54 protein-coding genes (2 of these 54 cut by a window edge) are annotated in these 57671 nt (G+C 71.4%); 45 read left to right on the forward strand and 9 right to left on the reverse strand.

The annotated features are described in order from the left end of the window. On the reverse strand, positions 1 to 842 hold the 5' portion of the coding sequence (locus tag AB0I06_RS25125) for a peptidylprolyl isomerase (RefSeq protein WP_363121096.1). 4 nt of this gene lie to the left of the window's left edge; 842 of the gene's 846 nt are visible here — the first part of the coding sequence; it begins with the start codon at positions 840 to 842; its stop codon lies beyond the left edge, outside the window. A 167-nt stretch (positions 843 to 1009) separates the two neighbouring features. Between AB0I06_RS25125 and AB0I06_RS25130 the strand changes: the two genes are divergently transcribed. Beyond that, complete coding sequence (locus AB0I06_RS25130; RefSeq protein ID WP_363121097.1) at positions 1010 to 1717, forward strand: MBL fold metallo-hydrolase; 708 nt, start codon at positions 1010 to 1012, stop codon at positions 1715 to 1717. Between the two features lie 11 nt (positions 1718 to 1728). Next, positions 1729 to 2991, forward strand: a complete 1263-nt coding sequence (gene hisS / locus AB0I06_RS25135) for a histidine--tRNA ligase (protein ID WP_363121098.1) — start codon at positions 1729 to 1731, stop codon at positions 2989 to 2991. Between the two features lie 54 nt (positions 2992 to 3045). Here the strand turns inward: hisS and AB0I06_RS25140 are convergent, their stop codons facing one another. Genes AB0I06_RS25140 through AB0I06_RS25155 form a run of 4 tightly spaced genes read right to left on the reverse strand, consistent with a single transcriptional unit; the run spans position 3046 to position 6567 of the window. Then, on the reverse strand, positions 3046 to 3672 hold the full coding sequence (locus AB0I06_RS25140; RefSeq protein WP_363121099.1) for a response regulator transcription factor: 627 nt from the start codon (positions 3670 to 3672) through the stop codon (positions 3046 to 3048). Then, entirely contained in the window at positions 3669 to 4856 is a 1188-nt protein-coding gene (locus tag AB0I06_RS25145) for a sensor histidine kinase (protein WP_363121100.1), read from the reverse strand. Before AB0I06_RS25145 ends, AB0I06_RS25140 begins: the two co-directional genes overlap by 4 nt. Next, the gene (locus AB0I06_RS25150; protein WP_363121101.1) at positions 4853 to 5698 is read right to left on the reverse strand and encodes an ABC transporter permease; all 846 of its coding nucleotides are present in this window, start codon (positions 5696 to 5698) and stop codon (positions 4853 to 4855) included. The genes AB0I06_RS25145 and AB0I06_RS25150 overlap by 4 nt, the downstream gene beginning before the upstream one ends. Then, positions 5695 to 6567, reverse strand: coding sequence for an ABC transporter ATP-binding protein (locus AB0I06_RS25155; RefSeq protein ID WP_363121102.1), 873 nt, complete (start codon positions 6565 to 6567; stop codon positions 5695 to 5697). The genes AB0I06_RS25150 and AB0I06_RS25155 overlap by 4 nt, the downstream gene beginning before the upstream one ends. Before the next feature lie 143 nt (positions 6568 to 6710). Between AB0I06_RS25155 and AB0I06_RS25160 the strand changes: the two genes are divergently transcribed. The 17 genes from AB0I06_RS25160 to nusB all read left to right on the forward strand — a co-directional run bounded on the left by AB0I06_RS25160 (position 6711) and on the right by nusB (position 23294). Continuing rightward, the gene (locus AB0I06_RS25160) at positions 6711 to 7367 is read left to right on the forward strand and encodes a vitamin K epoxide reductase family protein (protein WP_363121103.1); all 657 of its coding nucleotides are present in this window, start codon (positions 6711 to 6713) and stop codon (positions 7365 to 7367) included. A gap of 57 nt (positions 7368 to 7424) precedes the next feature. After that, positions 7425 to 8777: a replication-associated recombination protein A gene (locus tag AB0I06_RS25165; RefSeq protein ID WP_363121104.1), complete on the forward strand. Its 1353-nt coding sequence runs from the start codon at positions 7425 to 7427 to the stop codon at positions 8775 to 8777. A 306-nt stretch (positions 8778 to 9083) separates the two neighbouring features. Continuing rightward, positions 9084 to 9698, forward strand: a complete 615-nt coding sequence (gene rpsD / locus AB0I06_RS25170) for a 30S ribosomal protein S4 (protein WP_010046470.1) — start codon at positions 9084 to 9086, stop codon at positions 9696 to 9698. A 184-nt stretch (positions 9699 to 9882) separates the two neighbouring features. Then, positions 9883 to 10314, forward strand: a complete 432-nt coding sequence (locus tag AB0I06_RS25175; RefSeq protein ID WP_062925768.1) for a DUF948 domain-containing protein — start codon at positions 9883 to 9885, stop codon at positions 10312 to 10314. A 9-nt stretch (positions 10315 to 10323) separates the two neighbouring features. Beyond that, positions 10324 to 10677, forward strand: a complete 354-nt coding sequence (locus tag AB0I06_RS25180) for a hypothetical protein (protein WP_363121105.1) — start codon at positions 10324 to 10326, stop codon at positions 10675 to 10677. After that, entirely contained in the window at positions 10677 to 13349 is a 2673-nt protein-coding gene (gene alaS / locus AB0I06_RS25185) for an alanine--tRNA ligase (protein WP_363121106.1), read from the forward strand. Before AB0I06_RS25180 ends, alaS begins: the two co-directional genes overlap by 1 nt. A 17-nt stretch (positions 13350 to 13366) precedes the next feature. Continuing rightward, positions 13367 to 13831, forward strand: a complete 465-nt coding sequence (gene ruvX, locus AB0I06_RS25190) for a Holliday junction resolvase RuvX (protein WP_363121107.1) — start codon at positions 13367 to 13369, stop codon at positions 13829 to 13831. Positions 13832 to 13954: 123 nt separating this feature from the next. Beyond that, complete coding sequence (gene mltG, locus AB0I06_RS25195) at positions 13955 to 15673, forward strand: endolytic transglycosylase MltG (RefSeq protein WP_363121108.1); 1719 nt, start codon at positions 13955 to 13957, stop codon at positions 15671 to 15673. Continuing rightward, positions 15654 to 16493 carry a shikimate dehydrogenase gene (locus tag AB0I06_RS25200; RefSeq protein WP_363121109.1) on the forward strand — a complete coding sequence of 280 codons (840 nt, stop codon included), beginning with the start codon at positions 15654 to 15656 and terminating at the stop codon, positions 16491 to 16493. The genes mltG and AB0I06_RS25200 overlap by 20 nt, the downstream gene beginning before the upstream one ends. A 51-nt stretch (positions 16494 to 16544) precedes the next feature. After that, on the forward strand, positions 16545 to 16958 hold the full coding sequence (locus AB0I06_RS25205; protein WP_363121110.1) for a hypothetical protein: 414 nt from the start codon (positions 16545 to 16547) through the stop codon (positions 16956 to 16958). Between the two features lie 141 nt (positions 16959 to 17099). Next, entirely contained in the window at positions 17100 to 18284 is a 1185-nt protein-coding gene (aroC, locus tag AB0I06_RS25210) for a chorismate synthase (protein WP_363121111.1), read from the forward strand. Continuing rightward, entirely contained in the window at positions 18281 to 18796 is a 516-nt protein-coding gene (locus AB0I06_RS25215; protein ID WP_363121112.1) for a shikimate kinase, read from the forward strand. The genes aroC and AB0I06_RS25215 overlap by 4 nt, the downstream gene beginning before the upstream one ends. Further along, a complete protein-coding gene (gene aroB, locus AB0I06_RS25220) occupies positions 18793 to 19884 on the forward strand; it encodes a 3-dehydroquinate synthase (RefSeq protein WP_363121113.1) in 1092 nt (363 codons plus the stop codon). Before AB0I06_RS25215 ends, aroB begins: the two co-directional genes overlap by 4 nt. A 194-nt stretch (positions 19885 to 20078) precedes the next feature. Then, on the forward strand, positions 20079 to 20939 hold the full coding sequence (locus AB0I06_RS25225) for a Pro-rich N-terminal domain-containing protein (RefSeq protein WP_363121114.1): 861 nt from the start codon (positions 20079 to 20081) through the stop codon (positions 20937 to 20939). 182 nt (positions 20940 to 21121) lie between these two features. Next, complete coding sequence (locus AB0I06_RS25230) at positions 21122 to 22237, forward strand: aminopeptidase P family protein (protein WP_363121115.1); 1116 nt, start codon at positions 21122 to 21124, stop codon at positions 22235 to 22237. Positions 22238 to 22290: 53 nt separating this feature from the next. Next, a complete protein-coding gene (gene efp / locus AB0I06_RS25235; protein WP_031138970.1) occupies positions 22291 to 22857 on the forward strand; it encodes an elongation factor P in 567 nt (188 codons plus the stop codon). Between the two features lie 2 nt (positions 22858 to 22859). After that, positions 22860 to 23294 (forward strand): transcription antitermination factor NusB, encoded by a 435-nt coding sequence (gene nusB / locus AB0I06_RS25240; RefSeq protein WP_363121116.1) that lies wholly within the window; start codon positions 22860 to 22862, stop codon positions 23292 to 23294. Positions 23295 to 23478: 184 nt separating this feature from the next. Here nusB and bldD read toward each other — a convergent pair whose 3' ends face one another. Further along, positions 23479 to 23982 (reverse strand): transcriptional regulator BldD, encoded by a 504-nt coding sequence (gene bldD, locus AB0I06_RS25245; RefSeq protein WP_006131213.1) that lies wholly within the window; start codon positions 23980 to 23982, stop codon positions 23479 to 23481. Between the two features lie 266 nt (positions 23983 to 24248). On the opposite strand from bldD, the gene pyrR reads away from it, so the two are divergent. From pyrR to AB0I06_RS25315, 14 genes are all read left to right on the forward strand, one after another. Beyond that, on the forward strand, positions 24249 to 24815 hold the full coding sequence (gene pyrR / locus AB0I06_RS25250) for a bifunctional pyr operon transcriptional regulator/uracil phosphoribosyltransferase PyrR (protein WP_363121117.1): 567 nt from the start codon (positions 24249 to 24251) through the stop codon (positions 24813 to 24815). Between the two features lie 102 nt (positions 24816 to 24917). Next, positions 24918 to 25895, forward strand: coding sequence for an aspartate carbamoyltransferase catalytic subunit (locus AB0I06_RS25255; protein ID WP_363121118.1), 978 nt, complete (start codon positions 24918 to 24920; stop codon positions 25893 to 25895). A 5-nt stretch (positions 25896 to 25900) separates the two neighbouring features. After that, positions 25901 to 27187 carry a dihydroorotase gene (locus tag AB0I06_RS25260; RefSeq protein ID WP_363121119.1) on the forward strand — a complete coding sequence of 429 codons (1287 nt, stop codon included), beginning with the start codon at positions 25901 to 25903 and terminating at the stop codon, positions 27185 to 27187. Beyond that, positions 27184 to 27753 carry a hypothetical protein gene (locus AB0I06_RS25265; RefSeq protein ID WP_363121120.1) on the forward strand — a complete coding sequence of 190 codons (570 nt, stop codon included), beginning with the start codon at positions 27184 to 27186 and terminating at the stop codon, positions 27751 to 27753. The genes AB0I06_RS25260 and AB0I06_RS25265 overlap by 4 nt, the downstream gene beginning before the upstream one ends. Next, positions 27750 to 28892, forward strand: a complete 1143-nt coding sequence (gene carA, locus AB0I06_RS25270) for a glutamine-hydrolyzing carbamoyl-phosphate synthase small subunit (protein WP_363121121.1) — start codon at positions 27750 to 27752, stop codon at positions 28890 to 28892. The genes AB0I06_RS25265 and carA overlap by 4 nt, the downstream gene beginning before the upstream one ends. After that, positions 28885 to 32193, forward strand: coding sequence for a carbamoyl-phosphate synthase large subunit (gene carB / locus AB0I06_RS25275; protein WP_363121122.1), 3309 nt, complete (start codon positions 28885 to 28887; stop codon positions 32191 to 32193). Before carA ends, carB begins: the two co-directional genes overlap by 8 nt. Before the next feature lie 70 nt (positions 32194 to 32263). Further along, positions 32264 to 33370: a quinone-dependent dihydroorotate dehydrogenase gene (locus AB0I06_RS25280; protein ID WP_363121123.1), complete on the forward strand. Its 1107-nt coding sequence runs from the start codon at positions 32264 to 32266 to the stop codon at positions 33368 to 33370. After that, the gene (gene pyrF / locus AB0I06_RS25285; RefSeq protein WP_363121124.1) at positions 33367 to 34212 is read left to right on the forward strand and encodes an orotidine-5'-phosphate decarboxylase; all 846 of its coding nucleotides are present in this window, start codon (positions 33367 to 33369) and stop codon (positions 34210 to 34212) included. The genes AB0I06_RS25280 and pyrF overlap by 4 nt, the downstream gene beginning before the upstream one ends. Positions 34213 to 34489: 277 nt before the next feature. Further along, a complete protein-coding gene (locus tag AB0I06_RS25290) occupies positions 34490 to 34813 on the forward strand; it encodes an integration host factor (RefSeq protein WP_003977346.1) in 324 nt (107 codons plus the stop codon). A gap of 59 nt (positions 34814 to 34872) precedes the next feature. After that, positions 34873 to 35466, forward strand: a complete 594-nt coding sequence (gene gmk, locus AB0I06_RS25295) for a guanylate kinase (RefSeq protein ID WP_051814725.1) — start codon at positions 34873 to 34875, stop codon at positions 35464 to 35466. A gap of 68 nt (positions 35467 to 35534) precedes the next feature. Beyond that, entirely contained in the window at positions 35535 to 35807 is a 273-nt protein-coding gene (gene rpoZ / locus AB0I06_RS25300) for a DNA-directed RNA polymerase subunit omega (RefSeq protein WP_003988945.1), read from the forward strand. A 114-nt stretch (positions 35808 to 35921) separates the two neighbouring features. Continuing rightward, entirely contained in the window at positions 35922 to 37124 is a 1203-nt protein-coding gene (gene coaBC, locus AB0I06_RS25305) for a bifunctional phosphopantothenoylcysteine decarboxylase/phosphopantothenate--cysteine ligase CoaBC (RefSeq protein WP_363121125.1), read from the forward strand. A 236-nt stretch (positions 37125 to 37360) separates the two neighbouring features. Continuing rightward, positions 37361 to 38569, forward strand: coding sequence for a methionine adenosyltransferase (gene metK, locus AB0I06_RS25310; RefSeq protein WP_363121126.1), 1209 nt, complete (start codon positions 37361 to 37363; stop codon positions 38567 to 38569). 324 nt (positions 38570 to 38893) lie between these two features. Next, complete coding sequence (locus tag AB0I06_RS25315) at positions 38894 to 41122, forward strand: primosomal protein N' (protein WP_363121127.1); 2229 nt, start codon at positions 38894 to 38896, stop codon at positions 41120 to 41122. A 196-nt stretch (positions 41123 to 41318) separates the two neighbouring features. Here the strand turns inward: AB0I06_RS25315 and AB0I06_RS25320 are convergent, their stop codons facing one another. Then, positions 41319 to 41864, reverse strand: a complete 546-nt coding sequence (locus tag AB0I06_RS25320; RefSeq protein WP_363121128.1) for a hypothetical protein — start codon at positions 41862 to 41864, stop codon at positions 41319 to 41321. Between the two features lie 280 nt (positions 41865 to 42144). On the opposite strand from AB0I06_RS25320, the gene fmt reads away from it, so the two are divergent. Both fmt and AB0I06_RS25330 read left to right on the forward strand, forming a co-directional pair. Continuing rightward, the gene (gene fmt / locus AB0I06_RS25325; protein WP_363121129.1) at positions 42145 to 43077 is read left to right on the forward strand and encodes a methionyl-tRNA formyltransferase; all 933 of its coding nucleotides are present in this window, start codon (positions 42145 to 42147) and stop codon (positions 43075 to 43077) included. 120 nt (positions 43078 to 43197) lie between these two features. Beyond that, on the forward strand, positions 43198 to 44625 hold the full coding sequence (locus AB0I06_RS25330) for a transcription antitermination factor NusB (RefSeq protein WP_363121130.1): 1428 nt from the start codon (positions 43198 to 43200) through the stop codon (positions 44623 to 44625). On the opposite strand, the gene AB0I06_RS25335 is transcribed toward AB0I06_RS25330, so the two are convergent. Beyond that, a complete protein-coding gene (locus AB0I06_RS25335) occupies positions 44606 to 46753 on the reverse strand; it encodes an MMPL family transporter (protein WP_363121131.1) in 2148 nt (715 codons plus the stop codon). The genes AB0I06_RS25330 and AB0I06_RS25335 overlap by 20 nt on opposite strands. 131 nt (positions 46754 to 46884) lie before the next feature. On the opposite strand from AB0I06_RS25335, the gene rpe reads away from it, so the two are divergent. The 8 genes from rpe (at position 46885) to AB0I06_RS25375 (ending at position 54704) form a co-directional block, all read left to right on the forward strand. Then, positions 46885 to 47571: a ribulose-phosphate 3-epimerase gene (gene rpe / locus AB0I06_RS25340; protein WP_363121132.1), complete on the forward strand. Its 687-nt coding sequence runs from the start codon at positions 46885 to 46887 to the stop codon at positions 47569 to 47571. Positions 47572 to 47649: 78 nt separating this feature from the next. Beyond that, a complete protein-coding gene (locus tag AB0I06_RS25345; protein ID WP_363121133.1) occupies positions 47650 to 48693 on the forward strand; it encodes a sugar-binding domain-containing protein in 1044 nt (347 codons plus the stop codon). 3 nt (positions 48694 to 48696) lie between these two features. Continuing rightward, entirely contained in the window at positions 48697 to 49068 is a 372-nt protein-coding gene (locus AB0I06_RS25350) for a barstar family protein (RefSeq protein ID WP_363121134.1), read from the forward strand. A gap of 108 nt (positions 49069 to 49176) precedes the next feature. Next, positions 49177 to 50619: a GuaB1 family IMP dehydrogenase-related protein gene (locus tag AB0I06_RS25355; protein WP_363121135.1), complete on the forward strand. Its 1443-nt coding sequence runs from the start codon at positions 49177 to 49179 to the stop codon at positions 50617 to 50619. A 95-nt stretch (positions 50620 to 50714) separates the two neighbouring features. Further along, a complete protein-coding gene (locus tag AB0I06_RS25360) occupies positions 50715 to 51209 on the forward strand; it encodes a GNAT family N-acetyltransferase (RefSeq protein ID WP_363121136.1) in 495 nt (164 codons plus the stop codon). Between the two features lie 229 nt (positions 51210 to 51438). Beyond that, entirely contained in the window at positions 51439 to 52908 is a 1470-nt protein-coding gene (locus AB0I06_RS25365) for an amino acid permease (RefSeq protein ID WP_363121137.1), read from the forward strand. A gap of 10 nt (positions 52909 to 52918) precedes the next feature. Further along, on the forward strand, positions 52919 to 53371 hold the full coding sequence (locus AB0I06_RS25370) for an Lrp/AsnC family transcriptional regulator (protein WP_104778814.1): 453 nt from the start codon (positions 52919 to 52921) through the stop codon (positions 53369 to 53371). 136 nt (positions 53372 to 53507) lie between these two features. After that, complete coding sequence (locus tag AB0I06_RS25375) at positions 53508 to 54704, forward strand: MFS transporter (protein WP_363121138.1); 1197 nt, start codon at positions 53508 to 53510, stop codon at positions 54702 to 54704. On the opposite strand, the gene AB0I06_RS25380 is transcribed toward AB0I06_RS25375, so the two are convergent. Further along, the gene (locus AB0I06_RS25380; RefSeq protein ID WP_363121139.1) at positions 54673 to 55209 is read right to left on the reverse strand and encodes a Repetin; all 537 of its coding nucleotides are present in this window, start codon (positions 55207 to 55209) and stop codon (positions 54673 to 54675) included. The two genes, AB0I06_RS25375 and AB0I06_RS25380, sit on opposite strands and share 32 nt — an antisense overlap. A gap of 316 nt (positions 55210 to 55525) precedes the next feature. Here AB0I06_RS25380 and AB0I06_RS25385 point away from each other — a divergent pair, with 316 nt between their 5' ends. Both AB0I06_RS25385 and AB0I06_RS25390 read left to right on the forward strand, forming a co-directional pair. Further along, positions 55526 to 56314 carry a carbon-nitrogen hydrolase family protein gene (locus AB0I06_RS25385; protein WP_363121140.1) on the forward strand — a complete coding sequence of 263 codons (789 nt, stop codon included), beginning with the start codon at positions 55526 to 55528 and terminating at the stop codon, positions 56312 to 56314. Between the two features lie 47 nt (positions 56315 to 56361). Beyond that, positions 56362 to 57671 carry the 5' portion of an NAD(P)/FAD-dependent oxidoreductase gene (locus AB0I06_RS25390; RefSeq protein ID WP_363121141.1) on the forward strand. 388 nt of this gene lie beyond the right edge of the window, so only the first 1310 of its 1698 coding nucleotides appear in the window; the start codon lies at positions 56362 to 56364; its stop codon lies beyond the right edge, outside the window.

Below are 57671 nucleotides of genomic sequence, written 5' to 3' on the forward strand. Positions count from 1 at the left end.
GATTCCGTGATCGTGGCCTTGTTGATCACGACCGTCGCGTTGGGCGCCGTATTGCCCGTCTGGGGGTCGGGTGCCTGCGCTCCCGCCTTGGCGATCTTCTTCAGGACCTTCATGCCCGCCTCGGACACCGTGCCGAACGGTGTGTAGTCGGGCGGCAGCTGACTGTCCTGGTAGACGAGGAAGAACTGGCTGCCGCCGCTGTCGCGGCCCTGCTTCGTCTGCGCGTTGTACTGGTTCGCCATCGCGACCGTGCCCGCCGGGTACACCCCGCCCTTGAGGCTCTTGTCCTTGAGATTCTCGTCCGGGATGGTGTAGCCCGGTCCGCCCATGCCGGTGCCCTTGGGGTCGCCGCACTGCAGGACGTAGATGCCCTGGTCGGTGAGCCGGTGGCACTTGCTGTGGTCCAAGTAGCCCTTGCCGAGCAGGAAGTTGAACGAGTTGACGGTGTGCGGCGCCGCCGACGCCTTCAGCGCGACGTCTATCTCACCGCACGTCGTGTCCAGCTTCATCGTGTACTTCGCCGACGTGTCGATGGTCATCGCCGGTTCCTTCTTCCAGGTCTCCGACTTGACCTTGCCCGGGGCCGGCTTCTCGCACGGGTCCGGGGCCTTGCTGGGCGTGGCGCTCGGCGTGACCTCCGCGTTCGCGTTCTCCTTCGTGCCGTCGTCCTCGAACGGCTTGGTCAGGAAGACCGTCACCGAGAGCACCACGATCACGCCGAGAGCCGAGGCGATCACGGAGTTGCGGATACGGGCCTTGCGTCGCGCGTCCGTGCGTCGCTGCTGCTGCCGCAAGAACTTCTCCCGGGCGAGCTGACGCCGCCGCTGTTCCTGGCTGACCACCGGGTTCTCTCCTCATGGGTCTCGAACGTCGACCGGTACGCGTGCGTCCTGTGTGCCGAGCGCCTGCGTGTGCCCCGTACCGTATATGGGTTCGCTGAGGAATCGGCAGCGCCGGTAGGCTCTGTGAGCAGCCGTAGCCGCCCGTATCGACACAACGAAGGACGATCGTGCTCATTGCCGGGTTCCCCGCCGGGGCCTGGGGGACGAACTGCTACCTCGTCGCCCCCGCCGCCGGTGAGGAGTGCGTGATCATCGACCCCGGCCATCAGGCCGCCGACGGCGTCGAGGAAGCGATCAGGAAGCATCGCCTCAAGCCCGTGGCGGTCGTCCTCACCCACGGCCACATCGACCATGTCGCCTCGGTCGTCCCGGTGTGCGGCGCGCACGACGTGCCGGCCTGGATCCACCCCGACGACCGGTACATGATGAGCGACCCCGAGAAGGCGATCGGCCGTTCCATCGGGATGCCGCTGCTGGGCGAACTGACCGTGGGGGAGCCCGATGACGTCAAGGAGCTGGCCGACGGGGCGAAGCTGGAGCTGGCGGGCCTGGAGCTGTCCGTCGCGCACGCGCCCGGCCATACCAAGGGGTCGGTGACCTTCGGCATGCCCGAGGCGGCGGACATCCCGCCGATCCTGTTCTCGGGCGACCTGCTGTTCGCCGGCTCCATCGGACGCACCGACCTGCCCGGCGGTGACATGGCCGAGATCCTCGAGTCGCTGGCCCGTGTGTGCCTGCCGCTCGACGACTCGACCGTGGTGCTGTCCGGCCACGGCCCCCAGACGACCATCGGCCAGGAGCGCGCCACCAACCCGTATCTGCGGCAGGTGGCCGCCGGCCAGGGAGCATCCCCGGCTCCCCGACGAGGAATGTGACGAGACCTTCCGTGAGCACCTTCAAGGCCCCCAAGGGCACCTACGACCTGATCCCGCCGGACAGCGCCAAGTACCTCGCCGTCCGTGAGGCGATCGCCGCGCCGCTGCGCAACTCCGGCTACGGCTACATCGAGACGCCCGGCTTCGAGAACGTCGAGCTGTTCGCGCGCGGGGTCGGCGAGTCCACCGACATCGTGACCAAGGAGATGTACGCCTTCGAGACCAAGGGCGGCGACCAGCTCGCCCTGCGCCCCGAGGGCACGGCCTCCGTCCTGCGCGCGGCGCTGGAGGCCAACCTGCACAAGGCCGGCAACCTCCCGGTCAAGCTCTGGTACTCCGGCTCGTACTACCGCTACGAGCGCCCTCAGAAGGGCCGCTACCGCCACTTCTCCCAGGTCGGTGCCGAGGCGATCGGCGCGGAGGACCCGGCGCTGGACGCCGAGCTGATCATCCTGGCCGACCAGGCCTACCGCTCACTGGGCCTGAGCGACTTCCGGATCCTGCTCAACAGCCTCGGCGACAAGGAGTGCCGCCCGGTGTACCGGTCGGCGCTCCAGGAGTTCCTGCGCGGCCTCGACCTGGACGAGGAGACCCTGCGCCGCGCGGACATCAACCCGCTGCGCGTCCTCGACGACAAGCGCCCGGAGGTCCAGAAGCAGCTGGCCGACGCCCCGCTGCTGCGCGACTACCTGTGCGACGCCTGCAAGGCGTACCACGAGGAGGTCCGTGAGCTGATCACGGCGGCGGGCGTGGCCTTCGAGGACGACCCGAAGCTGGTGCGCGGCCTGGACTACTACACCCGCACCACCTTCGAGTTCGTCCACGACGGCCTCGGCTCGCAGTCCGCGGTGGGCGGCGGCGGCCGCTACGACGGCCTCTCCGAGATGATCGGCGGTCCCGCGCTGCCGTCCGTCGGCTGGGCGCTCGGCGTCGACCGTACGGTCCTCGCCCTGGAGGCGGAGGGCGTCGAGCTCGAACTGCCCGCCACCACCAGTGTGTTCGCCGTCCCGCTCGGCGAGGAGGCCCGCCGGATCCTGTTCGCCAAGGTCACCGAACTGCGCAAGAACGGCATCGCGGCCGACTTCTCGTACGGCGGCAAGGGCCTCAAGGGCGCGATGAAGAACGCCAACCGCAGCGGCGCCCGCTACACGGTCGTCGCCGGCGAACGCGACCTCGCCGAGGGCGTCGTCCAGCTCAAGGACATGGAGTCGGGCGAGCAGACGGCGGTGGGCGTGAACGAGATCGTGGCGGAGCTGGAAGCCCGGCTCGGCTGAAACACCTCGCACAGCCCCGTACACGAGGAAGGCGCCGGTCGTACGGCGCCTTCCTCACTGCTCCAGCAGTCCCAGCCGCAGGGCGCTGGTGACCGCAGCGGTCCGGTCGTCCACTCCCAGTTTGGCGAAGGCCCGCAGCAAATGCGTCTTCACCGTCGACTCCCCGATGAACAGCCGCCGCCCGATCTCCGCGTTCGTGCAGCCCTCGGCCACCAGCCGCAGCACGGCCGTCTCGCGCTCCGAGAGCCGTGGCCGTTGCGGCTTCGTCCTCAGCCGGTCGACCAGCCGGGCCGCCACCGACGGCGCCAGGACCGTCTCGCCGCGCGCGGCGGCCCGCACCGCCTCCGCGAGTTCCGCTCGCGGCAGGTCCTTCAGCAGGTAGCCCGCGGCCCCGGCCTCCACCGCCCGCAGGATGTCCCGGTCCGTCTCGTACGTCGTCAGGACCACCACTCGGCAGGGCAGTCCGGCGCCGGTCATCCGCACGATGGAGTCCACGCCCGAGCCCCCCGGCATCCGCAGGTCCATCAGCACGATGTCCGGCCGCAGTTCAGCCGCCAGGGCCTCCGCCTGCGGCCCGCTGGACGCGTCGGCGACGACCTCCAGGTCTGACTCCGCGCTGAGCATGGCCCGCAGCCCCTCCCGTACGACGGGGTGGTCGTCGGCCAGGATGATCCGGATCACGGGGTCCCCCCTGGTACGACGGGCAGCCGGACGGTCACGACGGTGCCGTCGCCCCGGGCGCTGCGCACCTCGGCGGTGCCGCCCACTTCGGCGGCCCTGGCCCGCAGCCCCGCGAGCCCGTATCCGCCGCGCACGGCAGCGGGATCGAAACCGCCGCCGTCGTCCCGTACCGACACCGTCAGCGAGTCGTCGGCGTACGCCAGCGACACGTCGACCGCCACCGGACTCCCCGCGTGCTTACGGACATTGGCCAGCGCCTCCTGGCAGGCGCGCAGTGCGACCACCTCCGGCCCGGCCGGCAGCGTCCGCACCGGGCCGGTCACCTCCAGTACCGCGTCATGACGCCCGGCCAGCCGCCGCAGCGCGTCCGGCAGGGACGCGCCGTCCAGGTCGGCGGGCGCGCCCCCGGCGACCAGGGCCCGGGCCTCGGCGAGATTGCGCCGGGCCGTCTCGTCCATCAGCCGCAGGTGGCGCCGCGCCTCGGGCACGTCGTGCTCCAGCTCCGCCTCGACCGCCTGGATCAGCATCACCACACTGGTGAACCCCTGCGCCAGCGTGTCGTGGATCTCCCGTGCCAGCCGCTCCCGCTCGGCGAGCGCCCCGTGCGCCTCGGACAGCCGGGCGACCTCATGGCGGCTCGCGTCCAGCTCCGCGATCAACTCGGCCCGCTCCTGGCTCTGTTCGATGATCCGGATGATCCAGACGCCGACCGCCACCGAGAACACCAGGGCGACCACCGAGAACAGCGCGTCGAACGTCACCTCCCGGGCCCCGGGCCACCACAGCAGCGCCCAGCCCGCCATGGGCACGAGGTTCATCACGGCCACCGCCACCAGCGCCGAGCGCAGCCGCAGCGTCATGAAGCACTGCGGGATCAGCGCGAAGGTCAGCACCCGCGTCTCACCGGCGAGCACCGCCGACGGCAGGAACAGCGCCAGCGCCGCCGCCAGATAGCCGATCGCCTGCCGCTGGTCGGGCGGATCGCCCCGGATCAGACGCCGTCCGGCCAGCACGTACAACGGGACGAGCGGCACGAGCAGCGCCGCCGCGACCGCGCGCAGCGGCCAGGCGGGCTGATCCGTGGCGAGCACGTAGGCCACCGTGGCCATCCAGATCAGCGCGAAGTACGTGTCCCACAGCCGGAACGAGCGCTCCCAGTGGTAGGCGCTCGCGGCATCGCTCATCCGGTGCGCCGGTCCTTCCAGCGGAATGTCAGCAGACACAGCGCCAATCCTCCGGCGCACCACGCCGCCAGCACCAGAGCCACGCGCCCCGGCTCCCAGCTCCCCGCCTGCTCCAGCACCTGCGCCGACTCCGGCAGGAACACCCCGCGCAGCCCCTGGCACATCCACTTCAGCGGGAACAGCGCCCCGATGTTCAGCATCCAGTCCGGGACGGTGCCGATCGCGATGTAGACCCCGGAGATGAACTGCAGCACCAGGAAGGGCAGCACGACCACCGAACTCGCGCTGTTCGCGGAGTTCGGGACCGAGCTGACCGCGATGCCGAGCAGCGCGCAGGCCGTGATGCCCAGCACGAAGACCCACGCCAGGTCGAACCAGCGGCCCGCGTCCGTCGGCAGGTCCACGCCGTAGCAGGTGGTGCCGACGAGGAGCAGGACCGCCGTCTCCAGCAGGCCGGTGAAGACAACCAGCCAGATCTTGCCCAGGAAGTAGGCCGCCGGCGGCATCGGTGTGCCCCGCAGCCGGCGCAGCACCTTGTCCTCGCGCTCGATCGCGATCGAGACGCCGAGCGCCTGGAAACTCGTGGACATGATGCCGGCGGCCATCATCGCCGGGACGTACAGCTGCGAGGCGGTGATGCCCGCACCCTCCACGTCGTCCCGGAAGATCGAGGCGAACAGGAACAGCAGCACGACCGGGAAGGCGAACGTGAACACCACCTGGTCGCGCTGGCGGAAGAACTGCCTGATCTCCAGGGCGCCCCGCGCCGGCCCGAGCCGCCACGCGCCGGGCAGCCGCCCCACGCCCGCCTCACCGCGCTCGCGTACGACCGTCGTGGTCACCGCGCCTCCTCCTGAGACTGTCCGGTCAGCCGGAGGTAGACGTCCTCCAGCGTGGGGCGGCTCACCGTCAGCCCCGGGATCTCGCCGCCGAAGCGACGGCTGAGCTCCGCCACGGTCCGGGCCGGCGTCCCGGTGCGCATCGCGCGCGGGGTGCCGTCCGGTTCGCTCCAGGCGACGGTGGCTTCGCTGCCGTACCGCTCACGCAGGGCTGAGGGTTCTCCCTCGGCGACGATCCGGCCCCGGGCGACGACCGCCAGCCGGTGCACGAGGGCCTCCGCCTCCTCCAGGTAGTGCGTGGTCAGCAGGACGGTCGTGCCGTCCCCGGCCAGGGCGCGGATCAACGACCAGAGCTGCCGCCGGGCCGCCGGGTCGAAACCGGTCGTCGGCTCGTCCAGGAGCAGCAGCTCGGGGCCCCCGATGACACCGAGCGCCACGTCCAGGCGCCGGCGCTGACCTCCCGACAGAGCCTTGATCCGGCTTCCCGCCTTGGCCTCCAGACCGACCAGGGAGATGACCTCCTCCGGGTCCCGCGGCCGGGGGTAGTAGCGGGCGAAGTGCCGCACCGTCTCCCGGACCGTCAACTCGGCGGGCGCCGATTCGTCCTGCCAGACGATTCCGACACGTGAACGCCACGCGCGCGTGCCGGTCGCCGGATCCGCCCCGAGCACGGACACCTCGCCCGCGTCCCGGTCCCGGTTGCCCTGGAGGATCTCCACCGTGGTGCTCTTGCCCGCGCCGTTGGGCCCGAGCAGGCCGAACACCTCGCCCCGCCGGATGCCGAGATCGATGCCGTCGACGGCGGTCACGTCCCCGTAGCGCTTGCGCAGGCCCCGCACGTCCACGGCGAGTTCGTATCCCTGTGCTGTCATACGACGAGCGTCGGCCGGAACCCACCCCTCGGGGTCGACCGGGCGGCCGCCCTTATGTCCACTGAACGGTGGACAGGGGCACCGGTGCGGCACAATGGCCCCTGCCCGAAGATGTTCAGGTCTCAAGTGACGGAATCGGCGTGATGAGCAAGACGACAGTCAAGGACGTCTCCACCGAGCCCGAGCCGGAGCGCGCCGAGATCGCGCCCCGCGCGGAGGGCGGCAGCCGGGCCCTCGCCCTGCTGCTGGTGATCACCGGCGCGGCCGGACTGCTCGCCGCGTGGGTCATCACGATCGACAAATTCAAGATCCTCGAGGCCAAGGTCGCGGGCACGACGTTCACACCCGGGTGCAGCCTCAACCCGGTCGTCTCCTGCGGCAGCGTCATGGAGAGCAAGCAGGCCGCGGTCTTCGGCTTCCCGAACCCGATGCTCGGCCTCGTCGCCTACGGCATCGTCATCGGCGTCGGCATGAGCCTGCTCGCCCGCGCCCGCTTCCCGCGCTGGTACTGGCTCACCTTCAACGCCGGCTGCCTCTTCGGCGTGAGCTTCTGCGCCTGGCTGATGTTCCAGTCCCTGTACCGGATCAACGCGCTCTGCCTGTGGTGCAGCCTGGCCTGGGTCGCCACCATCCTGATGTTCTGGTACGTGACGTCGTTCAACATCCGCAAGGGCTTCCTGCCCGCTCCGACCTGGCTCAAGAGCTTCTTCGGCGAGTTCACCTGGGTCATGCCGGTGCTGCACATCGGCATCATCGGCATGCTGATCCTGACCCGCTGGTGGGACTTCTGGCTCAGCTGAGCCGGGCAGCTCCCGGGGCCGGCCGGACTGTCGGTGCCGTGAACTAGGGTTTCTGACGTGGAGCCCGACCTTTTCACCGCCGCCGCCGAAGAACGCCAGGAGAGGGAGCCGTCCAGCAGCCCCCTGGCGGTGCGGATGCGCCCGCGTACCCTCGACGAGGTCGTGGGCCAGCAGCACCTGCTGAAGCCGGGCTCACCCCTGCGCAGACTGGTCGGGGAGGCCTCCGGCCCGGCCGGACCCTCCTCGGTGCTGCTGTGGGGCCCGCCCGGCACCGGCAAGACCACCCTGGCGTACGTCGTCTCCAAGGCGACCGACGCCCGCTTCGTGGAGCTCTCGGCGATCACCGCCGGCGTCAAGGAGGTCCGCGCGGTCATCGACGGCGCCCGCCGCGCCTCCGGCGGGTACGGCAAGGAGACCGTCCTCTTCCTCGACGAGATCCACCGCTTCAGCAAGGCCCAGCAGGACTCCCTGCTCCCGGCCGTCGAGAACCGCTGGGTGACGCTCATCGCGGCGACCACGGAGAACCCGTACTTCTCGGTGATCTCGCCCCTGCTGTCCCGCTCCCTGCTGCTCACCCTGGAACCGCTGACCGACGAGGACATCAGGAGCCTCGTTCGCCGCGCCCTGACCGACGAGCGGGGTCTCAAGGGCGCCGTCACCCTCCCGGAGGAGACCGAGAGCCACCTCCTGCGCATCGCCGGGGGCGACGCCCGCCGCGCCCTGACGGCGCTGGAGGCGGCCGCCGGCGCCGCCCTCGACAAGGGCGAGGCGGAGATCGGCCTGACGACCCTGGAGGAGACGGTCGACCGGGCCGCCGTGAAGTACGACCGCGACGGCGACCAGCACTACGACGTGGCCAGCGCCCTGATCAAGTCCATCCGGGGCTCCGACGTCGACGCCGCCCTGCACTACCTGGCCCGGATGATCGAGGCCGGTGAGGACCCCCGCTTCATCGCCCGGCGCCTGATGATCTCCGCCAGCGAGGACATCGGCCTGGCCGACCCGACCGCCCTGCAGACGGCGGTCGCCGCCGCCCAGGCCGTCGCCATGATCGGCTTCCCCGAGGCGGCCCTCACCCTCAGCCATGCCACGATCGCCCTGGCCCTCGCGCCCAAGTCCAACGCCGCGACCACCGCGATCGGCGCCGCCCTGGAGGACGTGCGCAAGGGACTGGCCGGGCCCGTGCCGGCGCACCTGCGCGACAGCCACTACAAGGGCGCGACCAAGCTCGGCCACGGCCAGGGCTACGTCTACCCGCACGACCTGCCCGAGGGCATCGCGGCCCAGCAGTACGCGCCGGACGAGCTGAAGGACCGCGAGTACTACGAGCCGACCCGGCACGGCGCCGAGGCCCGCTACGCGGACGCCGTGGAGTGGACCCGGAAGAACCTCGGTCGAAAGCGGTCCTGAGCACCCTGTAAACTCGTGCGGAGTGCCGCGTCCCGTGCAGGTCAGAACGGGGCAGTCGGCCGGAGTCCCGATCCTCCGGGACCGGGCTCCAGGAGCGTCGCGCACCGTCGAACGGTGTCGCGGGCAGCCCACCACCATCCGTCGTACGACGGCACCGGTCGGTGGGCCACTCGCGTGCTGCACGTATGTGCCCAGACCAGGGGAGCGGCTGCCCACCGAGGTCCACCAGGACCGAGGCGGGTTTCCCCGGCTGCGGATGCGACCTCCCACAACCCTGACAAGCCGATACAACGAAAGCGAAAAACAGTGGCGAACCAGTCCCGCCCCAAGGTCAAGAAGTCGCGTGCCCTCGGCATCGCGCTGACCCCGAAGGCCGTCAAGTACTTCGAGGCCCGCCCCTACCCGCCGGGCGAGCACGGCCGTGGCCGCAAGCAGAACTCGGACTACAAGGTCCGTCTGCTCGAGAAGCAGCGTCTGCGCGCGCAGTACGACGTGTCCGAGCGCCAGCTCGTCCGTGCCTACGAGCGTGCCTCCAAGGTCCAGGGCAAGACCGGTGAGGCCCTGATCATCGAGCTGGAGCGCCGTCTCGACGCCCTGGTGCTGCGTTCGGGCATCGCCCGCACGATCTACCAGGCCCGCCAGATGGTCGTGCACGGCCACATCGCCGTCAACGGCAAGAAGGTCGACAAGCCCTCCTTCCGTGTCCGTCCGGACGACGTCGTGCAGGTCCGCGAGCGCTCCAAGGAGAAGACCCTCTTCACGATCGCTCGTGAGGGTGGCTTCGCCCCCGACGGTGAGACCCCGCGCTACCTCCAGGTGAACCTCAAGGCCCTGGCCTTCCGCCTGGACCGCGAGCCGAACCGCAAGGAGATCCCGGTGATCTGCGACGAGCAGCTCGTCGTCGAGTACTACGCCCGCTGATCCTCGGCAGGCACGCGGTACCTCAGCCCGCCGTCTCCCCACCTGTCCGGGTGGGCGAGGCGGCGGGCTTTCGCGGTTCCCCTGCTCCCGCGCGGGAAACCGGTACGGAGCGCAACCTCCGGCGCGATAGGCTCGTCGCACGACTTTTTCGATGTTCAGGCACGTTTCAGGGAGCGGGTGCACAGTGTCCGGTGGAGAGGTTGCCGGGATCCTGGTGGCCGTGTTCTGGGCGATCCTGGTCTCCTTCCTCGCCGTCGCGCTGGCGAGGGTGGCCCAGACGCTCAAGGCGACCACCAAGCTCGTGGCGGACGTGACCGATCAGGCCGTCCCGCTGCTGGCCGACGCGTCCGCGGCGGTGCGCTCCGCGCAGACCCAGATCGACCGGGTCGACTCGATCGCCTCCGACGTCCAGGAGGTCACGTCGAACGCCTCGGCACTGTCGACCACCGTCGCCTCCACCTTCGGCGGCCCCCTGGTCAAGGTCGCGGCCTTCGGCTACGGCGTGCGCCGGGCCCTGGGCGGCCGCAAGGAGGACGTGCCCGCCAAGGCGTCCAGGCGCACCGTGATCGTGGGCCGTACGGTCACCCGGCGCAGCGCCCGAGGGAAGAGGGACTGAGAGCCAGCGATGTTCCGCCGCACCTTCTGGTTCACCACGGGCGTCGCCGCCGGTGTGTGGGCCACCACCAAGGTCAATCGCAAGCTGAAGCAGCTGACCCCCGAGAGCCTCGCGAGAACCGCGGGCAACAAGGCGCTCGAGGCCGGTCACCGCATCAAGGACCGTGCCGTCGGCTTCGCGCTCGACGTCCGCGACAACATGGCCGTGCGCGAGGCCGAACTGAGCGACGCCCTCGGGATCAACGAGAACCCCGAGCTTCCCGCACCCCGGCGTCACATCGCCATCGAGAACCGCAACCACCCGAAGTACGTCGAGGGTTCGACGTACCAGACGTACCCGTACAACCGGAATGAGGACCACTGATGGAGTCGGCTGAGATTCGCCGCCGCTGGTTGAGCTTCTTCGAGGAGCGCGGTCACACCGTCGTCCCTTCGGCGTCGCTCATCGCGGACGACCCGACTCTGCTCCTCGTCCCGGCCGGCATGGTGCCCTTCAAGCCCTACTTCCTCGGCGAGGTCAAGCCGCCCTTCAGCCGCGCCACCAGCGTGCAGAAGTGCGTGCGCACGCCGGACATCGAGGAGGTCGGCAAGACCACCCGGCACGGCACGTTCTTCCAGATGTGCGGCAACTTCTCCTTCGGCGACTACTTCAAGGAAGGCGCCATCGAGCTCGCCTGGGAGCTGCTCACCAGCGCCCAGGACAAGGGCGGTTACGGCCTCGACCCCGAGCGCCTGTGGATCACCGTCTACAAGGACGACGACGAGGCCGAGCGCATCTGGCACGAGGTCGTCGGCGTGCCGAAGGAGCGCATCCAGCGCCTCGGCATGAAGGACAACTACTGGTCCATGGGCGTCCCCGGCCCCTGCGGCCCCTGCTCCGAGATCAACTACGACCGCGGCCCCGAGTTCGGCGCCGAGGGCGGCCCCGCCGTCAACGACGAGCGGTACGTGGAGATCTGGAACCTCGTCTTCATGCAGTACGAGCGGGGTGAGGGCATCGGCAAGGACAACTTCGAGATCCTCGGCGACCTGCCCAGCAAGAACATCGACACCGGCCTCGGCCTCGAGCGTCTCGCCATGATTCTGCAGGGCGTGCAGAACATGTACGAGATCGACACCTCGATGGCCGTCATCAACAAGGCCACGGAGCTGACCGGCGTCCGCTACGGCGACGCCCACGCCTCGGACGTCTCCCTGCGCGTGGTCACCGACCACATGCGCACCTCCGTGATGCTCATCGGCGACGGCGTCACCCCCGGCAACGAGGGCCGCGGCTACGTGCTGCGCCGCATCATGCGCCGCGCCATCCGCAACATGCGCCTGCTCGGCGCCACCGGTCCGGTCGTGAAGGACCTGATCGACACCGTGATCGAGATGATGGGCCAGCAGTACCCCGAGCTCATCACCGACCGCGAGCGCATCGAGAAGGTCGCCGTCGCCGAGGAGAACGCCTTCCTCAAGACGCTGAAGGCCGGCACCAACATCCTCGACACGGCCGTCACCGACACCAAGGCCGCCGGCGGCACCGTCCTGCCCGGCGACAAGGCCTTCCTGCTCCACGACACCTGGGGCTTCCCGATCGACCTCACCCTGGAGATGGCCGCCGAGCAGGGCCTGTCCGTGGACGAGGACGGCTTCCGGCGCCTGATGAAGGAGCAGCGGGAGCGCGCCAAGGCCGACGCCCAGGCCAAGAAGACCGGCCACGCCGGCGCCGGCGCCTACCGCGAGATCGCCGACCAGGCCGGTGCCACCGACTTCGTCGGCTACACCGACACCGAGAGCGAGTCCACGATCGTCGGCATCCTCGTCGACGGCGCCTCCTCCCCGGCCGCCACCGAGGGCGACGAGGTCGAGATCGTCCTCGACCGCACCCCGTTCTACGCCGAGGGCGGCGGACAGATCGGCGACACCGGCCGCATCAAGGTCGACACCGGTGCCGTCATCGAGATCCGCGACTGCCAGAAGCCGGTCCCGGGGGTGTACGTCCACAAGGGCGTCGTCCAGGTCGGCGAGGTCACCGTCGGTGCCAAGGCCCACGCCTCGATCGACGACCGCCGCCGCAAGGCCATCGCCCGTGCCCACTCGGCCACGCACCTGACCCACCAGGCCCTGCGCGACGCCCTCGGCCCGACGGCCGCCCAGGCCGGTTCCGAGAACCAGCCCGGCCGCTTCCGCTTCGACTTCGGTTCCCCGTCCGCCGTTCCGACGGCCGTGATGACCGACGTCGAGCAGAAGATCAACGAGGTGCTCGCCCGCGACCTCGACGTCCGCGCCGACGTCATGGGCATCGACGAGGCCAAGAAGCAGGGCGCCATCGCCGAGTTCGGCGAGAAGTACGGCGAGCGCGTGCGCGTCGTGACCATCGGCGACTTCTCCAAGGAACTGTGCGGCGGCACCCACGTGCACAACACCGCCCAGCTCGGTCTGGTGAAGCTGCTCGGCGAGTCCTCCATCGGCTCCGGCGTGCGCCGGATCGAGGCCCTGGTCGGCGTGGACGCCTACAACTTCCTCGCCCGGGAGCACACGGTCGTCGCCCAGCTCCAGGAGCTGATCAAGGGCCGCCCGGAAGAGCTCCCGGAGAAGGTCTCCGCCATGCTCGGCAAGCTGAAGGACGCCGAGAAGGAGATCGAGAAGTTCCGCGCCGAGAAGGTCCTCCAGGCCGCCGCCGGCCTCGCCGAGTCCGCCAAGGACATCCGCGGCATCGCTGTCGTGACCGGTCAGGTCCCCGACGGCACGACCGCCGACGACCTGCGCAAGCTCGTCCTCGACGTGCGTGGACGCATCCAGGGCGGCCGGGCTGCCGTCGTCGCTCTCTTCACGGTGGTGAACGGCAAGCCGCTCACGGTGATCGCCACCAACGAGGCCGCCCGCGAGCGTGGCCTCAAGGCCGGCGACCTGGTGCGCGCGGCTGCCAAGACCCTCGGCGGCGGCGGTGGCGGCAAGCCGGACGTCGCCCAGGGCGGCGGCCAGAACCCGGCCGCCATCGGTGACGCCGTGGACGCCGTGGAGCGTCTGGTCACCGAGACCGCCAAGTAAGAGACGGGTCGGACAGCATGCGCAGAGGACGTCGACTCGCGATCGACGTCGGGGACGCCCGCATCGGGGTCGCCTCGTGCGACCCCGACGGGATCCTCGCCACCCCGGTGGAGACGGTCCCGGGGCGTGACATCCCCGCAGCTCAGCGACGGTTGAAGCAACTCGTCGAGGAGTACGAGCCCATCGAGGTGGTGGTCGGTCTCCCGCGCTCCCTCAAGGGGGGCGAGGGCCCCGCCGCGGTCAAGGTCCGGGGCTTCACCCAGGAACTGGCCCGCCTGATCTCCCCGGTCGCGGTCCGACTCGTCGACGAACGCATGACGACGGTGACGGCCAGTCAGGGACTGCGTGCCTCGGGCGTGAAGTCCAAGAAGGGCCGGTCCGTCATCGACCAGGCGGCAGCGGTGATCATCCTGCAACAGGCCCTCGAATCCGAACGGGTGTCAGGTAAAGCACCCGGCGAAGGCGTCGAAGTGGTCATCTGATCGCGATACGGTAACGTTCCGCGCGATGCGACGGCATTCGAACAGCCGCCGCACAGCAAAGAGGCGGGACGGGAGCCGGGGCCGGAAGCCGCGCCACCGCCGCCTCGCGGCTCTAGGGGATCGATGACTGAGTATGGCCGGGGCCAAGGCTCCGAACCGTGGCATCCCGAGGACCCGTTGTACGGGGACGGCGGATGGGAGGGGCAGCAGGCCCAGCAGGGTCAGCAGTCCCCGTACGGCGGCCAGCCGCAGCACTACCCGCAGCAGCCGCAGCAGCCGCAGTACGGCGACTGGGGCACCGGTGACCAGGCCGGATACGGTCAGGCGCAGCAGCAGTACCCGTACGACCAGCAGTACGCGGCGCAGGCGCACGCGCACCAGCAGTACCCCGGACAGCCGGACGACGGACACCAGCAGGCCCAGGGCTACCACCAGCAGCCGTACGACAACGGCGGCTGGGCCGGCGAACCGCACCAGCAGGTCTCGTACCCCGGTGATCCCCAGGACCCGTACGGGCAGCAGGCCGGTGCGTACGGAGAGGGCCGGCAGGACTACTACGGCACCCCCGACGCGTACCCGCCCCCCGAGCCGCCCGGCCGGCGTGGGGTCGAGCCCGCGTCGGAACCGGAGACCGACTGGGACCCCGGACCCGACCAGGGCGAACACGCCTTCTTCGCGGGCGGGGACGACGATGACGACCGTGACGAGCCCGAGGGGCGTCGCGGCCGCGACGACAAGCGGGGACGCGGCGGCAAACCGAAGAAGCGCCGCAACGGCATGGCCTGCCTGCTGGTCGCGGTGCTCCTCGGCGGCGGCCTGGCCGGCGTCGGCTACTTCGGCTACCAGTTCTACCAGGATCGTTTCGGCGACGCCCCGGACTACGCGGGCGACGGCAACGGGCAGCAGGTGACGGTCGAGATCCCCAAGGGAGCACTCGGGTACAAGATCGGTCAGGTGCTGATGAAAGCGGGGGTCGTCAAGAGCGTCGACGCCTTCGTCGCCGCCCAGCAGAGCAACCCCGACGGCAAGAGCATCCAGGACGGCGTGTACACGCTGCAAAAGCAAATGTCGGCCGACAGTGCGGTCGAACTGATGCTCAGTCCCAAGAGCCGCGACAACCTGATCATCGCCGAGGGCAAGCGCAACGCCGACGTCTACCGCCTCATCGACAAGCGGCTGGGCGTCAAGGCGGGCACCACCGAGGCGGTCGCCGAGAAGGACTACAAGAAGCTCGGCCTGCCCGCCTGGGCGCAGAACCACCCGAACGTCAGGGATCCGCTCGAAGGGTTCCTCTATCCGTCCAGCTACGGCGTCAGCAAGGGGCAGAAGCCCGAGGCCGTGCTCAAGCAGATGGTGGCCCGGGCCACCGCGACGTACGAGAAGGCCGGCGTCGAGAAGAAGGCCAAGAGCCTGGGGCTCGAGAACCCGTGGCAGCTCGTCACCGTCGCGAGCCTCGTCCAGGCCGAGGGCAAGACGCACGACGACTTCCGGAAGATGGCCGAGGTGGTCTACAACCGCCTCAAGCCCACCAACACGGAGACCAACCAGCTGCTCCAGTTCGACTCGACCTTCAACTACCTGAAGAACCAGAGCAACATCCACATCAGCGAATCCGAGATCAACAGCAACAAGGACCCGTACAACACGTACACCAACAAGGGCCTGCCGCCGGGTCCGATCGACAATCCCGGGGACGTCGCCTTGCGGGCGGCCCTGAATCCGACGAAGGACGGCTGGATCTACTTCGTGGCGACCGACGGTGTGCACAAGACCGAGTTCGCCAAGGACTATGCGCAGTTCCAGAAGCTCAAGAGGAAGTTCGATGCCAGCACAGGCAACTGACGCCCGCCGTGCCGCGGTGCTCGGCAGCCCCATCGCCCACTCCCTCTCCCCGGTCCTGCACCGCGCGGCCTACCAGGAGCTGGGCCTGGAAGGCTGGACCTACGACAGGTTCGAGGTCGACGAGGCCGGGCTGCCCGGGTTCTTCGAGGCGCTCGGACCCGAGTGGGCCGGGCTCTCGCTGACCATGCCGTTGAAGCGGGCCGTGATCCCGCTGCTCGACGAGATCAGTGACACCGCCGCCTCGGTCGACGCGGTCAACACCGTCGTCCGCACCGCGGACGGCCGCAGCATCGGTGACAACACCGACATCCCCGGCATGGTCGCCGCCCTGCGTGAGCACGGCATCGACAAGGTGGACGCCGCCGCCGTGCTCGGCGCCGGTGCCACCGCCTCGTCCGCGCTGGCCGCGCTGTCCCGGATCTGCCCGGGCGAGATCGCCGTCTACGTGCGCAGCGAGGCCCGGGCCGCCGAGATGCGCCAGTGGGCCGAGCGGCTCGACGTCACCGTCCGCATCGCCGACTGGGCGGACGCCGAGCAGGCCCTGCACGCCCCGCTGGTGATCAGCACCACCCCGGCCGGTGTCACCGACACCCTCGCGCGGTCCGTACCGGAACGACCGGCCGCCCTCTTCGACGTCCTCTACGACCCCTGGCCCACCGACCTCGCCGCTCGCTGGTCGGCGTACGGCGGTGCCGTGGTCAGCGGCCTCGACCTGCTGGTGCACCAGGCCGTGCTCCAGGTCGAGCAGATGACGGGGCGGGCCCCCGCGCCCCTGGATGCCATGAGAAAAGCGGGCGAGCGGGCTCTCGTCGCCCGATAAGATCCGCTCCCGGTTCCGCAGGGGGCGGAACAGGGGAGGGGAGCATTCGTCATGTCCACAGGCCTGCCTCAGGCGTCCGTCAAGTCCCAGATATTCGAGTCCCTGCTGGGATTCCTGCCCGACTGGGTGCAGATCACGGTCCTGACCCTGATCGTGCTCGCCGTCGTGGCGTCCTGGGTCGTCAAGATCAAGCGCAAGATCGCCTACCGGCGGGCCGTCCGCACCGGGCAGCCGGTCCACGCCGCAGCCCAGTACGGACAGGGGCGCGGTGCGGACCACCTGGGGCAGTACGCGCCGCAGCAGACGCGGCCGGCCCGGCAGCAGGACAGCGGGGCCGACCACCTGGGGGCCTACGCGCCGCAGCAGGCCGCGCCCGCGCCGCAGTCCAGCGGTGCCGACTTCCTCGGGGCGTACGCGCCGCGGCAGCGCCAGGGCGAGGGTCCGTCCGCGAACGCGTCCGCTTGATGGACCGGCCGCAGGGCACAGGGCCCCGGCGTGGGAGGATCGGAGACGGCGGACCGGGCCGCGCACCCGGTCGTGCCGTCGCCGTACGCGACGAGGCGCGTACGCAGGGCAGTACCGAGGCGCGAGCACTGAGGAGCACCGTTGAGCAGGTTGCGCTGGCTGACCGCGGGGGAGTCCCACGGTCCCGCACTCGTGGCGACGCTGGAGGGTCTTCCCGCCGGCGTGCCGATCACCACGGACATGGTGGCGGACCATCTCGCGAGGCGGCGCCTGGGCTATGGACGCGGTGCCCGGATGAAGTTCGAGCGTGACGAGGTCACCTTCCTCGGCGGCGTCCGGCACGGCCTCAGCCTCGGCTCCCCGGTCGCGATCATGGTGGGCAACACCGAGTGGCCCAAGTGGGAACAGGTCATGGCCGCCGACCCGGTCGACCCGGAGATCCTCGACGGGCTCGCCCGCAACGCCCCGCTGACGCGCCCCCGGCCCGGCCACGCCGACCTCGCCGGCATGCAGAAGTACGGCTTCGACGAGGCCCGGCCGATCCTGGAGCGCGCCTCCGCCCGTGAGACGGCCGCGCGGGTCGCCCTGGGCGCGGTGGCCCGGTCCTACCTCAAGGAGACGACCGGCGTCGAGATCGTCAGCCACGTCGTGGAACTGGCCGCCGCGAAGGCGCCGCGGGGCGTCTACCCGACCCCGGCCGACGTCGAGAAGCTGGACGCCGACCCCGTGCGCTGCCTTGACGCCGACGCCTCGAAGGCGATGGTCGCCGAGATCGACCAGGCCCACAAGGACGGCGACACCCTCGGCGGCGTGGTCGAGATCCTGGCGTACGGCGTGCCGGTCGGCCTCGGTTCGCACGTGCACTGGGACCGCAAGCTGGACGCCCGCCTGGCCGGTGCCCTCATGGGCATCCAGGCGATCAAGGGCGTCGAGATCGGTGACGGTTTCGAGCTGGCGCGGGTGCCCGGCTCCAAGGCGCACGACGAGATCGTGAAGACGGACGACGGCATCCGCCGCACCTCCGGCCGCTCCGGCGGCACCGAGGGCGGCCTGACCACCGGCGAGCTGCTGCGGGTCCGCGCGGCGATGAAGCCGATCGCGACCGTGCCGCGCGCCCTGCAGACCGTGGACGTCACCACCGGCGAGCCGGCCCAGGCCCACCACCAGCGCTCCGACGTGTCCGCGGTCCCGGCCGCCGGCATCGTCGCCGAGGCCATGGTGGCCCTGGTGCTCGCGGACGCCGTGGCGGAGAAGTTCGGCGGCGACTCGGTGACCGAGACCCGCCGCAACGTGACGTCGTACCTCGACAACCTCGCCATCCGATGAGCGGTCCCCTGGTCGTCCTGGTCGGCCCGATGGGCGTGGGCAAGTCCACCGTCGGGCAGCTGCTGGCCGAACGGCTCGGCGTCTCCTACCGGGACACCGACGACGACATCGTCGCCGAACAGGGCCGGACCATCGCCGAGATCTTCGTCGACGACGGCGAGTCCGCCTTCCGCGCGATCGAGAAGGCGGCGGTGCACCGGGCGATCGCCGGGCACGACGGGATCCTGGCCCTGGGCGGCGGCGCGGTCCTCGACGACGACACCCGCGCGCTGCTCGCCGGGCAGCGCGTGGCGTACCTGTCGATGGACGTCGAGGAGGCGGTCAAGCGCACCGGCCTCAACGCGGCCCGGCCGCTGCTCGCGGTCAACCCGCGCAAGCAGTGGCGCGAGCTGATGGAGGCCCGCCGCCACCTGTACGAGGAGGTCGCCACGGCCGTGGTCGCCACCGACGGCCGGACCCCCGAAGAGGTCACCGAAGCCGTCCTGGACGCACTGGAGTTGAAGGAAGCATGAGCGAGGCAGTGACGCGGATCCAGGTCGGCGGCACGGCGGGCACCGACCCGTACGAGGTGCTGGTCGGCCGGCAACTGCTCGGCGAGCTCGCCGGGTTGATCGGCGACAAGGCCAAGCGGGTGGCGATCGTCCACCCCGAGGCGCTGGCCGAGACCGGTGACGCGCTGCGCGCCGACCTGGCCGAGCAGGGCTACGAGGCGGTCGCGGTCCAGGTACCCAACGCGGAGGAGGCCAAGACCGCCGAGGTCGCCGCCTACTGCTGGAAGGCGCTGGGGCAGTCCGGGTTCACCCGCACGGACGTCATCGTCGGCGTCGGCGGCGGCGCGACCACGGACCTCGCCGGGTTCGTGGCGGCCACCTGGCTGCGCGGAGTGCGCTGGATCGCCATCCCGACGACCGTGCTCGCCATGGTCGACGCGGCCGTCGGCGGCAAGACCGGCATCAACACCTCCGAGGGCAAGAACCTCGTCGGCGCCTTCCACCCGCCCGCCGGTGTGCTCTGCGACCTGGCCGCGCTGGAGTCCCTCCCGGTCAACGACTACGTCTCCGGACTCGCCGAGGTCATCAAGGCCGGCTTCATCGCCGACCCGGTGATCCTGGAGCTCATCGAGTCCGACCCCGAGGCCGCCCGCACCCCGGCCGGCCCGCACACCGCCGAGCTGATCGAGCGCTCCATCCGGGTCAAGGCCGACGTCGTCTCGTCGGACCTGAAGGAGTCCGGCCTGCGCGAGATCCTCAACTACGGGCACACCCTCGGCCACGCCATCGAGAAGAACGAGCGCTACAAGTGGCGCCACGGCGCGGCCGTCTCGGTCGGCATGCACTTCGCCGCCGAACTGGGCCGTCTGGCGGGCCGGCTGGACGACGCGACGGCCGACCGCCACCGCACCATCCTCGAAGCGGTCGGACTGCCCCTGCACTACCGGCACGACCAGTGGCCCAAGCTGCTGGAGACCATGAAGGTCGACAAGAAGTCCCGCGGCGACCTGCTGCGCTTCATCGTCCTCGACGGTCTGGCCAAGCCCACGGTCCTGGAGGGACCCGACCCCGCCGTGCTGCTCGCCGCCTACGGCGAAGTGGGCCAGTAAGTCCGGCGGCGCTCGTTCCGCCCGAAATCGCCTTGCGGGCCGGGCACTTCGGGCCGCCCCCGGCCGTTCACACATCGACGACCGGGGGCGGTACCGTTCGGACGGGGGTGCCCCCGCGCCCTTTAGGCTGTGGGGGAAAGCGGGCTCCCCCCGCTGTCAGCGCCCATCGCCTGTACGAGACGGAGTGGCACCGGATGCAGCACGCAGTGGGTTCTCCGCTGCCACCGCCCCACCGACCGGGGCACGGACCGGCCACCGGCTGGTCGTCGGCCGCACATCACCCGGTTCCGCCGAACCCGGGAGCGCACCAGGGCTCCGCGCCCGTGCCCCCGCCGCCTCCGGCACCGGGCTATCCGGCGCCCCCGCCCGGACCGGCCGCGGCCGTGCCGCCCTCCGGCCCGCCGGTGCCGGATACCACCGGTCATGTGCCGCTGCCGCCCGGCGGTCCGGTCGTCATGCCGACGGCCCCGCCCGCCGCGGCCGCCTCCGATCCCACCGCCACGACGCTCGCGGTGCTGCTCATCGGCCCCGCGGGTGCGGGCAAGACCAGCGTGGCCAAGTTCTGGGCGGACCACCGCCGAGTGCCCACGGCCCACATCAGCCTCGACGACGTCCGCGAGTGGGTCCGCTCGGGCTTCGCCGACCCGCAGTCCGGGTGGAACGACAACTCCGAGGCCCAGTACCGCCTGGCCCGCCGCACCTGCGGCTTCGCGGCGCGCAACTTCCTGGCCAACGGCATCTCGTGCATCCTCGACGACGCGGTCTTCCCCGACCGCCCGGTCGTCGGCCTCGGCGGCTGGAAGCGCCATGTGGGACCCGGCCTGCTGCCGGTCGTCCTGCTGCCCGGGCTGGACATCGTCCTGGAACGCAACGCGGAGCGCTCGGGCAACCGGCGGCTGTCGGACGAGGAGGTCGCCCGCATCCACGGCCGTATGGCCGGGTGGTACGGGTCCGGCCTGCCGATCATCGACAACTCCCAGCTGGACGTCCCGGAGACGGCGAGGGTCCTGGACGACGTCCTGGCCCGCTCCATCGCCAGCCCACCCCAGTGGTGAGCAGCGCCCCGTAGGGGCGCGGGGAACTGCGCGACAAAGCCCCCACACAGCCGCGGACGGCACACGACCCCGCGCGGCAAGCCGGCTCCCGGACAGCACCCCACCGGCCCGGACACACCAGACACCGCCCACTCAGACGCCCTCAACCAGCACAAAACCGGCGAAGCTCATACGCTCGGGTCATGTCAGAGGTGTACGCGGCCCGCCGGACGCGTCTGAGGGAATACTGCAACGCGGGCGGCAGCGCGGCGGCGCTGGTCTCCCGCCCCGCCAATGTGCGCTATCTCGCGGGCGCGGCCCCGCACGGCGCCGTCCTCCTGCTCGGCAGGACCGAGGAACAGGACCTCCTGGTGTGCGCCGGCCCGACGGCCGACCGCCCGGCCCAGGAGCGCCCCGACGAGGCCCTGCGCGTACAGCTCCTGCCCGGAGTCGGCGGCGGTGATCCGGCCGTCGCGGCCGCCCGCCTCGCCGAGGGGCAGGGTGCCGACTCGCTCGCCGTGGAGGAGCACCACCTCACCGTGGCCCGGCACCGGGCCGTCGGCTCGGTCGCCCCCGGGCTGCGCCTGGCGGGCCTCGGCAAGGCCGTCGAGCAGCTCAGGGTCGTCAAGGACGAGGAGGAGATCTCCTGTCTGCGCATCGGCGCCGAGATCGCCGACCAGGCCCTGGGCGAACTGCTGGAGTCGATCCTCGTCGGCCGCACCGAGCGCCATCTCGCCCTGGAACTGGAGCGACGGCTCGTGGACCACGGGGCGGACGGGCCGGCCTTCCCGACGTCCGTCGGCACCGGGCCGAACGCCGGGCGTCCCGGGCACCGGCCCACCGACCGCCGCGTCGAGGAGGGCGACTTCCTCTCCGTGTGCCTCGGCGCGACGTACCGCGGATACCGCTGCGAGATCGGCCGCACCTTCGTCATCGGCACGGCGCCCGCGGACTGGCAGATCGAGCTGTACGACCTGGTCTTCGCCGCCCAGCGCGCCGGGCGTGAGAGCCTGGTTCCCGGCGCCGCCTGCCGGGATGTCGACCGCGCCGCCCGTCAGGTCCTGGACTCCGCGGGGTACACGGAGGGCCTGACGATCCTGACCGGACACGGTGTCGGGCTCGAAATCGACGAGGACCCTCAATTGAATCCCGCGGCCATGGGTAAACTGGACGCTTGCGTGCCGGTCACCGTCGAACCGGGGGTCCACCTCCCGGGCCGGGGCGGTGTCAGGATCGATGACACGCTCGTCGTCCGCCCCGAGGCGGACGGCGGACCCGAGCTACTCACCATCACGACCAAGGAGCTGCTCGCCCTGTAGCCAGGCAGGCGCGTGCACCGGGGTCGTACGTCAGTCCAGGAGATTCCGCAACCGTGGCTTCCACGAACGACCTCAAGAACGGCATGGTGCTCAAGCTCGAAGGCGGCCAGCTCTGGTCCGTCGTCGAGTTCCAGCACGTCAAGCCCGGCAAGGGCCCGGCCTTCGTGCGCACCAAGCTCAAGAACGTGCTCTCCGGCAAGGTCGTCGACAAGACCTTCAACGCCGGCGTCAAGGTCGAAACGGCCACCGTCGACAAGCGCGACATGCAGTTCTCCTACATGGACGGCGAGTACTTCGTCTTCATGGACATGGAGACCTACGACCAGCTGCACGTCGACAGGAAGGCCGTCGGCGACGCCGCGAACTTCCTGATCGAGGGCTTCACGGCCACCGTCGCGCAGCACGAGGGCGAGGTGCTCTTCGTCGAGCTGCCGGCCGCCGTCGAGCTCGTCATCCAGGAGACCGAGCCGGGCGTCCAGGGTGACCGCTCCACCGGTGGCACCAAGCCCGCCATCCTGGAGACCGGGCACCAGATCAACGTGCCCCTCTTCATCACCACCGGTGAGAAGATCAAGGTCGACACCCGCACCAGCGACTACCTCGGCCGGGTGAACAGCTAACCGTGGCTGCCCGCAACACGGCCCGTAAGCGCGCCTTCCAGATCCTCTTCGAGGGGGACCAGCGCGGCGCCGATGTGCTGACCGTCCTCGCCGACTGGGTCCGGCTCTCCCGGGCGGACACCCGGCAGCCGCCGGTCAGCGAGTACACGATGGAGCTGGTCGAGGGCTACGCGGAGCACGCGAAGCGCATCGACGAGCTGATCGCGCAGTACTCCGTCGGCTGGACCCTCGACCGGATGCCCGTGGTCGACCGCAACCTCCTGCGGCTCGGCGCCTACGAGCTGATCTGGGTCGACGGGACGCCGGACGCCGTCGTCCTCGACGAGATGGTGCAGCTGGCGAAGGAGTTCTCCACGGACGAGTCGCCCTCGTTCGTGAACGGTCTGCTCGGCCGGCTGAAGGAACTCAAGCCCTCGCTCCGCCGCGACGAGGTCTGAGACGGATCACATGCCGGAGGGCCCGCAGCGTCACCGCTGCGGGCCCTCCGGCGTTCTTCACGCGTTCTGCGGGGCCTGGCCGCCGCCTGGGTCCGTCAGGGCCGCACAACGCCGCCGGGGTGGCCGAGAACCATACGGTTTCGGCCACCCCGGCGGCACGTTTCTGCTGGGCCCGCCGTGCGGGTCAGGCGTCCTCGTGGGACGCCACTGCGCGACGCGCGTCCGCGTCCAGGACACCCCAGCTGATCAGCTGCTCGGTGAGGACGGAGGGGGACTGGTCGTAGATGACGGCGAGTGTGCGCAGGTCGTCCTGGCGGATCGAGAGCACCTTGCCGTTGTAGTCACCGCGCTGGGACTGGATCGTGGCGGCGTAGCGCTGCAGCGGGCCCGCCTTCTCGGCCGGCACCGTGGCCAGCCGCTCCAGGTCCAGGACCAGCTTCGGCGGCGGCTCGGCCGCGCCGCCCGGGGTGGTGCCCGGAAGCAGCTCCTGCACCGGAACGCCGTAGAAATCCGCCAGCTCGGCAAGGCGCTGCACGGTCACGGCACGGTCGCCGCGCTCGTACGAACCGACCACGACCGCCTTCCAGCGTCCCTGGGACTTCTCCTCGACACCGTGGAGGGAAAGGCCCTGCTGGGTGCGGATCGCCCGGAGCTTGGCCCCGAGCTGTTTGGCGTATTCGCTGGACATATAGCTCCCCGGCACTGTGTCGACGCGTCTGGCGTGGGTGCCAGGCCGCGCGGCTGGTAACTCACTGTGAGGTTACGCAGCGTTACTCTGCCGCGTCAAGCCGAATGGTCCGCACCGACTCTTCCGTGGTAGTGGCCTCGCATTGGGCCGGATGGGTGATCCATGGGGGCCGTTCGGGCGACCGTGGCGACCTGCTACCGTGTATGGCGCAATCCCGACGTCCTTTAAGGTCCGTCCCGTGAGGCGGAGAAGGAGGTCCGTTTCATATGGACACGCACGAATCGCAGTCCGATGCCCGGCCCGTTCTCGAAGGGCCCGACATCGCGCGGGTACTGACCCGCATCGCCCACGAGATCGTCGAACGCGCCAAGGGCGCCGACGACGTGGTGCTCCTCGGCATTCCGACCCGGGGTGTCTTCCTCGCCCGCAGGATCGCGGACAAGCTGGAGCAGATCACCGAGCGCAAGGTCCCCTGCGGCTCGCTCGACATCACCATGTACCGCGACGACCTGCGCATGCACCCGCCGCGTGCGCTGGCCCGCACCGAGATCCCCGGTGACGGCATCGACGGCAGGCTGGTCGTCCTCGTCGACGACGTGCTCTTCTCCGGCCGCACCATCCGCGCCGCCCTCGACGCCCTGAACGACATCGGGCGCCCGCGCGCGGTGCAGCTCGCCGTGCTCGTCGACCGCGGCCACCGCGAACTGCCCATCCGCGCCGACTACGTCGGCAAGAACCTCCCCACGTCGTTGCGGGAGACGGTCAAGGTCCAGCTCGCCGAGGAGGACGGTCGCGACACCGTGCTGCTCGGTGCCAAGCCGGACGCTCAGTAGCACTCCGGGCGTACGCCGCTGTCGTACGCCGGCTCAGTGCGCGCGCCCGCGCGCCCGTCTGCCCCGAATCTCCCGTTTGAACTGCCTTACGGAGCCTGACAGATGCAGCGTCATCTCATCTCGGCCGCCGACCTCACCCGCGACGACGCCGTCCTGATCCTCGACACCGCCGAGGAGATGGCCCGGGTCGCCGACCGGCCGATCAAGAAGCTGCCGACCCTGCGCGGCCGCACGATCGTCAACCTCTTCTTCGAGGACTCCACCCGGACCCGGATCTCCTTCGAGGCCGCCGAGAAGCGGCTGTCCGCGGACGTCATCAACTTCTCCGCCAAGGGCTCCAGCGTCTCCAAGGGCGAGTCCCTGAAGGACACCGCCCAGACCCTGGAGGCCATGGGCGTCGACGCCGTCGTCATCCGGCACGGCGCCTCCGGGGCCCCCTACCGCCTGGCCAACTCCGGCTGGATCGACGCGGCCGTGGTCAACGCCGGCGACGGCACCCACCAGCACCCCACCCAGGCCCTGCTGGACGCCTTCACCATGCGCCGCCGCCTGATCGGCCCGGACGCCGGGCTCGGCCAGGACCTCGAAGGCAAGCGCATCACCATCGTCGGCGACGTGCTGCACAGCCGGGTCGCCCGCTCCAACGTCGACCTGCTGCACACCCTCGGCGCCGAGGTCACCCTGGTCGCCCCGCCCACCCTGGTGCCGGTCGGGGTCGAGACCTGGCCCTGCGAGGTGTCGTACGACCTCGACAGCACGCTCCCCAAGTCCGACGCGGTGATGATGCTGCGCGTCCAGCGCGAGCGGATGAACGCGGCGTTCTTCCCGACCGAGCGCGAGTACTCCCGGCGCTACGGCCTCGACGGTGACCGCATGGCGCGGATGCCCGAGCACGCCATCGTGATGCACCCGGGCCCGATGGTCCGCGGCATGGAGATCACCGCCGAGGTCGCCGACTCCGGCCGCTGCACCGTCGTCGAGCAGGTCGCGAACGGGGTGTCCATCCGGATGGCCGTTCTGTACCTGCTGCTCGGGGGCAACGAGCCCGCCGTCACCCACCCCCGTACCGAGGAGAAGTAAGACAGATGAGCAAGACCCTGATCCGTGGTGCGAAGGTGCTCGGCGGCGAGCCGCAGGACGTGCTCGTCGACGGCGGGACGATCGCCGAGGTGGGGAGCGGACTGAGCGCCGAGGGCGCCGAGGTCGTCGAGGCCGGGGGCAAGGTGCTGCTGCCGGGCCTGGTCGACCTGCACACCCATCTGCGCGAGCCCGGCCGCGAGGACTCCGAGACCGTCCTCACCGGCACCCGGGCCGCGGCCTCCGGCGGCTACACCACCGTCTTCGCCATGGCCAACACCTTCCCGGTCGCCGACACCGCCGGTGTCGTCGAGCAGGTCTGGCGGCTCGGCAAGGAGCACGGCTACTGCGACGTGCAGCCCATCGGCGCCGTCACCGTCGGCCTGGAGGGCAGGAAGCTCGCCGAGCTGGGCGCCATGCACGAGTCGGCCGCCGGTGTCACCGTCTTCTCCGACGACGGCAAGTGCGTCCATGACGCCGTGATCATGCGCCGGGCCCTGGAGTACGTGAAGGCCTTCGGCGGTGTCGTCGCCCAGCACGCGCAGGAGCCACGGCTGACCGAGGGCGCCGAGATGAACGAGGGTGTCGTCTCCGCCGAGCTCGGCCTCGGCGGCTGGCCCGCGGTGGCCGAAGAATCGATCATCGCCCGGGATGTCCTGCTCGCCGACCACGTCGGCTCTCGCGTCCACATCTGCCACCTGTCGACCGCCGGGTCCGTCGAGATCGTCCGCTGGGCCAAGTCCCGCGGCATCCAGGTCACCGCCGAGGTCACCCCGCACCACCTGCTCCTCACCGACGAGCTGGTCCGCACCTACAACCCCGTCTACAAGGTCAACCCGCCGCTGCGCACCGAGCGGGACGTGATGGCCCTGCGCGAGGCGCTCGCCGACGGCACCATCGACATCGTCGCCACCGACCACGCCCCGCACCCCCACGAGGACAAGGACTGCGAGTGGGCCGCGGCGGCCATGGGCATGGTCGGGCTAGAGACGGCCCTGTCGGTGGTGCAGGAGACCATGGTCGAGACGGGTCTGCTGGACTGGGCCGGTGTCGCCGACCGGATGTCCGTCACACCCGCGCGGATCGGACAGGCCACCGGCCACGGCCGTCCCGTCTCGGCAGGTGAGCCCGCCAACCTCACCCTGGTCGACACGGCATACCGTGGGCTGGTGGAACCCGCGGGCTTCGCCTCGCGCAGCCGCAACACCCCCTACGAGGGGCGTGAGCTGCCGGGCCGTGTGACGCACACGTGGCTGCGGGGCAAGGCCACGCTCGTCGACGGGAAGCTCACGTGACACCTGTACTCCTGCTGGCCGCCGAGAAGGAATCGGCGCAAGTGACCGACTGGGCCGCCCGCATCGGCTGGGTCGTCGGCCTCGCCCTGTTCGTCGCGCTCGTCTACTGGCTGATGCGCGAGGGCTGGAAGTGGCGCGGCACCCTCCAGGGCGACCTGCCCGAGCTGCCGGTCACCCCGGACGACCCGGGCCCGGCGCGCCTGACCATGAGCGGCCGGTACCACGGCTCCACCACCGCCGGGCAGTGGCTCGACCGCATCGTCGCCCGAGGCCTGGGCACCCGCAGCCGCGCCGAGCTGACCCTGACCGACACCGGTCTGGACGTCGTACGCCCCGGGGCGAGCGACTTCTTCGTCCCGGTCGCGCGGCTGCGCGAGGCCCGGCTCGACAAGGGCATCGCCGGCAAGGTGCTCACCGAGGGCGGCCTGCTGGTCGTCACCTGGGAGCACGGCGACCGGCTGATCGACTCCGGGTTCCGCTCCGACCACGCGGCCGAGCACACCGCGTGGGTGGAAGCCCTCACCACCATGATCGAAACGAACAGCAAGGAAGGCGCCGAACGATGACCACCTCCACCAGGGGAGCCGCCAGAACTCCCGCCGTACTCGTCCTGGAGGACGGCCGGATCTTCCGCGGCCGTGCCTACGGGGCCGTGGGGGAGACCTTCGGCGAAGCGGTGTTCTCCACCGGCATGACCGGCTACCAGGAGACCCTCACCGACCCCTCCTACCACCGCCAGGTCGTGGTGATGACCGCCCCGCACGTCGGCAACACCGGCGTGAACGACGAGGACATGGAGTCCCGGAAGATCTGGGTCTCCGGCTACGTCGTGCGCGACCCCGCGCGCGTGCCGTCCAGCTGGCGTTCCCGGCGCACGCTGGACGAGGAGCTGGACACCCAGGGCGTCGTCGGCATCAGCGGCATCGACACCCGCGCCCTCACCCGCCACCTGCGCGAGCGCGGCGCCATGCGCGTCGGCATCTTCAGCGGCGACGCCGTCCGCGACGACGCCGCACTGCTGGCCCGCGTGCAGGAGGCCCCGCAGATGAAGGGCGCCGACCTCTCCGCCGAGGTCGCCACCTCCGAGCCGTACGTCGTGCCCGCGATCGGTGAGAAGAAGTTCACCGTCGCCGCCGTCGACCTGGGCATCAAGGGCATGACCCCGCACCGCATGGCCGAACGCGGCATCGAGGTGCACGTGCTCCCGGCCACCGCCACTGTCGAGGACGTCTACGCGGTGAACCCGGACGGCGTGTTCTTCTCCAACGGCCCGGGCGACCCGGCCACCGCCGACCACCCCGTCTCCGTGATGCGGGGCGTCCTGGAGCGCGGCACCCCGCTGTTCGGCATCTGCTTCGGCAACCAGATCCTGGGCCGCGCCCTCGGCTTCGGCACGTACAAGCTGAAGTACGGCCACCGCGGCATCAACCAGCCGGTGCAGGACCGCACGACCGGCAAGGTCGAGGTCACCGCGCACAACCACGGCTTCGCCGTCGACGCCCCGCTCGACCAGGTGTCCGACACCCCGTTCGGCCGCGCCGAGGTGTCGCACGTCTGCCTGAACGACAACGTGGTGGAGGGGCTCCAGCTCCTCGACCGCCCCGCCTTCAGCGTCCAGTACCACCCCGAAGCGGCAGCGGGCCCGCACGACGCCGCCTACCTGTTCGACCGCTTCGTCTCCCTGATGGAGGGCCAGCGTGCCTAAGCGCACCGATATCCAGTCCGTCCTGGTCATCGGCTCCGGCCCGATCGTCATCGGCCAGGCCGCCGAGTTCGACTACTCCGGCACCCAGGCGTGCCGCGTCCTCAAGGCCGAGGGCCTCAGGGTCGTCCTGGTGAACTCCAACCCGGCGACGATCATGACCGACCCGGAGATCGCCGACGCCACCTACGTCGAGCCGATCACGCCCGAGTTCGTCGAGAAGATCATCGCCAAGGAGCGCCCCGACGCGCTGCTGCCCACCCTGGGCGGCCAGACGGCCCTCAACACCGCCATCTCCCTGCACGAGAACGGCGTCCTCGACAAGTACGGCGTCGAGCTGATCGGCGCCAATGTGGAGGCCATCCACAAGGGCGAGGACCGCGACCAGTTCAAGGAGGTCGTGGAGGAGGTCCGCAAGAAGATCGGGCACGGCGAGTCCGCCCGGTCCTACATCTGCCACTCCATGGACGACGTCCTCAAGGGCGTCGAGGAGCTCGGCGGCTACCCGGTCGTCGTCCGCCCCTCCTTCACCATGGGCGGCGCGGGCTCCGGCTTCGCCCACGACGAGGAGGAACTGCGCCGCATCGCCGGGCAGGGCCTCACGCTCTCCCCGACCACCGAGGTGCTCCTGGAGGAGTCCATCCTCGGCTGGAAGGAGTACGAGCTGGAGCTGATGCGCGACAAGCACGACAACGTCGTGGTCGTCTGCTCCATCGAGAACTTCGACCCCATGGGCGTCCACACCGGCGACTCGATCACCGTGGCGCCCGCGATGACCCTCACCGACCGCGAGTACCAGATCCTGCGCGACGTGGGCATCGCCGTGATCCGCGAGGTCGGCGTCGACACCGGCGGCTGCAACATCCAGTTCGCGGTGAACCCCGAGGACGGTCGCGTGATCGTCATCGAGATGAACCCGCGCGTGTCCCGGTCCTCGGCGCTCGCCTCCAAGGCCACCGGTTTCCCGATCGCCAAGATCGCCGCCAAGCTCGCCGTCGGCTACACGCTCGACGAGATCCCCAACGACATCACGCAGGAGACCCCGGCCTCCTTCGAGCCGACGCTCGACTACGTGGTCGTGAAGGCCCCGCGCTTCGCCTTCGAGAAGTTCCCGAGCGCCGACTCCACCCTCACCACCACCATGAAGTCGGTCGGCGAGGCCATGGCCATCGGCCGCAACTTCACCGAGGCCTTCCAGAAGGCCCTGCGCTCCCTGGAGAAGAAGGGCAGCCAGTTCACCTTCGTCGGCGAGCCCGGCGACAAGGACCAGCTGCTGCGCGACTCGGTCCGTCCCACCGACGGCCGCATCAACACCGTCATGCAGGCCATCCGCGCCGGCGCCACGCCCGAGGAGGTCTTCGACTACACGAAGATCGACCCGTGGTTCGTCGACCAGCTCTTCCTGATCAAGGAGATCGCCGACGAGCTGGCCGAGGCCCCCGAGCTGACCACCGACCTGCTCGCCGAGGCCAAGCGGCACGGCTTCTCCGACCAGCAGATCGGCGAGATCCGCGGCCTGCGCGAGGACGTCGTCCGCGAGGTCCGGCACGCCCTCGGTATCCGCCCGGTCTACAAGACGGTCGACACCTGCGCCGCCGAGTTCGCCGCGAAGACGCCGTACTTCTACTCCTCCTACGACGAGGAGAGCGAGGTCGCCTCCCGCGAGAAGCCGGCCGTCATCATCCTGGGCTCCGGCCCGAACCGCATCGGCCAGGGCATCGAGTTCGACTACTCCTGCGTCCACGCCTCCTTCGCCCTGAGCGACGCGGGCTACGAGACGGTGATGGTCAACTGCAACCCGGAGACCGTCTCCACCGACTACGACACCTCCGACCGCCTGTACTTCGAGCCGCTGACGCTGGAAGACGTGCTGGAGATCGTGCACGCCGAGCAGCAGGCCGGACCGGTCGCGGGCGTCGTCGTCCAGCTCGGCGGACAGACCCCGCTGGGCCTGTCGCAGGCGCTGAAGGACAACGGCGTGCCGATCGTCGGCACCTCCCCGGAGGCCATCCACGCCGCCGAGGACCGCGGCGCCTTCGGCCGGGTCCTCGCCGACGCCGGCCTGCCGGCCCCCAAGCACGGCACCGCCACGACCTTCTCCGAGGCCAAGGCCATCGCCGACGAGATCGGCTACCCGGTCCTGGTGCGCCCCTCGTACGTCCTCGGCGGGCGCGGCATGGAGATCGTCTACGACGAGACGCGCCTGGAGGCGTACATCGCCGAGTCGACCGAGATCAGCCCCTCGCGGCCGGTCCTGGTCGACCGGTTCCTCGACGACGCCATCGAGATCGACGTCGACGCCCTCTACGACGGCGAGGAGCTCTACCTCGGCGGTGTCATGGAGCACATCGAGGAGGCCGGCATCCACTCCGGCGACTCGGCGTGCGCCCTGCCCCCGATCACCCTCGGCGGCTTCGACATCAAGCGCCTGCGCGCCTCCACGGAGGGCATCGCCAAGGGCGTCGGGGTGCGTGGCCTGATCAACATCCAGTTCGCGCTCGCGGGCGACATCCTCTACGTCCTGGAGGCCAACCCGCGCGCCTCGCGCACCGTCCCCTTCACCTCGAAGGCGACCGCGGTGCCGCTGGCCAAGGCCGCCGCGCGCATCTCGCTCGGCGCCACCATCGCCGAACTGCGCGCCGAGGGCCTGCTCCCGGCCAACGGCGACGGCGGCGAGCTGCCGCTCGACGCGCCGATCTCCGTCAAGGAGGCCGTCATGCCGTGGTCGCGCTTCCGCGACATCCACGGCCGCGGCGTCGACACGGTCCTCGGCCCGGAGATGCGCTCCACCGGCGAGGTCATGGGCATCGACTCCGTCTTCGGCACGGCGTACGCGAAGTCGCAGGCCGGCGCCTACGGGCCGCTGCCCACCAAGGGTCGCGCGTTCATCTCGGTCGCCAACCGCGACAAGCGCTCGATGATTTTCCCGGCCCGCGAGCTGGTCGCCCACGGCTTCGAGCTGCTCGCCACCTCCGGCACCGCCGAGGTCCTCAAGCGCAACGGCATCAACGCCACAGTCGTGCGCAAGCAGTCCGAGGGCACCGGCCCGAACGGCGAGAAGACCATCGTCCAGCTCATCCACGACGGCGAGGTCGACCTCATCGTCAACACCCCGTACGGCACCGGCGGCCGCCTCGACGGCTACGACATCCGCACGGCGGCCGTGGCACGCTCCGTGCCCTGCCTGACGACGGTCCAGGCCCTCGCGGCGGCGGTCCAGGGCATCGACGCCCTCAACCGCGGCGACGTGGGCGTCCGCTCGCTCCAGGAACACGCCGAACACCTGACCGCGGCCCGCGACTAGCAGCCCCGAGGGGGACACCGGAAACGGTGTCCCCCTCTTCGTGAGGACGCCATGTCCTCGTGAGGACACCATGTACAAGATCTTCTTCCGTCTCGTCTTCAAGCGGCTGGACCCGGAGCAGGCCCACCACCTGGCCTTCCGCTGGATCCGCCTGGCCGCCCGCGTGCCCGTGCTGCGCACCTTCCTCGCGGCCGCCCTCGCGCCCCGGTACGAGGAGCTGCGCACCGAGGCCCTCGGGCTGCGGATGCACGGCCCCTTCGGGCTCGCCGCGGGCTTCGACAAGAACGCCGTCGGCATCGACGGCATGGCCATGCTCGGCTTCGACCACGTCGAGATCGGCACGGTGACCGGCGAGCCCCAGCCCGGCAATCCCAAGCAGCGCCTGTTCCGCCTCGTCGAGGACCGGGCGCTGATCAACCGCATGGGCTTCAACAACGAGGGCTCCCTCCGCGTCGCCGCCCGCCTGGCCTCCCGCACGCCGGTGTTCAAGCCGGTCGTCGGCGTGAACATCGGCAAGACCAAGGCCGTCCCCGAGGAGGAGGCCGTCGCGGACTACGTGAAGTCCGCCGAGCGGCTCGCGCCCTTCGCCGACTACCTGGTCGTCAACGTCTCCTCCCCGAACACGCCCGGGCTGCGCGATCTCCAGGCCACGGAGGCGCTGCGCCCGCTGCTGAGTGCGGTCCGCGAGGCCGCCGACCGCACGGTGCCCGCCCGCCGCGTCCCGCTCCTGGTGAAGATCGCGCCGGACCTCGCCGACGAGGACGTCGACGCCGTCGCCGACCTGGCCGTGGAGCTCGGCCTGGACGGCATCATCGCCACCAACACCACCATCGCGCGCGAGGGACTCGGGCTGGAGTCCGGCCCCGCACTGGTCAAGGAGACCGGCGGCCTGTCAGGGGCACCCCTCAAGGAGCGGTCCCTGGAGGTCCTGCGCCGCCTCTACGCGCGCGTGGGCGACCGGATCACCCTGGTGGGCGTGGGCGGCGTCGAGAACGCCGAGGACGCCTGGCAGCGCATCCTGGCCGGTGCCACGCTGGTCCAGGGCTACAGCGCCTTCATCTACGAGGGCCCGTTCTACGCTCGCGACCTCCACAAGGGGCTCGCAGCGCGCCTGCGCACGAGCCCGTACCCCACGCTCGCCGACGCGGTGGGCGCCGACGTGAGGAAGACGGCATGAGTGCCCTGGAACCCTTCGGCGCGCGTCTGCGCCGGGCCATGGACGAGCGTGGCCCGCTGTGCGTCGGCATCGACCCGCACGCGTCCCTGCTGGCCGAGTGGGGCCTGAACGACGACGTGGCGGGCCTGGAGCGGTTCAGCCGCACGGTCGTGGAGGCCGTCGCCGACCGGGTGGCGGTGCTCAAGCCGCAGAGCGCCTTCTTCGAGCGCTTCGGCTCGCGCGGCGTCGCCGTGCTGGAGAAGTCGGTCGCCGAGGCCCGCGCGGCCGGCGCGCTGGTCGTGATGGACGCCAAGCGCGGAGACATCGGCTCCACCATGGCCGCCTACGCCGAGTCCTTCCTGCACAAGGACGCGCCGCTGTTCTCCGACGCGCTGACGGTCTCGCCGTACCTCGGCTACGGCTCGCTCGCCCCGGCGATCGCGCTGGCCCGGGAGAGCGGCGCGGGCCTGTTCGTGCTGGCGCTGACCTCCAACCCGGAGGGCGGCGAGGTCCAGCACGCCGTGCGCTCCGACGGGCGGAACGTGGGAGCGACCATGCTCGCGCACCTGGCCGCCGAGAACGCGGGGGAGCGGCCCCTAGGGTCCTTCGGCGCGGTCGTCGGCGCCACCCTCGGTGATCTGTCGACGTACGACCTGGACATCAACGGGCCGCTTCTCGCGCCGGGCATCGGCGCCCAGGGCGCGACGCCGGCCGACCTCCCCGGGGTCTTCGGGGCGGCCGTGCGCAACGTCGTGCCGAACGTCAGCCGCGGAGTGCTACGCCACGGTCCCGACGCGGTCGCTCTGCGTGACGCCGCGGAGCGCTTCGCGGAGGAGATCCGTCACGCCGTGACGTCCTCATGAGCCGGTCCAGACCTTCGGTCGAGACCTCCGAGGAGTGGTCCGGAGCCCGCTTGAGTCTGAATACATCCTCAAATCCGGGGCAGTATGTCCTAAATGTCCGTTCAGATGAAGGCTGACCAGGACTTTTCCGCTGTTCTCGCTGACTCTGGCGGACTTGCCCGCTAGTCTCCGACGAGAGTGAACGGGCAAGCGTGTTGCTCGTAGCTCCCCAGGTGTGGGGCGACTAGGTTCCTCACCGGTCCGTATCCGACAGTTCGACATCCGAGGTGACGTAGGCGTGGCTCTTCCGCCCCTTACCCCTGAACAGCGCGCAGCCGCGCTCGAAAAGGCCGCCGCGGCTCGCCGGGAGCGGGCCGAGGTCAAGAATCGACTCAAGCACTCCGGCGCCTCCCTTCACGAGGTCATCAAGCAGGGCCAGGAGAACGACGTCATCGGCAAGATGAAGGTCTCCGCCCTCCTTGAGTCGCTGCCGGGCGTGGGCAAGGTCCGCGCCAAGCAGATCATGGAGCGACTCGGTATCTCCGAGAGCCGCCGCGTGCGGGGTCTCGGTTCCAACCAGATCGCCTCCCTGGAGCGCGAGTTCGGCAGCACCGGTTCCTGAACCGGGCATCCCGGGGGAAGTGAGTCCCGGGCACTCCGGGATTGCTGGATAATCGCTGCATGGCTGCAACACCCCGGGGGACGTCCCCCGTACCCCCGGACGTACGTCCGCGGCTGACCGTGCTCTCCGGCCCCTCCGGGGTCGGCAAGAGCACGGTCGTCGCCCATATGCGCAAGGAACACCCCGAGGTCTGGCTCTCGGTGTCGGCGACGACCCGCAAGCCCCGCCCCGGCGAGCAGCACGGAGTCCACTACTTCTTCGTCTCCGACGACGAGATGGACAAGCTGATCGCCAACGGCGAGCTGCTGGAGTGGGCCGAGTTCGCCGGCAACCGCTACGGCACGCCGCGCGCGGCCGTGCAGGAGCGCCTGGAGAACGGCGAGCCCGTGCTCCTGGAGATCGATCTCCAGGGTGCCCGCCTGGTCAGGGAGTCGATGCCCGAGGCCCAGCTGGTGTTCCTGGCTCCGCCCTCCTGGGAGGAGCTCGTCCGCAGACTCACCGGGCGGGGCACCGAGCCGCCCGAGGTGATCGAGCGCCGGCTCGACGCGGCGAAGATCGAACTCGCGGCCGAGCCGGAGTTCGACACCACCCTGGTCAACACCTCCGTCGAGGACGTGGCTCGCGAGCTGCTAGCCTTGATGGACGTCGTGTGACCATCGCCGGTCGTTCCGCCCGGCAGATCAGCCCGACAGAATCTTTCCCATCCATCGGAAGGTAGAGCGTGTCCTCTTCCATCTCCGCGCCCGAGGGCATCATCAACCCGCCGATCGACGAGCTCCTCGAGGCCACCGACTCGAAGTACAGCCTCGTGATCTACGCGGCCAAGCGTGCCCGCCAGATCAACGCGTACTACTCGCAGCTCGGCGAGGGTCTCCTCGAGTACGTCGGTCCTCTCGTCGACACCCACGTCCACGAGAAGCCGCTCTCGATCGCCCTCCGCGAGATCAACGCGGGGCTCCTGACGTCCGAGGCCGTCGAGGGCCCGGCGCAGTAATCAGGATTGACAGCTTGACGCTGACTCATCCACAGGCCCGGCAGGCCGACTGCCGGGCCTGTGGTGTGTCATGGAGTCGTACGGTGTGCCGGTTGCCGAGGTCCGGGGAGAGACGTGGACAAGCCGAAGGTCGTTCTGGGGGTCAGCGGGGGCATCGCCGCGTACAAGGCCTGTGAGCTGCTGCGGCGGCTGACGGAGTCGGGCCATGACGTGCGCGTGGTGCCCACCGCCTCCGCGCTGCACTTCGTCGGCGCCGCCACCTGGTCCGCGCTCTCCGGCAACCCGGTCTCCACCGAGGTCTGGGACGACGTGCACGAGGTGCCGCACGTGCGCATCGGGCAGCACGCCGACCTGGTCGTCGTCGCCCCCGCCACCGCCGACATGCTCGCGAAGGCGGCCCACGGCCTCGCCGACGACCTCCTCACCAACACACTCCTCACCGCCCGCTGTCCGGTCGTCTTCGCGCCCGCCATGCACACGGAGATGTGGGAGCACCCGGCCACCCAGGAGAACGTGGCGACGCTGCGCCGCCGCGGCGCCCTCGTCATCGAGCCGGCCGTGGGCCGCCTCACCGGCGTCGACACCGGCAAGGGCCGGCTCCCCGACCCGGGCGAGATCTTCGAGGTCTGCCGCCGCGTCCTGGCCCGGGGCGTCACCGAGCCCGACCTCGTGGGGAGGCACGTCGTCGTCAGCGCCGGCGGCACCCGCGAACCCCTGGACCCCGTCCGCTTCCTCGGCAACCGCTCCAGCGGCAAGCAGGGCTACGCCCTCGCCCGCACCGCCGCCGCCCGCGGCGCCCGCGTCACGCTGATCGCGGCCAACAGCACCCTGCCCGCCCCGGCGGGCGTGGACGTCGTCCCGGTCGGCACCGCCGTGCAGCTGCGCGAGGCGGTGCTGCGGGCCGCCCCCGACGCCGACGCCGTGGTGATGGCGGCCGCGGTGGCGGACTTCCGCCCGGCGGCGTACGCGACGGGCAAGATCAAGAAGAAGGACGGGCAGGACCCGGAGCCGATCACCCTGGTGCGCAATCCGGACATCCTCGCCGAGATCTCCGGCGACCGGGCCCGCGCCGGACAGGTGATCGTCGGCTTCGCCGCCGAGACGGACGACGTCCTCGCCAACGGCCGCGCCAAGCTCAAGCGCAAGGGCTGCGATCTGCTCGTCGTGAACGAGGTGGGGGAGCGCAAGACCTTCGGCTCGGAGGAGAACGAGGCCGTCGTCCTCGGCGCCGACGGCAGCGAGACCGCCGTGGCGCACGGCCCCAAGGAGGCCCTGGCCGAGACGGTCTGGGACCTGGTGGCCGAGCGCCTGCGCTGAGGTCCCGTCTCCCGCACACCGCTCGAAAGCGGCTGGATCAGGGCGTGGCGCCTCTGGCCAACGCCGCTCGGCATTGGGCAGAATGCCCGTGCCGCAGGTCACAGCACTCCCGAGTGGCGAGACAGGGGGGCCGTGGCCGAAGCGTGACCCGTAAACTGTTCCACGGATGGCGCCGGGTGCAGCCCCCGCCGTCCGCCCATGATCAGCCAGCAGCCGCTGCAACCCCAGGGAGCGTTGTGTCCCGTCGCCTGTTCACCTCGGAGTCCGTGACCGAGGGTCACCCCGACAAGATCGCTGACCAGATCAGCGACACCATTCTCGACGCGCTTCTGCGTGAGGACCCGTCCTCCCGGGTCGCCGTCGAGACCCTGATCACGACCGGCCTGGTGCACGTGGCCGGCGAGGTCACGACCAAGACGTACGCGGACATCGCGACGCTGGTCCGGAACAAGATCCTCGAGATCGGCTACGACTCCAGCAAGAAGGGCTTCGACGGCGCCTCCTGCGGCGTGTCGGTGTCGATCGGCGCGCAGTCCCCGGACATCGCCCAGGGCGTGGACACGGCGTACGAGACCCGCGTCGAGGGCGACGACGACGAGCTCGACAAGCAGGGCGCCGGCGACCAGGGCCTGATGTTCGGCTACGCGACGGACGAGACGCCGACGCTGATGCCGCTGCCGATCTTCCTGGCCCACCGCCTGTCCAAGCGCCTGTCCGACGTGCGCAAGAACGGCACGATCCCCTACCTGCGCCCGGACGGCAAGACGCAGGTCACCATCGAGTACGACGGCGACAAGGCGGTCCGTCTGGACACCGTCGTCGTCTCCTCGCAGCACGCCTCCGACATCGACCTGGACTCGCTGCTGGCTCCCGACATCAAGGAGTTCGTCGTCGAGCCGGAGCTGAAGGCGCTCCTGGACGAGGGCATCAAGCTCGAGACGGAGAACTACCGTCTGCTGGTCAACCCCACCGGCCGCTTCGAGATCGGCGGCCCGATGGGTGACGCCGGACTGACCGGTCGCAAGATCATCATCGACACCTACGGCGGCATGGCCCGCCACGGCGGTGGCGCGTTCTCCGGCAAGGACCCGTCCAAGGTCGACCGCTCCGCCGCGTACGCGATGCGCTGGGTCGCCAAGAACGTGGTCGCCGCGGGCCTCGCCACCCGCTGCGAGGTCCAGGTCGCGTACGCCATCGGCAAGGCCGAGCCGGTCGGTCTGTTCGTCGAGACCTTCGGCACCGCCAAGATCGACACGGACCGGATCGAGAAGGCGATCGACGAGGTCTTCGACCTCCGCCCGGCCGCCATCATCCGCGACCTCGACCTGCTCCGCCCGATCTACTCCCAGACGGCGGCTTACGGCCACTTCGGCCGTGAGCTCCCCGACTTCACCTGGGAGCGCACGGACCGCGTGGACGCGCTGCGCAAGGCCGCGGGCCTGTAGGTCCCGTCCTCCAGGGCACGCGTGAGGCCCGGCACCCTTCGGGGGGCCGGGCCTCCGCCATGACCTCCAGGCCCCTGCCGCGCCGCGTCCCCAAAACCGCTCGCGGACGGCGGCGGACGATCCCTACGGTGGGGGAGCGCCGGGGCGCCCGGTGCGAAGGTGACGGATCCTTCTGGGCTCGCAGGAGCCCCCGCGGGTTCGAATCCCGCCGCCGGCCGGGCGGTGCCCGGTGGCGTGGCCGAGTGGTCCAAGGCGCGTGCACGCCGTCACCGAGGGGAACTCGGGCGCCTTCGCCTGTCAGTGGTCTTTGGTAAGAATGCAAGCGTGAGCAGCGAGAACGAACCAGCGGGTGACGGGGCGCAGGGGGCGCCGCCGGAGCAGCTCGCGCTCATCCGGGAGAGCGTGCGGCAGGCGAAGACCCCCCGGGCCAAGCCGCGGACGTGGCGGGGCGCCGCGCTCGCCAAGGAGCGGCCCGTCGCGCGGGTCCTCGTCGACAAGGGCGTGCTGCACCTCGACCGCTACTTCGACTACGCCGTGCCCGAGGAACTGGACGAGCAGGCACAGCCCGGCGTGCGGGTGCGCGTGCGGTTCGGGGCCGGTCGGCACCGGGTGCGCGAGGGCCGCCGTGAGGGCGGAGGACTGATCGACGGGTTCCTCGTCGAGCGGCTGGCCGAGTCCGACTACTCCGGACCGCTGGCCGCACTCGCCCAGGTCGTGTCCCCCGAGCCGGTGCTCAGCGCGGAGCTCCTGGGACTCGCCCGGGCGGTCGCCGACCGGTACGCGGGCAGCCTCGCCGACGTCCTGCAGCTCGCCGTCCCGCCGCGCAACGCCCGGGCCGAACAGCGTCCGTCACCCGAGCCCCTGCCCCCACCTCCCGCGCCCGACGCCGGCTCCTGGCAGCGGTACGAACGGGGGCCCGCCTTCCTGGAGTCCCTCGCCTCGGGCGGCGCGCCCCGGGCCGTGTGGAACGCGCTGCCCGGGCCGCAGTGGAGCGAGGAACTCGCGCGTGCCGTCGCCGCGACGCTGGCCTCCGGGCGCGGGGCGCTCGTCGTCCTGCCCGACGGCAGGGCCGTCGCCCGGGTCGATGCCGCGCTGACCGCCCTGCTCGGCCAGGGGCGGCATGCCGTGCTCACGGCCGACGCGGGCCCCGAGAAGCGGTACACGCAGTGGCTCGCCGTGCGGCGGGGGTCCGTTCGGGCCGTGATCGGGACCAGGGCCGCGATGTTCGCGCCCGTCCAGGACCTCGGTCTGGTCGCCCTCTGGGACGACGGCGACGACAGCCACAGCGAGCAGCACGCCCCGCAGCCCCACGCCCGGGAGGTGCTCCTGCTGCGGGCCGCCCAGGACCGGTGCGCTTTCCTGCTGGGCAGCTGGGCCTGCACGGTGGAGGCCGCGCAGCTCGTCGAGACCGGGTGGGCGCGGCCGCTGGTCGCCGGCCGGGACCAGGTGCGCGCCGCGGCTCCGCTCGTACGGACCGTCGGGGACCAGGATCTCGCCCGGGACGAGGCCGCCCGGGCCGCCCGGCTGCCGACCCTCGCCTGGCAGGCCGTCAGGGAGGGCCTGCGGCACGGCCCGGTGCTGGTGCAGGTGCCCCGGCGGGGATACGTGCCGCGCATGGCCTGTGCCGCCTGCCGGGCCCCCGCCCGGTGCCGGCACTGCTCCGGGCCGCTGGAGGCCGCGGACGGCGGTGCGCTGAGCTGTGGCTGGTGCGGTCGTGAGGAGAGCGGCTGGCACTGCCCGGAGTGCGGGGGTTTCCGGCTGCGCGCCTCGGTCGTGGGGGCCCGGCGGACCGCCGAGGAACTCGGGCGGGCGTTCCCGGCGGTGCCCGTGCGCACCTCGGGCCGTGAACACGTGCTCGACACCGTGCCCGGGACGCCCGCGCTCGTGGTGAGCACACCCGGGGCCGAGCCGGTCGCCGAGGGCGGCTACGCGGCGGCGCTGCTACTGGACGGGTGGGCCATGCTCGGGCGTCCCGACCTGCGCGCCGGTGAGGACGCGTTGCGGCGGTGGATCGCGGCCGGGGCTCTCGTCCGGCCGCAGTCCGCCGGTGGCACGGTGGTGGTCGTGGCCGAGCCGACCCTGCGGCCCGTGCAGGCGCTCGTGCGGTGGGACCCGGTCGGCCACGCGGTGCGGGAACTGGCCGAGCGGGCCGAACTGGGTTTCCCGCCGGTGTCGCGGATGGCGGCCGTGGCGGGGCCGGCGGAGGCGGTCGCCGACTTCCTCCGTACGGCCGAACTGCCGCCGGAGGCCGAGATGCTGGGACCGGTGCCGCTCCCCGTCACCGCTCCGGGGCGTCCGCGGCGGACCGGGGCGCCGCCGCCCGGGGAGCAGTGGGAGCGGGCGCTGGTGCGGGTGCCGCCCGGGAAGGGGACGGCACTGGCTGCCGCGCTGAAGGCCGCGCAGGCCGCCCGGATGGCTCGCGGGAGCGGAAGCGGCACGGGCGGCGGAAGCCGTGGCGGCGGTGGCAGGGCCGGTGGCCGGGGAGGTGGCGACGGCGGTGGCGGTGGGACGGCCGGGGTGTGGGTGCGGATCGATCCGGCCGACATCGGGTGAACGGCCACCGGGCTCGACGCCGGGTGCGGTGAAGGGGCCCCGGGCGGTTGTGGCGCGCCGGTGCCCGGCAGGGCTCGGGGCCGCCGTGCGTCCATGCCGGTGACGAGCCGGGCTGTCCGGCGGTCCGCAGGCGGCGCGCCCGGAGACACGGCCGCCCTCCCGGAGTCGTCCGGGAGGGCGGGTGCCCGGGGGCGGGTCAGCCGTTGCGCGGGCCGGGGAAGGCCGTCGGCCGCACCTCGTCGCGCAGGGCCGGGCTGCCCGCGGTCGGCTGCGTGGGCATGGAGCGGGCCGCGGGGACCGTCGGAACCGTGGGGAGCCCGGGAGGCACGCTGACCGTGCGGCTGCCCGACGGCTCCGGCGTGCGCTCGGGCTCGACCGCGGCCGTCTGGGCCGTGGCGCGGCGTGCGCCGTAACGGCGGTGCACCGCCTGCTTGGTGACTCCGAGTGCGGAGCCCACCGCGTCCCACGAGAAGCCGAGTGAGCGGTCGAAGTCCACGGCCGCCGTGACCAGGGTCTCGACGCTGTCCCGCAGCTCCTGGGCGAGACGTACGGTCGGGGCGGGTGCGCGTCCGTAGACGACGAAGCCCGTGGAGGGGCCGGAGCGGCGCGGGCGGTAGACGTTGCCCAACTGGGCGGTGAGGGTGCGCAGTGCGTCCACCTGCCGGCGGACCCGCTCGATGTCCCGCACCAGCAAGTGCAGGCTGGCCCGAGCCTGGGCGTCGTGGGTTGCGTGGTCGGCCATGAACAAGCCTCTCGAACCGGCGTTGAAAGGAATGGGCCGCGATCGTGGCCCGGGTGGTCAACTCTGTCTTGACCAACGCGGATTCGCTCCGCTGGTCACGGTGTGGGGGCGTGGGAGCATATGCGTGCGCCCGTTTGCGCGGGATGTGCGCCTCGGCCCGCGGCCCTCAGGCCCCGGTCTCCCGTAAGGGGGAGAGCGCCCTCGGCGGCTTTCCGTTTCCGGCTCATAGACTTGGGCGTCGCCCGTCAGCCGCCCCCGTCCGAGAGGCTCCCACCACCCCATGAAGCTCGTCTTCGCCGGTACACCCGAGGTCGCCGTTCCCGCCCTGGACGCTCTGCTCGCCTCCGGGCGGCACGAGGTCGCCGCCGTCGTCACGCGGCCCGACGCGCCGGCCGGGCGCGGACGCAGGCTCGTCGCGTCGCCCGTCGCCGAGCGGGCGGAGGAGGCGGGGATCGAGGTGCTGAAGCCCGCGAAGCCCAAGGACCCCGAGTTCCTGGAGCGCCTGCGGGAGATCGGGCCGGACTGCTGCCCCGTCGTCGCCTACGGGGCGCTGCTGCCCCGGGTCGCCCTCGACATCCCGGCGCAGGGCTGGGTCAATCTGCACTTCTCCCTGCTGCCGGCCTGGCGCGGCGCGGCCCCCGTGCAGCACGCCATCATGGCCGGCGACGAGATCACCGGCGCGTCGACCTTCCTGATCGAGGAGGGGCTCGACTCCGGGCCGGTGTACGGCACGGTGACCGAGGAGATCCGGCCCACCGACACCAGCGGCGACCTGCTGACCCGGCTCGCCTTCGCCGGGGCCGGGCTGCTCGCGGCGACCATGGACGGCATCGAGGACGGCACGCTGAAGGCCGTACCGCAGCGGGCCGAGGGGATCAGCCTCGCCCCGAAGGTCAACGTCGAGGACGCGCACCTCGACTGGAACGCCCCCGCGCTGCGCGTGGACCGGATGGTGCGGGGCTGCACCCCGGCCCCCGGCGCCTGGACCACGTTCCGCGGTGAGCGCCTCAAGCTCATCCAGGTCGCGCCCGTGCCCGACCGGGCGGACCTCGCCCCCGGGCAGATCGCCGCCGGGAAGAACAACGTGTACGTCGGGACCGGTTCGTACGGCGTCGAGCTGCTGTGGGTGCAGGCACAGGGCAAGAAGCCGATGCGGGCGGCGGACTGGGCGCGCGGGGTGCGCATCGCCGAGGGCGAGCGGCTCGGCGTCTGAGGCCGGCCCGCCGGACCGCGACGCGGCCCGGCGCACCGCTGCCGGTCTGCCGGTCCCGCCCCGCTGCCGGCGGCGTAGGCTGGACGGCGCACTTCTTCTCACCCCCGGAGCACCTTTTTCGTGAGCGAACAGCCCCGCCGAGCCCGCACGTCGGGCAAGCCCTACCGCCGGCCCAAGAAGGACCCCGTCCGCATCCTCGCCTTCGAGGCGCTGAGGGCGGTGGACGAGCGGGACGCCTACGCAAACCTCGTCCTGCCGCCCCTGCTGCGCAAGGCGCGGGAGAAGGAGGGCCCGGAGACGTTCGACGCCCGGGACGCGGCGCTCGCCACCGAGCTGGTGTACGGGACGCTGCGGCGGCAGGGGACGTACGACGCCGTCCTGGCGACCTGCGTGGACCGGCCGCTGGGCGAGGTCGACCCGCCGGTGCTGGACGTGCTCAGCCTCGGCGCGCACCAACTGCTCGGCACCCGGATCCCGACGCACGCGGCCGTGTCAGCGACCGTCGAGCTCGCCCGGGTGGTGCTCGGCGACGGACGGGCCAAGTTCGTCAACGCCGTGCTGCGGAAGGTCGCTCAGCACGATCTGGACGACTGGCTGGAGAAGGTCGCGCCCCCGTACGACGAGGACCCCGAGGACCATCTCGCCGTCGTCCACTCGCATCCCAGGTGGGTCGTCTCCGCGCTGTGGGACTCCCTGGGCGGCGGGCGGGCCGGCGTCGAGGAACTGCTGCGCGCCGACAACGAGCGGCCCGAGGTGACCCTGGTGGCACGGCCCGGACGGGCCACCCCGGAGGAACTGCTGGAGGAGGACGCCGCCGAGCAGGGGCGCTGGTCGCCCTATGCCGTGCGGCTGACCGAGGGCGGGGAGCCGGGCGCCATCGCGGCCGTGCGCGACGGGCGCGCGGGTGTGCAGGACGAGGGCAGTCAGCTCGTGGCGATCGCCCTCGCCAACGCGCCCCTGGACGGGCCCGACCGGCGCTGGCTGGACGGCTGCGCGGGACCCGGCGGCAAGGCGGCGCTGCTCGGCGCGCTGGCCGCCGAGCGGGGCGCCCTGCTGGTCGCCTCGGAGAAGCAGACCCATCGCGCCGGACTCGTCGCCAAGGCGCTGGACGGGAACCCGGGGCCGTACCAGGTGATCGCCGCGGACGGAACGCGCCCGGCGTGGCGGCCCGGCAGCTTCGACCGGGTGCTGGTCGACGTGCCGTGCACCGGCCTCGGCGCCCTGCGCCGCCGCCCGGAGGCACGCTGGCGCCGCCGCCCGGAGGACCTGGAGGGCTTCGCGCCGCTCCAGCGCGGGCTGCTGCGCACCGCCCTGGAGTCGGTGAGGGTCGGCGGTGTCGTCGGCTACGCGACCTGCTCGCCGCACCTCGCCGAGACCCGGGCCGTGATCGCCGACGTGCTCAAGCAGCACCCGGACACAGAGCTCATCGACGCCCGCCCGCTGCTGCCCGGCGTGCCGGACCTGGGCGAGGGGCCCGACGTGCAGCTCTGGCCGCATCTGCACGGGACCGACGCGATGTACCTGGCGCTCATTCGCCGGACCGGCTGACGCCCGCGCCCGCGCCCACGGCCGCCCGGTCCGGCCCGCCGCCGTCCTGGCGCGCCAGCCGGTGCGGCCACCACACCCTGGGCCCCACGTCCAGGAACAACGACGTCACCAGCACCGAGCGGACGATGAAGGTGTCGATGAGGACGCCCAGGGCGACCGTGAAGCCGATCTCGGCGAAGGCGACCATCGGGAGGGTGCCGAGGGCGGCGAAGGTGCCGGCCAGGACCAGGCCGGCGGAGGTGATGACCGCTCCCGTGGCCGCCAGGCCCGTGATCACGCCCGTCCTGGTGCCCTGGCGGGCCGCCTCCTCGCGGATGCGGGTGGTCAGGAAGATGTTGTAGTCGATGCCCAGGGCGACCAGGAACACGAAGACGAACAGCGGGAAGTCGGTCGCCTCGCCCGCGTAGTCGAAGACGTACCGGAACGCCAGCGCGCTGATGCCGAGTGCCGCCGCGAACGACAGGATGACCGTGCCGATCAGCAGCAGCGGGGCGATCAGGGCGCGCAGCAGGCCGCACAGGATCAGCAGGACGACCAGCAGCACCAGCGGGATGATCAGCAGGTTGTCGTGCGTGGTCGCCTCGTCCATGTCCAGCAGGGCCGCCGTACCGCCGCCCACCTTGGCATCGGCGTCCGGCACCGCGTGCACGGCGTCCCTGACCCGTTCGACCGTCTGTTTGGCGGCCTCGCTGTCCGCGGGAGCGGTCATGGTGGCCTCGAAGAGGACCTTGCCCTCGAAGACCGGCCTGGTGCCGGGCGGCAGGCCGAGGGACTGGGGGACCACGCCCTCGGTCGCGGCGACCGCGCGGCCCACCTGCACGGCCTGCGCCCGGTCGCTGACGATGACCAGGGGGTCGCCGCTGCCCGCCGGGAAGTAGCGCGCCGACACCTCCTGGCCGGTGATCGAGTCGGGTTTCCCGGTGAAGGCGTCCGCGTTGCCGATGCCCTCCGCGCGCAGCTGGATCAGGCCCAGCGAGCAGACCGCCAGCGCGAGTGCCGTCGCGATCCAGGTCACCCGCGGGCGGCGGGCGATACGGCGGCCCATCCGGGCCCAGATGCCGCGCTCGGTCGGATCCGGCGTGCCGTAGTGCGGGACCACCGGCCAGAAGATCCACCGGCCGAAGATCACCAGCAGGGCCGGGAACAGGCTCATCATCGCCAGCAGGGCGACCGCCACGCCGATCGCGGCGACCGGGCCCAAGCCGCTGGTGGAGTTCATCTCGGCGACCAGCAGCACCAGCATGCTCAGCACGACCGTCGCGCCGGAGGCCAGCACGGCCGGGCCTGCGCGGTGCAGCGCCAGGGCCATCGCCTCGTGCCGGTCCTCGTGCCGGCGCAGTTCCTCCCGGTAGCGGGCCACCAGCAGCAGGGCGTAGTCCGTCCCGGCCCCGAAGACCAGCACCGTGAGGATGCCGGCGCTCTGGCCGTTGACCGTCAGACCGCCGTGCTCGGCCAGCAGATAGATCAGTGCCTGCGCGGTGAACAGCGCGCAGACCACCGCGACCAGGGGGACCAGCAGCAGGGTCAGAGACCGGTAGGTGATGAGCAGCATGACGACGACGACCGCCATCGCCGACAGCAGCAGGGTCGAGTCGATGCCCTCGAACGCCTCGGCGAAGTCCGCGGACGTGCCGCCGGGGCCGGTGATGTGCACGCTCAGCCCGCCGCCGCCCTCACCGACGTCGTCCCGGATCGACTCCACGGCGGGGGAGATCCGCTCCCAGCCCTCCTCGTCCATCATGATCGGCACGAAGACCTGGGCCGCCCGCGGATCGGCCTGCCGGTCGAACACCGGCCCTCGCGCCTGCTCACCGAGGATGCCGTGGTCACGCAGCTGCTTGAGCTGCCGCACGTCCTCGGCGATCTCCGCCCGGTCCTGCCCCGTCAGGCCGCTCTCGCGCGCGTAGATCACGACCGCCGGGATCTGCTCCGGCCGGAAGTCTTCGGAGATCCGCAGCACCTGCGTCGACTCCGCGGAGCCCGGCAGCCAGGACGCCGCGTCGTTGTCCTGCGCGTCGGTGAGCTTCATGGCGAACGGCGCGGCGATGAACAGCACGACCACCCACAGGCCCAGGACCAGCCACTTGGCCCGCCGCCCGCAGACGAGGTGCGCGACGCCCTGCTTCATGTCATCCCCCTCCGCGAAGACACCCGGTACGGGGCGCGGGAAACCGCGCGGCAAGCCACGTGAGTCCCGCAGCCGACAGACCAGCCGGGACCGATGCCCACAACCCCCGAAGGGCATGGCAGTCTTAGGACATGGCCGCGCAGATCAACCCCAGCATCCTGTCCGCAGATTTCGCCCGCCTCGCGGACGAGGCGAAGGCCGTGGAAGGAGCCGACTGGCTCCACGTCGACGTCATGGACAACCATTTCGTCCCGAACCTCACGCTCGGCGTGCCGGTCGTAGAGTCGCTGGCCCGTGCGACGGACACCCCGCTGGACTGCCATCTGATGATCGAGGCCCCCGATCGATGGGCGCCTCAGTACGTGGAAGCGGGGGCCGGTTCCGTCACCTTCCACGTCGAGGCCGCCGCAGCACCGGTCCGGCTCGCCCGGGAGATCCGCGCCAAGGGCGCCCGCGCCTCCATGGCGCTGAAGCCCGCGACCCCCATCGAGCCGTACGAGGACCTGCTCCCCGAGCTCGACATGCTGCTGATCATGACGGTCGAACCGGGCTTCGGGGGACAGGCCTTCCTCGACATCATGCTTCCGAAAATCCGCCGCACCCGCGAGTTGATCAGCAAGCACGGACTGGAGCTCTGGCTCCAGGTCGACGGCGGAGTTTCCGCGTCCACCATCGAGCGCTGCGCGGAGGCCGGAGCCGACGTCTTCGTGGCCGGATCGGCGGTCTACGGGGCAAACGACCCGGCCGAGGCGGTACGTGCACTACGCACGCAGGCGGACGCGGCGACGGCGAAGGCCTCCTGGGCCTGCGACCACTGAGCCACAGCAAAGTGAACGGCTCTCATCAGGGCTGATCGACCGCGCCGGATCTGCAAGGATGAACGGCGAATCCAGAGTGTGAACAGCAGTGAGGAGAACGCCGTGTCGGGTATGTCGGCGGGCCGGTCAGCCATGCGGATGGGACCCGCTGAGCTGGTGCAGGCGGCGGCCATGGCCCGCCGCTTCTACCTCGAGGGCAAGTCCAAGATCCAGATCGCGGAGGAGTTCGGCGTCAGCCGCTTCAAAGTGGCCCGGGTCCTGGAGACCGCCCTCGAACGGGATCTCGTCCGGATCGAGATCCGTGTGCCCGCCGAGCTGGACGCCGAGCGCTCGGACGCGCTCCGCGCCCGCTACGGCCTCAGGCACGCCGTCGTGGTCGAGTCCCCGGCCGAGGCCGAGGAGACGCCCGACCCCGAGAACCTGGGAGAAGTGGCCGCCGACCTGCTCGGCGAACTGGTCGACGAAGGAGATGTCCTCGGCCTGGCCTGGGGCCGCTCCACCATCCACATGGCGGCGGCGCTCGACCGGCTGCCGCCGTGCACGGTGGTGCAGCTGACGGGCGTGTACGACGCCGGGACCGCCGAACGCGGCTCGGTCGAGGCCGTGCGCCGCGCCGCCCAGGTGGCCGGCGGGGACGCCCACCCCATCTACGCGCCCATGCTGCTGCCCGACGCGGCCACGGCCGCGGCGCTGCGCAACCAGACGGGCATCGCCCGGGCCTTCGAGCACTTCGACAAGGTCACCGTCGCCTGTGTCTCCATCGGCTCCTGGGAGCCGGGCATCTCCACGGTGCACGACATGCTGAGCGACGAGGAGCGTGCGCACTACGCCTCCCTCGGTGTCGCCGCCGAGATGTCCGCGCACCTCTTCGACGCCGACGGCCGCCGGGTCGGCCGGGACCTGGGTGAGCGGTGCATCACCGTCAAGGCCGACCAGCTCCGCCGTATCCCCGAGGTCGTGGCGATCGCAGGCGGGCAGCGCAAGGGGCCCGCGATCGACGCGGTGCTGCGCTCCGGGCTCGTCACCAGCCTGGTGACGGACACGTCCGCGGCGGACTACCTGATGACGGCCGGACCGGCGCCGAAGCCCGCGCTCAACCGGTCCGACCCGGACGGAGTCTGACGGGTGGCCGGTCAGGCGCACGGCGTGCACGACCCGGCGGGCCGGATCGTGCTCGTCCTGGACCTCGACGGGGTCACGGACAAGGCGGGCCTGATGGACCGCTGCGCCCGTGACCTGGCCCTGCCCGACTGGTTCGGACGCAACTGGGACGCCCTCGCCGACTGCCTGGCCGACCCCGCCCTCTGGCCCGAGGAGGCCGGGGAGCGGGGGCTGCTCGTCGTCGTCCGGGGCTGGCGGACGTACGCCGAGACGCGGCCCGACGAGTGGCAGGTCGCCGAGGAGATCTTCGCCGAGGCGACGGACCGGGGCCCCGGGCTGTTCGTCACCCTCGGCCTTGGAGAATCCTCCGAGAGGCCCCCTGACCAGCCTGGATGATCTGCTGGGGGTAGTTCGGCCGTCGGCCATGGGAGAATGAAGTACGTGCTCTTTCCCCCTGGCCGGCCGGTCCGGGGGTCACCTCTGATCGACTGGGATGTGCAGCACGTGCGTTTCCTCAATGACATACAGCCCGGGTACGACCTGACGTACGACGACGTCTTCATGGTGCCGAGCCGCTCCTCGGTGGGCTCACGGCAGGCCGTCGACCTCAGCTCCCCGGACGGCACGGGCACCACCATCCCGCTCGTCGTCGCCAACATGACCGCCATCGCCGGCCGCCGCATGGCCGAGACCGTGGCCCGCCGCGGCGGCCTCGTGGTGATACCGCAGGACATCCCGAACGACGTCGTCACCGACGTCGTCTCCTGGGTGAAGAGCCGGCACCTCGTGCTGGACACCCCCATCATCCTGTCCCCGCACCAGACCGTCGCGGACGCCCTGGCCCTGCTGCCCAAGCGGGCGCACGACGCCGGTGTCGTCGTCGACGAGAACCACAAGCCGGTCGGCGTGGTCACCGACGCCGACCTGTCCGGCGTGGACCGCTTCACGCAGCTCGCCGAGGTCATGTCCCGGGACCTGCTGCTCATCGACGCCGACATGGACCCGGGCGAGGCCTTCGACACCCTCGACCACGCCAACCGCCGCTACGCCCCCGCGGTCAACCAGGACGGCACCCTCGCCGGCATCCTCACCCGCAAGGGCGCCCTGCGCGCGACGCTCTACACGCCGGCCACCGACGCACAGGGGCGGCTGCGCGTCGCCGCCGCCGTCGGCATCAACGGCGACGTCGCCGGCAAGGCGCAGCAGCTGCTCGACGCGGGGGTCGACGCCCTCGTCATCGACACCGCGCACGGTCACCAGGAGTCGATGATCAGCGCCCTGAAGCTGGTGCGCGACCTCGACCCGCAGGTGCCGATCGTCGCGGGCAACGTGGTCGCCGCCGCGGGTGTGCGCGACCTGATCGAGGCGGGCGCGGACATCGTCAAGGTCGGTGTCGGGCCGGGCGCCATGTGCACCACGCGCATGATGACCGGCGTCGGCCGGCCGCAGTTCTCCGCCGTCCTGGAGTGCGCCGCCGAGGCGAAGAAGTACGGCAAGCACGTCTGGGCCGACGGCGGCGTCCGCCACCCCCGTGACGTGGCCATGGCCCTCGCGGCCGGCGCCTCCAACGTGATGGTCGGCTCCTGGTTCGCGGGCACCTACGAGTCCCCGGGCGACCTCCAGCACGACGCCCAGGGCCGCGCCTACAAGGAGTCCTTCGGCATGGCGTCCGCCCGGGCCGTGCGCAACCGCACCTCGGAGGAGTCCGCGTACGACCGGGCCCGCAAGGCGCTGTTCGAGGAGGGCATCTCCACCTCCCGCATGTTCCTCGACCCGGCCCGCCCGGGCGTCGAGGACCTGATCGACTCGATCATCGCGGGCGTCCGCTCCTCCTGCACCTACGCCGGTGCCGGCTCCCTGGAGGAGTTCGCCGAGAAGGCCATCGTCGGCATCCAGAGCGCCGCCGGCTACGCCGAGGGCAAGCCGCTGCACGCCAGCTGGAACTGACGGCGGCCCCAACGCCCCGCCGTACGGCCCCCGTCCCCCCGCCCTGCGGGAAAAAGCGGGGGCCGTAGCGCGTGCGCGGGCCCTACCGTCGGCGCATGGAGATCGCCGAGTGCAGGGCCGAGGACCTTCAGGCGCTGGAGCGCCGCATGCCGTCGCACAGCGCCGACGGCAGCCACGCCGCCCGCTTCGCACGGCAGCGGGCGGGGGAGAGCACGTACCTGATCCCGTGGCTGGAGGGCAGACCCGTGGGCCACGCGGAGGTCCGCTGGACCGGCTGCGAGGCGCCCGAGGTGCGGGCCGCGCAGCCGGGATGCCCGGAGATCAACGGTCTCCTCGTCTGGCCCGCGTCGCTCCGCTCCCGGGGCGTCGGAGCCGCACTCGTGCACGCCGCCGAGCGGCTGGCGCGCGAGCGCGGGATCGATGTGATGGGTCTCGGCGTCGGCGACGGCAACTCCCGCGCGGCGGCGCTCTACGCCCGACTGGGATACCGGCCCACCGTGGCGTACGTCGACCGCTGGGCCCAGCTGGATCCCGACGGCGTTCGGCAGGAGCGGGCCGACCCCTGCGTGTTCCTCGTGAAGGCCCTCTGAGGGCCCCTGTGCAACGGTCGACAGCCGCCCCGCAACGAACACCCGTCCAGCCCCGGGGAACGCAATGATCTTGCGGGGATGCGCAAGGTTGCTGCATTTCGACAGCAACGCCGTTGCTCATAGGCTGTCGCCTCGTACGTGGCGTGGCGGGGACTCCGCTCGGTGGGTCCCTGCTCAAGGGCGCCCCCGGTCCCCGCCGCCCTGACCGGCAGCGAAAAGGAGCCAGCGCGTGCTCGACCAAGGCGCACCCCCGCAGAACCAAGGCCAGACAGCCGCTTCCGCGTCCCCTGGGATCGGCGCGCGCCTCATGCGCCGCAAGCCCGTGGAACGCCTGGTGGCAGAGGGTGGCCAGGGTGAGGGAGGGTCGCTGCGCCGCACCCTCGGGCTGTGGCAGCTCACCATGATCAGCATCGGTGCCACCCTCGGCACCGGCATCTTCGTCGTCCTCGGCGAGGCCGTCCCGAAGGCGGGCCCGGCCGTCACGCTCTCCTTCGTCATCGCCGGCCTCACCGCCCTGTTCTCGGCCCTGTCCTACGCCGAGCTCGCGGGCACCATCCCCGTCGCCGGCTCCTCGTACTCGTATGCGTACGCAACGATGGGTGAGCTGGTCGCCTGGATATGCGGCTGGTGCCTGGTCCTGGAGTACGGCGTGTCGGTCGCGGCCGTCGCCGTCGGCTGGGGCGAGTACCTCAACGAACTCCTCGACGGCACCATCGGCGTCACCATCCCCGACGCCCTGTCCGCCCCGCCCGGCGACGGCGGCGTGTTCAACCTGCCGGCGCTGATCGTCGTGCTGCTCGCCATGGCGTTCCTGCTGGGCGGCGCCCGCGAGTCGGCCCGCGCGAACACCGTCATGGTCGTCGTGAAGATCGCCGCGCTGGTGATGTTCTGCGCCATCGGCGTGCAGGGCTTCCGCTCCGGCAACTACGAGAACTTCATGCCGCTCGGCATGGCCGGGGTCAGCGCCGCCGGCGCCACGCTGTTCTTCTCCTACATCGGCTTCGACGCCGCCTCCACCGCCGGTGAGGAGGCCAAGAACGCCCAGCGCGACCTGCCCCGCGCGATCATGCTCTCGCTGGTCATCGTCACCGCGCTGTACGTCCTCGTCGCCGCCGTCGCCGTCGGCGCCAAGCCGTGGAAGAACTTCACCGACTCCGAGGCCGCCCTCGCCCAGATCATGCGCGAGGTCACCGGGCAGACCTTCTGGGGCACGCTGCTGGCGTTCTGCGCCGTCATCGCCATCGCGAGCGTCGTCCTGACCGTGCTGTACGGGCAGACCCGCATCCTGTTCGCCATGTCCCGCGACGGCCTCGTGCCCAAGGTGTTCGCCAAGGTCCACCCGAAGACCGGCGCCCCGCGCGCCAACACCCTGATCGTCTCCCTGTTCTGCGGGGTCCTGGCCGCCGCGATCCCGCTCGGGCAGCTCGCCGACGCCACCAGCATCGGCACCCTGTTCGCCTTCGCCCTCGTCAACGTGGCCGTCGTGGTGCTGCGCCGCACGCAGCCGGACATGCCCCGCACCTTCCGGGTGCCGCTGTCCCCGGTCCTGCCCGCGCTGGGCTTCGCCTTCTGCCTCTGGATGATGGGCAGCCTGTCGACCGTGACCTGGGTCGTCTTCGGTGTCTGGATGGCCGTGGGTCTCGTGTTCTACTTCGGGTACGGCTACCGCCGTTCCCGACTCGCGCCATCCGAAAAGTGATCAACCCACTGTGCTGAACGATCTCGACGAACGCATCGTGCACGCCCTCGCCGAGGACGCCCGCCGCTCCTACGCCGACATCGGCTCGCTCGTCGGCCTGTCCGCGCCCGCCGTGAAACGGCGCGTGGACCGGCTGCGGGCCACCGGAGCCATCACCGGCTTCACCGTGCGCGTGGACCCGGGCGCCCTCGGCTGGGAGACCGAGGGGTTCGTCGAGATCTACTGCCGCGGGAACACCTCCCCGGAGACCATCCAGCGGGGCCTGGAGCGCTACCAGGAGGTCGTGGCCGCCTCCACCGTCACCGGGGACGCGGACGCGATCGCCCAGGTCTTCGCCTCCGACATGCGCCACTTCGAACGGGTCCTGGAGCGGATCGCCGGGGAGCCCTTCGTCGAGCGGACCAAGTCCGTGCTCGTGCTCTCGCCGCTGCTGCGGCGCTTCTCGTCGGGCTCGCCCACGTAACTCCGTGGCCCCGTGCACGCGGCAGCTCTAGCCTGGGTGTCATGACCCGGCGACATTGATCCACCAGCCGTGCCTCCCGAGGACCGCCTCGGCCGCCGTACCTCCGGCGTCCGATCCGTCCTTCCGGGAAGGCCCCATGACACTCTCACCCGCACGCGTGCCCGCCACCGGCGTCCGGCGGCTGGCGGCCACGCTGTACGGCTACGCGTTCCTCGACGACTTCGTCCTGCTCTACCCGGTGTACGCGCTGCTGTTCGCCGACACCGGGATGTCGCTCTGGCAGATCTCCTCCCTGTTCGCCCTGTGGTCGGTGACCGCCGTGCTGCTGGAGGTCCCCTCCGGAGCCTGGGCCGACACCATGTCGCGCCGCAGGCTGCTGTGGATCGGCCCGCTGCTCACCGCCACCGGCTTCGCGCTGTGGGTGGCCGTCCCGTCGTACGGGGCGTTCGCGGCCGGATTCGTCCTGTGGGGCGCGGGCGGGGCGCTCGGCTCCGGCGCTCTGGAGGCGCTGGTCTACGACGAGCTGGACCGGCTCGGCGCCGCCGGCCGCTACGCGCGCGTCATGGGCCGGGCCAGGGCGGCGCGGCTGCTGGGCACGGTGGCCTCCATGGGCCTTGCGGGGCCCGTCCTCGCCCACGGCGGCTACGCGGCGGCCGGTGCCGCCGGTGTTCTGTCCTGTGTGCTGACCGCTCTCACCGCGACCCGGTTCCCGGAGCACCGCGCGCGGCCCGAGGGTCCCGGCGACAGCTGGGCGACGACCGTGCGCGCCGGACTCGCCCAGATGCGCGGGGACCGTGGCGTGCGCGGCGCCCTGCTGCTGGTGCCCGCCGTGGCCGCGGTGTGGGGCGCGCTGGACGAGTACACACCGCTGCTGGTCCGGGACCTCGGCGTCTCCGACGCGACGGTGCCCTACCTGATCATGCTGATCTGGGCGGGCGTCACCCTCGGCAGCCTGCTGACCGGCCCGGCCGAACGCCTCGGCACGACCGGGCTCGCGGTGCTGCTCGCGGGTGCCGCCCTCGCCCTGGCCCTGGGGGCCCTGACACGTTCCCTGGCCGGTGTGGCCCTCGTGAGCCTCGCCTTCGCCGGGTTCCAGCTGGCCGAGGTGCTCGCCGACGTCCGTCTTCAGCACCGCATCGACGAGTCCCGCCGGGCCACCCTCACCTCCGTGGCGAGCCTGGGCACCGAGCTGGCCACGGTCGCCACGTTCGGTGTGTACGCCATGCTCGGCACCGGCCTGGCGCACAGCACCGTCTTCGCGGTCCTCGCGATTCCCTACCTCGTGACGGCCCTGGCGCTGGCTAGATCTCGGGCCGCCACGGCACGACCGTGAAGTCGCCCGTCCCCTTCCTGACCTTCTCGAAGGGGGCGGAGCTCACGCACTTGGGCAGGCCCTCCGTCTCGGCGGGACTGCCCGTGGACGCCCAGCTGTAGCCGAGCCGGTCGTGGCGTCCGAGGTCGTGCACGGTGACGCCGACCCGTTTGCCCTCGGCGCCCGGGAGATCGGACTCGGTGACGACGCCGGAGACGACGGCCACCTTGCCGCCGGTCACCAGGCAGTCGACCTTCACCTTCGCCCGGGCGCCCTCGCCGTTCAGGTAGTGGCTGAACTCGAAGGTGCCGGTGGCCTTCATCGGATCGGCGGTGTCCCGGGCGGCCAGATGGGCGTCGAAGGAGAACGTGATGTCGTCCCCTGCCGAGCGGTACAGCTTGGCGGTGCCGGTGAGGGCCGCGGCCTCCCGCTGCCGGGGAGTGTCGGACGCGGTCGCCGCCGAGGCCGCCCCGGCCGTGAGCAGCAGCGCGGACCCCAGCACGACGATCTTCGTGAAGCGCTTCATTGCGTTCCTTTCCGCAGGTCGGATGGACAGCTCTCACTCTCCCGGCCCGACGTGGCACGGACATCGCGCTCGGGGCGGGACCCCGCCTCCGCCATACGGCGGGGGAGACGGAGCGGGCCTGCCCGCCCAGGAGGAGCCGGGTACGACCCCGGGGCGCGCAACGAATCGCCGCCCGGCCCGGCACGTACGCAATGAACCGTTCACCGGCGCGCAACGGCTCCTGCTTGTCCGCCCTGGTCAGCCGCCCGTACCGTCTATGTGGCCCCTTCAACGACCCGTGGGCCCTCCGACCCCTTTCGCCCGGTGAGGATCACGCATGCGCACCGCCCTGCTCCAGAGCTCCGGCCGCCCCGGCTCGACCGTCGAGAACCTGAAGGTCCTCGACGAGGCCGCGGGCCGGGCCGCTGCCGCGGGTGCCGGGCTGCTCGTCACGGCGGAGATGTTCCTGACCGGCTACGCGATCGGCGACGGCATCGGACGGCTCGCCGAACCCGCCGACGGCGACTGCGCGGACGCGATCGCCGAGATCGCCACGAACCACGGCCTGGCGATCGCCTACGGCTACCCCGAGCGGGCCGGCGACACCGTGTTCAACTCCGCCCAGCTGATCTCCGCCGACGGCACCCGGCTCGCCAACTACCGCAAGACCCACCTCTTCGGCTGCTTCGAGCGCGACCACTTCACACCCGGTGACCAGCCGGTCGTCCAGGCCGAGATCGGCGGCGTGCGCGTCGGCATCCTCATCTGCTACGACGTGGAGTTCCCGGAGAACGTCCGCGCCCACGCCCTGGCCGGCACCGACCTGCTGGTGGTCCCGACCGCGCAGATGCACCCGTTCCAGTTCGTCGCCGAGTCGATGATCCCGGTGCGGGCCTTCGAGAACCAGATGTACGTCGCGTACGTCAACCGGGTCGGCCAGGAAGGCGAGTTCGAGTTCGTGGGCCTGTCCACGCTCGCCGGCCCCGACGGGATCGCCCGCACCCGGGCCGGGCGCGGTGAGGACCTCCTCCTCGCCGACGTCGACCCCGCCTTCGTCGCCGCCTCGCGCGAGGCCAACCCGTACTTGAGCGACCGGCGGCCCGGCCTGTACCGGCCGCTCGTCTGACGCCCCCTGAACCGCCCGTTCGTACCCGTGCAAGGAGTCCGTACCCCATGACGTCCACCGTGCCCAACGCCGTCGAGCACGCTGACGCGCAGCAGCCGCCGATCACCATGTTCGGCCCGGACTTCCCCTACGCCTACGACGACTTCCTCGCCCACCCGGCCGGTCTCGGGCAGATACCCGCGACCGAGCACGGCACGGAGGTCGCCGTCATCGGCGGCGGCCTGTCCGGCATCGTCGCCGCGTACGAGCTGATGAAGATGGGCCTCAAGCCGGTCGTGTACGAGGCCGACCAGATCGGCGGCCGGCTGCGCACGGTGGGCTTCGACGGCTGCGACGAGTCCCTCACCGCCGAGATGGGCGCGATGCGCTTCCCGCCGTCCTCCACGGCCCTCCAGCACTACATCGACCTCGTCGGTCTCGAGACCCGGCCCTTCCCCAACCCCCTGGCCGAGGCGACCCCCTCGACCGTCGTCGACCTCAAGGGCGAGTCGCACTACGCCGAGACCATCGAGGACCTGCCGCAGGTCTACCGGGACGTCGCCGAGGCCTGGGGCCGGTGCCTGGAGGAGGGCGCCGACTTCTCCGACATGAACCGCGCCCTGCGCGAGCGGGACGTGCCGCGCATCCGCGAGATCTGGTCCAAGCTCGTCGAGAAGCTCGACAACCAGACGTTCTACGGCTTCCTCTGCGACTCCGAGGCGTTCAAGTCCTTCCGGCACCGGGAGATCTTCGGCCAGGTCGGCTTCGGCACGGGCGGCTGGGACACCGACTTCCCCAACTCGATCCTGGAGATCCTGCGCGTCGTCTACACCGAGGCCGACGACCACCACCGCGGCATCGTCGGCGGCTCCCAGCAGCTGCCGCTGCGCCTGTGGGAGCGCGAGCCGCAGAAGATCGTCCACTGGCCGCTCGGCACCTCGCTCGCGAACCTGCACGAGGGCGGCGAGCCGCGCCCGGCCGTCACCCGGCTGCACCGCACCGCCGGCAACCGCATCACGGTGACCGACGCCCGCGGCGACATCCGCACCTACCAGGCGGCCATCTTCACCGCCCAGTCCTGGATGCTGCTGTCGAAGATCGCCTGCGACGACTCGCTCTTCCCGATCGACCACTGGACCGCGATCGAGCGCACCCACTACATGGAGTCCTCGAAGCTCTTCGTGCCGGTGGACCGCCCGTTCTGGCTGGACAAGGACGAGGACACCGGCCGGGACGTCATGTCGATGACGCTCACCGACCGCATGACGCGCGGCACTTACCTGCTCGACGACGGCCCGGACAAGCCCGCCGTGATCTGCCTGTCCTACACCTGGTGCGACGACAGCCTGAAGTGGCTGCCGCTGTCCGCGAACGAGCG

Origin of the sequence: Streptomyces sp. NPDC050674, from assembly GCF_040654575.1 — a bacterium.
Lineage (GTDB): Bacteria > Actinomycetota > Actinomycetes > Streptomycetales > Streptomycetaceae > Streptomyces.

Excerpts from the sequence above, each read along its gene's own strand:
- pyrF (WP_363121124.1), top strand. The coding sequence starts at position 33,367 with ATGAGTGCCCTGGAACCCTTCGGCGCGCGTCTGCGCCGGGCCATGGAC.
- AB0I06_RS25255 (WP_363121118.1), top strand. The coding sequence starts at position 24,918 with ATGCAGCGTCATCTCATCTCGGCCGCCGACCTCACCCGCGACGACGCC.
- gmk (WP_051814725.1), top strand. The coding sequence starts at position 34,873 with ATGGCTGCAACACCCCGGGGGACGTCCCCCGTACCCCCGGACGTACGT.
- AB0I06_RS25205 (WP_363121110.1), top strand. The coding sequence starts at position 16,545 with ATGTCCACAGGCCTGCCTCAGGCGTCCGTCAAGTCCCAGATATTCGAG.
- pyrR (WP_363121117.1), top strand. The coding sequence starts at position 24,249 with ATGGACACGCACGAATCGCAGTCCGATGCCCGGCCCGTTCTCGAAGGG.
- alaS (WP_363121106.1), top strand. The coding sequence starts at position 10,677 with ATGGAGTCGGCTGAGATTCGCCGCCGCTGGTTGAGCTTCTTCGAGGAG.
- AB0I06_RS25380 (WP_363121139.1), bottom strand. The coding sequence starts at position 55,209 with ATGAAGCGCTTCACGAAGATCGTCGTGCTGGGGTCCGCGCTGCTGCTC.
- mltG (WP_363121108.1), top strand. The coding sequence starts at position 13,955 with ATGACTGAGTATGGCCGGGGCCAAGGCTCCGAACCGTGGCATCCCGAG.
- AB0I06_RS25320 (WP_363121128.1), bottom strand. The coding sequence starts at position 41,864 with ATGGCCGACCACGCAACCCACGACGCCCAGGCTCGGGCCAGCCTGCAC.
- carA (WP_363121121.1), top strand. The coding sequence starts at position 27,750 with ATGACCACCTCCACCAGGGGAGCCGCCAGAACTCCCGCCGTACTCGTC.
- AB0I06_RS25200 (WP_363121109.1), top strand. The coding sequence starts at position 15,654 with ATGCCAGCACAGGCAACTGACGCCCGCCGTGCCGCGGTGCTCGGCAGC.
- AB0I06_RS25145 (WP_363121100.1), bottom strand. The coding sequence starts at position 4,856 with ATGAGCGATGCCGCGAGCGCCTACCACTGGGAGCGCTCGTTCCGGCTG.
- AB0I06_RS25375 (WP_363121138.1), top strand. The coding sequence starts at position 53,508 with ATGACACTCTCACCCGCACGCGTGCCCGCCACCGGCGTCCGGCGGCTG.
- fmt (WP_363121129.1), top strand. The coding sequence starts at position 42,145 with ATGAAGCTCGTCTTCGCCGGTACACCCGAGGTCGCCGTTCCCGCCCTG.
- AB0I06_RS25160 (WP_363121103.1), top strand. The coding sequence starts at position 6,711 with ATGAGCAAGACGACAGTCAAGGACGTCTCCACCGAGCCCGAGCCGGAG.
- AB0I06_RS25180 (WP_363121105.1), top strand. The coding sequence starts at position 10,324 with ATGTTCCGCCGCACCTTCTGGTTCACCACGGGCGTCGCCGCCGGTGTG.
- AB0I06_RS25230 (WP_363121115.1), top strand. The coding sequence starts at position 21,122 with ATGTCAGAGGTGTACGCGGCCCGCCGGACGCGTCTGAGGGAATACTGC.
- bldD (WP_006131213.1), bottom strand. The coding sequence starts at position 23,982 with ATGTCCAGCGAATACGCCAAACAGCTCGGGGCCAAGCTCCGGGCGATC.
- rpe (WP_363121132.1), top strand. The coding sequence starts at position 46,885 with ATGGCCGCGCAGATCAACCCCAGCATCCTGTCCGCAGATTTCGCCCGC.
- AB0I06_RS25360 (WP_363121136.1), top strand. The coding sequence starts at position 50,715 with ATGGAGATCGCCGAGTGCAGGGCCGAGGACCTTCAGGCGCTGGAGCGC.
- AB0I06_RS25260 (WP_363121119.1), top strand. The coding sequence starts at position 25,901 with ATGAGCAAGACCCTGATCCGTGGTGCGAAGGTGCTCGGCGGCGAGCCG.
- aroB (WP_363121113.1), top strand. The coding sequence starts at position 18,793 with ATGAGCGAGGCAGTGACGCGGATCCAGGTCGGCGGCACGGCGGGCACC.
- ruvX (WP_363121107.1), top strand. The coding sequence starts at position 13,367 with ATGCGCAGAGGACGTCGACTCGCGATCGACGTCGGGGACGCCCGCATC.
- AB0I06_RS25215 (WP_363121112.1), top strand. The coding sequence starts at position 18,281 with ATGAGCGGTCCCCTGGTCGTCCTGGTCGGCCCGATGGGCGTGGGCAAG.
- AB0I06_RS25225 (WP_363121114.1), top strand. The coding sequence starts at position 20,079 with ATGCAGCACGCAGTGGGTTCTCCGCTGCCACCGCCCCACCGACCGGGG.
- AB0I06_RS25335 (WP_363121131.1), bottom strand. The coding sequence starts at position 46,753 with ATGAAGCAGGGCGTCGCGCACCTCGTCTGCGGGCGGCGGGCCAAGTGG.
- AB0I06_RS25155 (WP_363121102.1), bottom strand. The coding sequence starts at position 6,567 with ATGACAGCACAGGGATACGAACTCGCCGTGGACGTGCGGGGCCTGCGC.
- AB0I06_RS25280 (WP_363121123.1), top strand. The coding sequence starts at position 32,264 with ATGTACAAGATCTTCTTCCGTCTCGTCTTCAAGCGGCTGGACCCGGAG.
- AB0I06_RS25385 (WP_363121140.1), top strand. The coding sequence starts at position 55,526 with ATGCGCACCGCCCTGCTCCAGAGCTCCGGCCGCCCCGGCTCGACCGTC.